This is a genomic window from Pseudomonas rhodesiae (assembly GCF_007858255.1).
Lineage (GTDB): Bacteria > Pseudomonadota > Gammaproteobacteria > Pseudomonadales > Pseudomonadaceae > Aquipseudomonas > Aquipseudomonas rhodesiae.
Genome location: NZ_VFEU01000001.1, coordinates 402,117 through 459,787 on the forward strand (window position 1 = coordinate 402,117; position 57,671 = coordinate 459,787).

Sequence of the window (57,671 nt, forward strand, 5' to 3'; positions counted from 1 at the left end):
GAACAGCCGGGCATCGCCGTGCAGGTCGATGCGCGTGGTGAGTTCGGCTTGGGCCGCACTGAACACGATGGTTTCCTGGGGCAGCCACTCCAGCGTGGCGCCGGCCTCCACCGTCAGCGCCAGTTGCTGAAACGCCGGGCCGCTGGCGCGGTACCACTTGGCCGCGCCGGGGCTGGTCAGTTGTGCCCAGGCGCCCTCGGCGACGTGGGCGCTGATGTCCAGGCGGTCGCCGCCGGCAATGCCGCCCGGTGGATGCACAATGATGTGCTGGCACACCTCGGGGCCTTCGGCATACAGATGCTTTTGCACGCGCAGCGGGCCGAGGTGGCGGCGCATCACCGGGCGCGTGGTGTCGCCGAAGCGCGCGTAGCCTAGCTCCAGCGCGGCGTGCCAGCTGGGGGTGAACAGGGCAGGGGAAACGGGCAGGTTCATAACGGCGTGCTTTTCGTGAGGTCGCAACAGATTAGATGGTTACCAGGCCGCGCACACCTTCGCTTTCCATATTTTCACCACGGCCTTGCTGGACGATTTCCCCACGTGACATCACCAGGTACTGGTCGGCCAGCTCGGCGGCAAAGTCGTAGAACTGCTCCACCAGCAGGATCGCCATATCGCCCCGGGCCGCGAGTTTTTTGATCACCGCGCCGATCTCCTTGATCACCGACGGCTGGATGCCCTCGGTGGGTTCATCGAGGATCAACAGGCGTGGGCGACTGGCCAGGGCGCGGCCGATTGCCAATTGCTGCTGCTGACCGCCGGACAAGTCACCGCCACGACGATGCTTCATTTGCAGCAACACCGGGAACAGTTCATAGATAAACGCGGGCACTTCCTTGGCCTCGGCGCCGGGGAATCGCGACAGGCCCATCAGCAGGTTTTCTTCCACCGTCAGCCGCCCGAAAATCTCCCGGCCCTGAGGCACATAGGCGATCCCGGCGTGTACGCGCTGATGGGGCTTGAACCCGGTGATCGGCTTGCCCTCCCAATTCACCGCGCCTTCTTTGGCCGGCAGCAACCCCATCAGGCACTTGAGCAGGGTGGTCTTGCCCACGCCGTTGCGCCCGAGCAGGCAGGTCACTTCGCCGATCTTCACGTCAAACGTAAGCCCGCGCAGGATGTGGCTACCGCCGTAGTACTGATGCAGCTTGTCGACTTGCAGCATGTTCAATTCTCCCCAATGATCGTTCCCATGCTCCGCGTGGGAATGATCAACGAACTCCGTTAGTTGGCGTTAAGCGGCAAGCTTCAAGCTTCAAGCTTCAAGCTGCAAGTAAGAGCGGGCGGATGCCTGCTTTGCTTTAACTTGCCGCTTGAAGCTTTAGGCTCGAAGCTGGCCGATGTATCACCGTCCCAAATACACCTCGATCACCCGTTCATTTTCCTGCACCTGCTCCAGCGATCCTTCGGCCAGCACGCTGCCCTGGTGCAACACCGTCACGTGGTCGGCAATCGCGCCGACAAAGCCCATGTCGTGTTCCACCACCATCAGCGAATGCTTGCCCGCCAGGCCCTTGAACAGTTCGGCGGTGAATTCGGTTTCGGCGTCGGTCATGCCGGCCACCGGTTCGTCCAGCAACAGCAACTGCGGGTCTTGCATCAACAGCATGCCGATTTCCAGGAATTGCTTTTGGCCGTGGGACAGCAGCCTGGCCGGGCGATGCACCGAAGCGCTGAGGCGGATGGTGTCGAGCACTTCATCGATACGATCCTTTTGTTCGCCGCTCAGGCGCGCACGCAGGCTGGCCCATACCGACTTGTCGGTCTTTTGCGCCAGCTCCAGGTTTTCGAACACGCTGAGAGCTTCGAACACCGTGGGTTTCTGGAACTTGCGACCGATGCCGGCCTGGGCGATCTGCACTTCGCTCAGGCTGGTCAGGTCCAGGGTTTCGCCGAACCAGGCATTGCCGTGGCTGGGGCGGGTCTTGCCGGTAATCACGTCCATCAGCGTGGTTTTGCCCGCGCCGTTGGGGCCGATGATGCAGCGCAGTTCGCCGACGCCGATGTACAGGTTCAAGTCGTTGAGCGCCTTGAAACCATCGAAGCTCACGCTGATATCTTCCAGGGTCAGGATGGTGCCATGGCGGGTGTTCAGGCCCTTGCCGGCCACCTGGCCCAAGCCGATGGCGTCGCGGCCGCTGCCCGCATCGAGAATAGGTTCAAGCATCACATTCCTCATTTCTTCAGCAGCCCGATCACGCCCTTGGGCAGGTACAGGGTGACGATGATGAACAGCGCCCCGAGGAAGAACAGCCAGTATTCCGGGAAGGCCACGGTGAACCAGCTCTTCATGCCGTTGACCACCCCGGCACCCAGCAGCGGACCGATCAGCGTGCCGCGCCCGCCCAGGGCCACCCACACGGCGGCCTCGATAGAGTTGGTCGGCGACATTTCGCTGGGGTTGATGATGCCCACCTGCGGCACATACAGCGCCCCGGCCAGGCCGCACAGCACCGCGCTCAACACCCACACGAACAGCTTGAACCCGCGTGGGTCGTAGCCGCAGAACATCAGGCGGTTCTCGGCGTCGCGCAGGGCGGTCAGCACCCGGCCGAACTTGCTGCGCGCCAGGCGCCAGCCGATGAACAGACTCGCCACCAGCAACAGCACCGTGGCCAGGAACAACACCGCCCGCGTGCCCGGCTCGGTGATGCCGAAGCCGAGGATGCTGCGAAAGTTGGTGAAGCCGTTGTTGCCGCCAAAGCCGGTCTCGTTGCGAAAGAACAGCAGCATGCCGGCAAAGGTCAGGGCCTGGGTCATGATCGAGAAATACACGCCCTTGATTCGCGAGCGAAAGGCGAAGAACCCGAACACCAGGGCCAGCAACCCCGGCGCCAGCACTACCAGGCACAAGGCCCAGAGAAAGTGATCGGTGCCGGCCCAATACCAGGGTAATTCGGTCCACGATAAAAAGGTCATAAACGCCGGCAGCTCACTGCCGGCAGCCTGGCGCATCAGGTACATGCCCATCGCGTAACCGCCCAGGGCAAAGAACAAACCGTGGCCGAGGGACAGCATCCCGGCGTAACCCCACACCAAGTCCAAGGCCAGGGCGACGATGGCATAGCACAGGATTTTGCCCACCAGGGTCAGGGTGTAGGCCGATACGTGCAAGGCGTTGTCCACCGGCAACAGCGACAGCAATGGCAACGCCAGCAGCAGCGCCAGGATCACCGCGCCCACGGCGATGGTCACCTTGGGGCCGGCCTTTTGCGTGGCCGTGAGCATCAATGGCTGGTTCATCAGTCGATCACCCGTCCTTTCAGTGCGAAGAGTCCTTGCGGGCGTTTCTGGATAAACAGAATGATCAGCGCGAGGATCAGGATCTTGCCCAGCACCGCGCCGATCTGCGGTTCCAGAATCTTGTTGGCGATGCCCAGGCCGAAGGCGGCCATGACGCTACCGGCCAGTTGGCCGACGCCGCCGAGTACAACCACCAGGAACGAGTCGATGATGTAGCTCTGGCCCAGGTCCGGGCCGACGTTGCCGATCTGGCTGAGTGCGACACCGCCCAAGCCGGCGATGCCGGAACCCAGGCCGAACGCGAGCATATCCACACGCCCGGTGGGTACGCCGCAGCAGGCGGCCATGTTGCGGTTCTGGGTCACGGCACGCACGTTGAGCCCCAGGCGCGTCTTGTTCAACAGCAGCCAGGTCAACACCACCACGCACAGCGCGAAGGCGATGATCACGATGCGGTTGTACGGCAACACCAGGTTGGGCAGTACTTGAATACCGCCGGACAGCCATGCCGGGTTGGACACTTCGACGTTCTGCGCACCGAACACCAGGCGCACCAGTTGGATCAGCATCAGGCTGATGCCCCAGGTGGCCAGCAGGGTTTCCAGCGGTCGACCGTACAGGTGACGAATCACCGTGCGTTCCAGGGCCATGCCGATGGCGGCGGTGACAAAGAAGGCCACCGGCAACGCGATCAAGGGGTAGAACTCGATGGCCGCGGGCACGTAGCGCTGCATCAGCAACTGCACCACATAGGTGGAATAGGCGCCGAGCATCAGCATCTCGCCGTGGGCCATATTGATCACGCCGAGCAGGCCGAAGGTGATCGCCAGGCCGAGGGCGGCCAGCAGCAGGATCGAGCCCAGGGACATACCGCTGAACGCCTGGCCGAGGATTTCACCCAGCATCAGTTTGCGTTTGACTTGGGCCAGGCTGGTTTCGGCGGCGGTATGCACGGCGGCGTCGGTTTCCACGCCCGGCGCCAGCAGCGCTTCCAGGCGCGTGCGCGCCAGCGGGTCGCCGGTGCTGCCTAGCAGGCGCACGGCGGCCAGGCGTATCGCCGGGTCGGCGTCGACCAGTTGCAGGTTGGCCAGGGCCAGGCTGAGGGCGGTGTGAACGTCCTCATTGGTTTCGGCGGCGACCTGCTGGTCGAGAAATTTCAATTGCGCCGGTTGGGCGCTTTTTTGCAGGGTTTGCGCAGCCGCCAGACGCACTTTGGGGTCGGCGGCCAGCAGTTGTTGGCTGGCCTGTACGTTATCGATCAAGCCGCGCAGACGATTGTTCAAACGCACGGTCTTGGTTTCGCCATTGACGGTGAGTTGGCCCTGTTGCAGGGCGTCCACCAGCTCGATGCGCGCAGGGTCGGGGTTGGCGGCCCAGTCCTGCAACAGCTTGGCCTGTTGCGTCGGGTTGGCGGCCAGGAAGTCTTCGGCATCGCCGGCGTGTACCACCAAAGGCAGCAACAGCAAGGCTGTGACGATGAAACGGTGCAGGGCAGTGGGCATACAAAATGTCCTGATCGTGTGGGAGGGGGCTTGCCCCGATGGCGGCGTATCAGTCAGCACATGCAGTGCCTGACACTCAGCTATCGGGGCCCCCCTCCCACAGTTGGCCTGTGGCGGGGCTTAGTTGCTCTTCACCGCATAGTCCGGCTTTTTGTCATTGCCTGGGATGTATGGGCTCCACGGCTGTGCTCGAATCGGCTCCTGGGTCTGCCACACCACCGAGAACTGCCCGTCGGCCTGGATCTCGCCGATCATCACCGGCTTGTGCAGGTGGTGGTTGGTCTTGTCCATGGTCAGGGTAAAGCCCGACGGCGCGGCGAAGGTCTGGCCGCCCAGCGCTTCACGCACTTTGTCGACGTCGGTGGACTTGGCTTTCTCCGCCGCCTGCGCCCACATATGGATACCCACGTAGGTGGCTTCCATCGGGTCGTTGGTCACGGCTTTGTCGGCGCCCGGCAGGTTGTGTTTCTTCGCATAGGCTTTCCAGTCGGCGACGAATTTCTGGTTCACCGGGTTCTCCACCGACTGGAAGTAGTTCCAGGCGGCGAGGTTGCCCACCAGCGGCTTGGTGTCGATGCCGCGCAGTTCCTCTTCGCCCACAGAGAACGCTACTACCGGCACTTCGGTCGCTTTGAGGCCCTGGTTGGCCAGCTCTTTGTAGAACGGCACGTTGGAGTCGCCGTTGACGGTGGAGATCACGGCAGTCTTGCCGCCGGCCGAGAACTTCTTGATGTTGGCGACAATGGTCTGGTAATCGGCATGGCCGAACGGGGTGTAGACCTCTTCGATGTCTTTATCCGCTACGCCTTTGGAATGCAGGAACGAGCGCAGGATTTTGTTGGTGGTGCGCGGGTACACGTAGTCGGTGCCGAGCAGGAAGAAACGCTTGGCGCCGCCGCCTTCTTCGCTCATCAGGTATTCAACGGCCGGGATCGCCTGCTGGTTCGGCGCGGCACCGGTGTAGAACACGTTCGGTGACATCTCTTCGCCTTCGTACTGCACCGGGTAGAACAGCAGACCGTTGAGTTCCTCGAACACCGGCAATACGGATTTGCGCGACACCGAAGTCCAGCAGCCGAACACCACGGCGACTTTGTCCTGGGTCAGCAACTGCCGACCTTTTTCAGCGAACAGCGGCCAGTTCGACGCCGGGTCAACCACCACAGGCTCCAACATTTTTCCGTTCACACCACCCTTGGCGTTGATCTCGTCGATGGTCATCAACGCCATGTCCTTAAGCGACGTTTCGGAGATAGCCATGGTCCCGGACAGCGAGTGCAGGATGCCGACCTTGATGGTCTCGGCGGCCTGGACGGTCCAAGTCATGCCCATGGCGGCAATGGATGCCGAAAGAGTGAAAGCCTTGATCAAGCTGCGACGCTTCATGGTGCGATCTCCGAGTACCCAAGTGTTGTTGTTGGACAGATACTCCGGTGATTGCAAGGGCTGTGCCTGCTTGCCCTAACGAGTGAATACGGCGCTCACACCGCGCTGGCGGCCAGGCTCTGCACCGAATCGGCGCCTGAACCTGGCCGTGGTGCGGGGCCGGCACTGCACTGGTGCGTTGGCCCCGGCTTGTGTCATGGGCGCGCCGATTGGCCTTGCCCGAACCACCGCGACAGCACCAGGCGATCCAACACCCACACCGCAATCAACGAGGCGCCCACCAAGGGGAAGATGATCGCCAGCGCCAGCATGATGGCCATCGCGGTTTTCCACTTCGGCAGGTCATGGCGCAATGGCGGCACCCCGACCCCGCCCTGGGGCCGGCGCTTCCACCAGATCACCACGCCGCTGACCGCGCTGAGCAGGATCATCAGGCAGATCAGCAACACGAGCAGTTGGTTGACCCAGCCGAACATCTTGCCTTCGTGCAGCATCACGCCGGTCTCGGTGGCCCGCGCGACCAGGTTGTAGTGCGCCCAGCGCACGTCGGCCAGGACCTTGCCGGTGTATTGATCCACATGCAGGGTCGCGTCGTTGCGCGGGTCGTCGGCGAACACGGCGATGGTGAAAACGCCGTCGGCGGTGGTGGGGAAGGTGATGCTGTAGCCGGGCTCGACCTGGCGCGCGGTGGCCAGGTCGACCACCTGTTGCAGGCGCACGGTCGGCGCGGCCGGGCCCGAATGCATGGCGCCGTGATTCATGTGTTCAGCATGGTCGCCGGACATCGGCATCGGCGTGTTTTCCATGGCCCAGGGCACGGTCTGTTGCGTCGCGGTGTTGAGTGCCCGCGCTTGCTGATCGGACTGCGGCACGTCGTTCCACATCGCTGCGGGGAAGCGGTTCCAGAGCTCGGCGTATTGCTTGCCCCAGAAGCCGGTCCACGTCATGCCGCTGAGCAGCATCACCAGCAGAAACGCCGCACCCCAGAAGCCCACCACCGCGTGCAGATCGCGCCAGAACAGCCGCCCGCGACTGCCGAGACGTGGCCACAGCACGCCGGCTGAAGACTTGCCGCGCGGCCACCACAGGTACAGGCCGGACACCACCAGCATCACGCCCCAACCGGCGGCGAGTTCTACCAAGCGATCGCCGGTGGTGCCGATCATCAATTCACCGTGCAATGCACGGGCGATGGCTTGCAGATTGTATTGGGCGTCCTGCTCGCCGAGCACGGTGCCGCGATAGGGGTCGACAAACACCGTCACTTCGCGGCCATCGTTGCGCATCACAAACTGTGCGCTGCTGGTGGCGGTGGCCGGCGGTAGGTATTTGCTGATCTTGCCCTGGGGAAAGGCCGCCTGGGCCCGTTGCAGTTGCTCGTCGGCACTCAGCGCGTGTTCGGCGCTTTGCACCGTGAGCAGGTCGCCGTACATCAGCGGATCGAGCTGGGGTTTGAACAGGTAGATGATGCCGGTCAGGGCCAGCAGCACCATAAAGGGAGCGACAAACAGGCCGGCGTAGAAATGCCAGCGCCAGGCCAGGTTGTAGAAGGAAACTTTTTGAGTGCTCATCAGGGGCTCCGCAAGGCTTTGTTTTTTTTGTTTCAGATGTACCGCCATCGGGGGCAAGCCCCCTCCCACATTGGGTGCGCATCTCAAAATGTGGGAGGGGGCTTGCCCTGATGCTTTTAGAAGCTCATGTCCACCTTGGTCCAGAGCGTGCGCCCCGGCTCCTTGAGGGCTTGCGGATCGCTCGCCGGGTAGCCGAACCCGGCGTTGCCGGCCAGGTTCAGGTGCTCGGCGTAGGCCTTGCCGAACAGGTTGTCGACGCCGGTGCTGACTTTGAAGTTTTTATTGATGCGATAAGCCCCGTTCAGCGAGAACACGCCAAACCCGCCGCTCTTGTCATAGTCCTTGCCGACCACATTGCCTTTGTTCTGGTCGATGCGGTTTTGCGCCGCGACTACCCGCCACAGGGCTCCGGCGCTCCAGTTATCCTCGCTGTACGTCAGGCCCAGGCGGGTATCCAGCGGCGGCATTTGCGGCAGGGCCTGGCCGTCGCTGCTGTTCTTGCCCCAGGCGTAGGCCAGGGTCGCATCGGCTTTCCAGTGCTGGGTCAATTTGTAAGCCGCGCCCAGTTCGCCGCCCATGATGCGTGCGTCCACATTGCGTGCCTGGGAGGTGGTGCCCATCATGCCGGGCTTGTAATCGAACAGGATAAAGTCGCGCACCTGGCCGACGTAGCCCGATGCCCAGGCTTCGAGCGTGTCGGTTTTGTACTGCGCGCCGACGTCGAGCTGGGTGGTTTTCTCCGGCTTCACACCCTCGAATGCATTCACCGAACCGACCGCGCCGGTGTTGGGCGAAAACAGCTCCCAGTAGTCCGGGAAACGCTGCGAATGGCCGAGCCCGGCGTAGACAGTCGTGGGGCTGTCCGCCAGGTCGTGCTCATAGCGCATAAAGCCCGACGGCAAAGTGTCGGCGCGGGTCTCGTCGGCGGTGGGGTTGGCGCGTTTGCTCATGCCCGAGCCGGTGGTCTGGCGAAAGTCCTTGGCCGAGGCGCGGTCCAGGCGCGCGCCGCTGACCAGGCGATCACGGTCGGCGGCATACCAGGTGAGTTCGCCAAACACGCCGTAGTTGTGGAAGTCGGCGTCCTTGTCGCGCGGCAGGTTTTTGTAGGTGTCGATGCCCATACTGCTGCGTTGGCGGTGTTCGTTGGTCTGGGCGTCCAGGCCGCCGATCAACTGCACGTCGGCCCAGCGCCAAGTGGCCTTGATGCGGGCACCGAGGGTGCGTCGGTCGACGTTGGAGGCCATGGGGCCGGCCATCATCCCGGTGCCCGACGGCGTGCGCAGGCTGTAGTTGTCCATCACATGGTCGGCGTAGTTGTAGTAAACCTGGGCTTCGACCTTATCCAGCACCTCGCCGATATTCGACTTTTCGAAGCGCAGCCCCAGGCTCTCGCGCAGGAACTGCGAACCGTCCATGCCGCGCCCGGCGTAGCGCGCTTCGCCGTCGCCACGGCCAGCGGTAAGTTCCAGCAAGGTGTCGGCGTCGGGGGTGAAACCCACCGCAACGTCACCGTTCCACTTGTCATAGCGCGAGGCGACTGTGTCGTTATGGCCGTCCTTGTAGTCATCGGCGTGGGCCTGGTTGCCGATCACTCGCACGTAGCCCAACGGCCCGCCGGCGGCGGCATCGATGACCTTGTCGAAGCGTCCGTTGGAGCCGGCCAGCACACTGGCGTTGAGACGCGTGCCGAGTTCGCCGAAATGCTCAGGCTCACGGTCGAACAGGATCGTGCCGGCCGAGGCGCCCGGGCCCCAGAGTACGGTTTGCGGGCCTTTGATCACGGTGAGAGTGTCGTAGGTTTCCGGCGAGATGTAGGAGGTGGGCGCATCCATACGACCGGGACAGGCACCGAGCATCATGCTGCCGTTGGTGAGGATATTCAGGCGCGAACCGAACATGCCGCGCAGCACCGGGTCGCCATTGGTGCCGCCGTTGCGTACCAGGGCGAAGCCGGGGATGGTCTTGAGGTAGTCGCCGCCATCGCTGGCGGGCACCGGTTGACGGGGATCCTTGGGGTTGGTGACCACGGTCAGCGGCGAGCTGGGGGCGATTGCGGTGATCACCGTGGGGCTCAATTCATGTTCGTCGGCGTGGGCCATCGGAACCAACAGTGCGCCGCACAGAACGGCGAACACGGGGGTGCTTCCCAAACGGGAGTCAGCAGAAAACCTGGACATGACAAATTCCATCAATCAATCGTAAACAACACGGCCAGCAGCCTGCGGCTGTCTATCTAAAGTCGGCCGGGGTGAAGTAACGGGGTTGAGTGCTTACGTTGCGATGGGCGGCGCACGGCTGCGGGCGCCGGGGAAGATGCTCTGCCGGGCATGGCCCAGGCGCGTGGCGGGGGTGAGGGCGTTGGCCGGCGGTGGGGCGCCGACGGCCACGAAGGACGCGTTGCCGGGCAGGGCCGGGCAACTGAACAGCAGCTCGCAGTAGCCGCATTTGGCCCACAGCGCGTGGTGCTCGCTAGGGGCCTTGGGATGATGGGAGTCGCCGTGGTCAGCGGGCATCTCCATGGGCATTGCCATGGACATACCGGCGTGATGATCCATCGGCATCGCTTGGGAAATCAGCGGGCCGATAAAGATCATCAGCATGGCGAACAGGCTGATCCAACTGCCGCGTGTTACACGGCGGCGGGGAGACAACCTGGCGCGAGGGGCGCCCATCGAGCTTCAGCCTATTGCGGGTGCTGGTGCTCGTGACTGGCCATGGGCGGCATTTTCTGCACTGACACTTGCACCTCGACCTTGCCGGCCTTTTCGAAGGTCAGGGTCAGCGGGAACTGTTTGCCATCGGCCAGCAGGCTGCGGTCTTTGAGGCCCAGCAACATCACATGGTAGGCCATGGGCGCGAACGTCAGATCGCCTTTGGCCGGCACGGCCACGTTGGGCACCTTTTGCATTTTCATCAGGGCGCCTTGCATGACGTGCTCGTGCAACTGCGCCTCTTGCGCCACTGGCGTCTCGGCGCTGAGCAGGCGGTCCGGTGTTTCTGCGGTGTTATGCACCACGAAATACGCCGCGACGGTGGGCGCATTGGGTGGCAACTCCTGGGACCAGGGATCGCTGACCAGCAGGTCGCCGGCCTTGTAGTCTTGAGCATTGGCAGCACTGAACACCGGCAGCAGCAACGCGGCCAGAAGCAGGGAAGATTTGAGCATGGCAGTTCTCCAGAACGGTTCTAAACGCAGTTCACTTGCGAAAAAACTAGACCGTTGGAGAGGCGCGGGGGTTGAGGCTCGGCCATTGTTGGCGCGGGGTGGGGGTCTGCAATAACGGCGGCGATAGGCTTTGTAGCGGCTCGAAGCGCGTCACATACAACTGCGGCACATGCCCCGGCAATGCCACCAACGAAGGTGAGCCCGAGCAACACCAGCAATGCTGCATGGTGGAATGATCGTCCGGCTGCGGTGCCGGAATCTCCAGTTTGCCCAGTTCGATAGTCTTGAGGCTGGCGCCATTGGATGAACAGAAACTACCCCACAGCAGTTGCTGCACAGGGTCCTTGGACTGCTGCATCGCTCCGGCCAGCGGCATGGCAAACGCGTTGAACAGCACTGCAAAGCAGGCGATCCAGACGATTGCAAAGCGTTGACGGGCCATGGCGGAAAATCCGTAGGGTTAAACGATCAGGCCGGTATTTAGCCTGATCGGCGGGGATAAGTAAAAAGCGGCGGTGTGGTTTGGTGTCGCAGTGCTATCAGATCACTGTGGCGTGCAGCTTGAGGCCCAACGCTTTCATGACTTTCATGATAGTCGCGAACTCGGGATTGCCACTGTTGGAGAGGGCTTTGTACAGACTTTCTCTGCCGAGGCCGGCGTCGCGGGCTACTTGGGTCATGCCTTGGGCGCGGGCGATGTCGTTGAGAGCGGTGCGAATCAATAGACCATCGCCAGCATCATCCTCAAAGCAGGTCTCTAAATATGCAGCCATTTCCAGAGGGGTTTTCAGATATTTTGCCGCATCGAAGCGGGAAAAGGACTCGCTCATAATTTATTCCTCACTACCAAAATTTATCGCAATTTGCTTTGCTCGTTTGATGTCTCTGCTCTGTGTTGATTTATCACCGCCGATTAGTAATAGATAAACCACTTCGTCTCGGCGGGTGAAGTAAACGCGATACCCAGGGCCGTAATGGATCCGCATTTCAAACACTCCATCCCCCACTGATTCGCAGTCGCCAAAATTTCCGGCTTCAGCCATTCGCACTCTCTTGACCACACGAACTTTTACGAACGGGTCCCGAACAGCTTCCAGCCAGTTGGCAAACTCAATGGTTTCATTGAACTCGATTGTCATGGATCGTATTCCTCAGGATACAAGTTGGCAAGCTGTGACACGTTGTCGAAACGGCGTGCCCCCCCTCGCGGGCGCTGACGCAAAACCGCGAAACGGGAGGTTAGGGCGGGGGCTTTTGGCTGAGCCAGCCAGCTGGCTCGGAAGTGTCTGTAGGTGGATTCTGCATTTAAGGCGGGGTAAAAATCGGCGACCGTTCGGGTGGTATCGGCGTCTGTTTACCGTAGCCGCTGGCATCAGCACCGGAGACCTGTTGGTCAACCTCAGCGAAGCACTCGCCTCGGCCAATGCGCTGAGTAGCGATTGCTCGGCGTTGCGCAGTTGATCAAACTGGCGCAGTGACTGGCGGATCGTGTGCACAGTGGTGTCGGACAGGCGATAGCCACAAGCCGCTAACGCCACAACAAACAAGGTGGGAGGGGGCTTGCCCCCGATAGCGTTGTGTCAGTCGCTGATTTGCTGGCTGAACTATCGCCATCGGGGGCAAGCCCCCTCCCACATTAGGTTTGTGGTGCTCCACGAGTGTGTATTGCCTGTAGCAGCGCTGACACGGCTGTGAATTCTCGGTCCACCGCCGCCAACACTGGCCGCTTCAACACCAGCACTGGCACCCCGCGTTCCCGCGCCACTTCCAGCTTCGGCTCGGTGGCGGCACTGCCGCTGTTCTTGCTGATCAGTACATCGATCCCACGCCGTTCAAACAGCGCGCGTTCATCTTCGAGCAGAAACGGCCCGCGTGCGCCAATCACTTCACAGCGATCATTGCCGGGGTACACATCCAATGCGCGCAGTGTCCAGAATTGCTCGGCGGGGATTTCGTCGAGGTGCTGCAACGGTTCGCGGCCCAAGGTGAAGAGCGGGCGCTTGAAGGGTTTCAGGGCTTCGATCAGCTCGGCCCAGTCACTCACTTCGCGCCAGTCATCACCGGCCTGCGGCTGCCACGCCGGACGGCGCAGGGCCCAGCAAGGGATGCCACTCAACCGCGCAGCCTCGGCGGCGTTACGGCTTATCTGCGCCGCATAGGGATGGGTCGCGTCGAGGATCAGGCTGATTCCTTCATCACGGACAAACTGCGCCAGGCCCTCAGCGCCGCCATAACCACCGACACGCACTTGGCAGCTGAGATCGGTCGGCACACGCCCCACCCCCGCCAAACTGTAGGTGTGCTGCGGGCCCAATGTGCGGGCAATGGCGAGGGCCTCGGTCACACCCCCCAGCAGCAGAATCCTGTTCATAGTGGCTTGATCACTTCGAGCAAAGTGATCGGCAGCGCCTGGCGCCAGGTATCGAAGTCGCCCAACGGCTGGGCCTGGGCCACATGGATGCGCGTCAGTTCGCCGCCGTGCCGGGCGCGCCAGTTCATCAGGGTTATTTCGCTTTGCAGAGTGACCGCGTTGGCGACCAGTCGGCCGCCGGGGCGTAGGTGTTGCCAGCAGGTATCGAGTACGCCGTCGCGGGTGACGCCGCCGCCGATGAAGATCGCGTCCGGGGCTTCAAGGCCTTGCAGCGCGTCCGGCGCTTTACCACGAATCAGTTGCAGGCCGGGTACACCAAGGGCGTCGCGGTTATGTTCGATCAGGGTTTGGCGGCCTTCATCGGCCTCGATCGCCAGCGCGCGGCAGCTGGGGTGGGCGCGCATCCATTCGATGCCGATGGAGCCGCTGCCCGCGCCCACATCCCACAGCAGTTCGCCGGGCATGGGGGCGAGGCGGGCGAGGGTCATGGCGCGCACGTCGCGCTTGGTCAGTTGGCCGTCGTGCTGGAACGCCGAATCGGGCAACCCCGCCAGGCGTGACAGGCGCGGCGCCGTGGCATCCGCCACACAGTCGATGGCAACCAGGTTCAAATCGGCCACGCATGTGTGTTGCCACGCCTGCGCCAACCCATCGATGCGCTGTTCCTGCGCCCCGCCCAGGTGTTCGAACACGCTCAACCGGCTAGGTCCAAAGCCTGACTCAGCCAATAGCGAGGCGATCAAGGCAGGGCTGCGACCGTCATTGCTCAACACCAACAACCGCACGCCGCTGGCCAGATGCGCGTTAAGCGCCGCCAACGAGCGCGCCACCACGGAGAGCGTCACTACGTCCTGCAACGGCCAGCCCAACCGCGCCGCCGCCAACGACACCGACGACGGCGCCGGCAAGATCAGCAACTCCTGTGCGGCCACTTGCCGCGCCAGGCTGGCCCCTACGCCGTAGAACATCGGGTCGCCGCTGGCCAGCACGCACACAGGCTCACCGCGCCGCGCCAACACCGGCTCCAGGGAAAACGGGCTCGGCCATAATTGCCGCTCGCCTCGAATACACATCGGCAACAGATCCAACTGGCGTTGCCCGCCGATTATCCGTGAGGCGCGCAACAGGGCGTGCCGGGCGTTCCTGCCCAGCCCCTTGAAGCCGTCTTCACCGATGCCTACTACCGTCAGCCAGGGCGACATAGGGATTCCTTGAACGACATCCGACGGGCAGGCTTTTCATGCCGCCGGACAAAGCAGGCATAATACCGCGCCTTTGCCCATGAACCGGTAGCCCCGTGAAGCCAACGCCCGCTGTGAATACCTTGCGCCCCTCGGCTTGTCCGGGGTTGCTGCGTATTGTCCAGGCGCTGGATGGCGGCATCTGCCGGATCAAATTGGCCGGCGGTTCCATCACCGCCGCCCAGGCCCACGCGGTGGCGGACGCCGCCCAAGCCTATGCCGGTGGGGTGATCGAGGCGACCAATCGCGCCAATCTGCAGATTCGCGGCATCGGCGCCGAGCAGGACGCGTTGATTGCCATGCTGCTCGCCGCCGATCTTGGGCCGAATAACCCCGCCGGCGATGACGTGCGCAACCTGATGCTCAGCCCCAGCGCCGGCATTGACCCACAGATGCTGTTCGATACCCGCCCGCTGGCCGAGCAGATTCTCGCCACCTTGCAAAACCATTCGCGGTTTCACCAACTGTCGGCCAAGTTCGCGATCCAGTTGGATGGCGGCGAGGCCCTGGCGATGCTCGACCATCACCATGACCTGTGGCTATCGGCGTTTGTGCGCGATGGCAAGACATTGCTGGCGTTCGGCCTGGCCGGCTGCCCAGGCCAGGATGCCCCCGTGGCGGCGGTGCCGCTGGAGCAGGGCCATGCGCTGGTGGTGGCAGTGCTGGAAGCTTTTCTCGACCTGGCGACCCCCGAGCAAACCCGCATGCGCCATCTGGATGTGGATAACCTCATGCGCCGCCTGCGTCTGCCGCTGCTGTCGGTGGAGGACTTCAAACGCCCGGCCACTGGCGCGTTGCTGCACATCGGAAGTTATCCACAAGAGCAAAAGAATCAGTTCTATGTCGCGGCAGGCGCGCCGCTGGGCCGCCTGGACTCGATGATGCTCCAGGGCGCCGCGCAACTGGCCTGCGAGTACGGCGATGGGACGTTGCGCCTGACCCCTTGGCAGGGCGTGTTGCTGCCCAATATCGAGCGTCCGGTCGTGGTGACCCAGCGCTTGGCGCAGTTGGGCTTCCTGTGTGCAATCGACGATCCCCTCGCGTGCCTGATCGCCTGCACCGGTTCCAGCGGCTGCGGCAAAGCCCTGGCCGATACCAAAGCTGACGCTGTGCAACTGGCCGCGCTGCAACCCGGCGTGGAGGTGCACCTGTCCGGCTGCCCGCGCTCCTGCGCTGCGGCGCACACCGCGCCGGTTACCTTGCTGGCGGTAAGCCCCGGTCACTACGACGTCTATTTTCGCGATGCAGCCCAGCCCGGTTTTGGCCGGCTGCAGGCGCGCACCCTTTCTATTGAAGCGACGGGCACCTTGCTGCGTGCCCGCCCACGGAGCAACACCGATGATTGATTACATCCGCGACGGTCAGGAGATCTATCGCAACTCCTTCGCCATTATTCGCGCGGAAGCCAACTTGGCCCGTATCCCGGCTGATTTGGAAAAACTCGCGGTGCGCGTGATTCATGCCTGCGGCATGGTCGAGGCCATCGACGGCTTGCAGTTTTCCGACGGCGCAGGCAAGGCCGGGCGCGATGCACTGGCCGCCGGCGCGCCGATCCTGTGCGACGCGCGCATGGTCTCCGAGGGTGTGACCCGTGCGCGCCTGCCGGCCAACAACCCCGTGATCTGCACCCTGCGTGACGACAGCGTGCCGGAATTGGCGCGGGAGCTGGGCAACACCCGTTCCGCCGCCGCCCTGGAACTTTGGCGCCCACACTTGGAGGGCAGCGTGGTGGTGATCGGCAACGCGCCGACGGCGCTGTTCTATCTGCTGGAGATGCTCGATGCCGGCGCACCGAAACCGGCGTTGATCCTGGGCTTTCCGGTGGGGTTTGTCGGTGCCGCCGAATCCAAGGCGATGCTGGCCGCCGACAGCCGTGGCGTGCCGTTCGTGATCATGCAAGGTCGCCTGGGCGGCAGCGCCATGGCCGCCGCAGCGGTGAATGCGCTCGCCACGGAGGTTGAATAATGTCGGCGCGCGGACGCTTGATCGGCCTGGGCGTGGGCCCCGGCGATCCTGAACTGATCACCGTCAAGGCGCTGCGCCTGCTGCGTGAGTCGCCGGTGGTGGCGTACTTCGTGGCCAAGGGCAAGAAGGGTAACGCCTTCGGCATCATCGAAGACCATCTGGTGCCACAGCAGACCCTGATGCCGCTGGTGTACCCGGTGACCACCGAAGCGCTGCCGGCACCGCTGTCCTACGAGCAGGTGATCAGCGATTTCTACGACACCGCCAGCGTCGATGTGGCCGCGCACCTGGATGCCGGCCGCGACGTGGCGGTGATCTGCGAAGGCGACCCGTTCTTCTACGGCTCCTATATGTACCTGCACGACCGTCTGGCCGAGCGCTACGAAGCGCAGGTCATCCCTGGCGTGTGCTCAATGCTCGGCGGCGCCTCGGTGCTCGGCGCGCCACTGGTGTATCGCAACCAGAGCTTGTCGGTGCTTTCGGGCGTGTTGCCCCATGACGACCTCAAGCGCCGCCTGGCGGACGCTGACGCGGCGGTGATCATGAAGCTGGGGCGCAATTTCCCCAAGGTGCGCCAGGTGCTCGAAGAGCTCGGCCTGGCCGAGCGCGCGCTGTATGTGGAACGCGCGACCATGGCCAACCAGAAGATCGTGCCGCTGGATCAAGTGGAACCGATGTCGTCGCCATATTTTTCGCTGATCATCGTGCCCGGTGAACGGTGGCAAGGATGATGCGCCCGGCGATTGTCATCCTGGGCCAAGGCAGCTTGGCTACGGCGCGCAAGATCCAGCAGGTTTACCCTGGCGCGCTGATCCACGGCCTGGCGGGGCGTATTGAGGGTGCGGACACCCTCTACAGCGAGTTCGGCACCACCCTGCGCCAGCTCTATCAACAGGGCGCGCCGTTGATTGCGTTGTGCGCGGCCGGCATCGTGATTCGCACCCTGGCGCCGTTGCTGCTGGAAAAAGGCGAAGAGCCTGCGGTACTCGCGGTGGCCGAAGACGGCAGCGCTGTGGTGCCGTTGCTGGGGGGCCTGGGTGGGGTCAACGTCATGGCCCGCGAGATCGCGGCGGCGTTGAACGTGGCGGCGGCAATCACCACCAGTGGTGAACTGCGTTTCGGCACTTGCCTGCTCAACCCTCCGAGTGGTTATGAGTTGGCCGATCTGGAGTTGGGCAAGCGTTTCGTCTCCGACCTGCTGGCCGGTGAAAGCGTGCGCATCGAAGGCGCGGCGCCGTGGCTGGAACAGGCCAATCTGCCCCAGGATCAACAGGCGCGCCTGGCGATTCATGTGGGCAGTGCCGAGCGCAAACCTGCGGCCAATGAATTGCTGATCTATCCGAAAACCGTGTGTGTGACCTGTGCTCCGGGCCCGTACTTGGCCGAACGCGTGCGCAGCGCTTTGGGAGAAGCTGGTATTGCCGTGCAATCCCTGGCCTGCCTGCTGGCCAGCCACAAGCAGATGGCCGACTCGACGCTGCACGAAGCCGCGCTGGCGCTGGGCGTGCCGCTGCGGTTTGCCGATGTGCAGCCCGGCGCGCAGTTGCTGATCGATGTTGCCGAGCAACCATTGGATGTGTCCAAGCTGGGCCGCGCCCGTGGTCGCCTCGCTGTGATTGGCCTGGGCCCCGGCGCCGCCGAGTTGATGGTGCCGGCGGTGAAAGCCGAACTGGCGCGCTGCACCGATGTACTGGGTTATGAAACCTACGTGCGCATGGCCGGCCCATTCCGTGACGATCAGGTACAGCATTGCACCGACAACCGCGAAGAAATGCAGCGTGCGCGCCATGCTTTCGAACTGGCCGCCCAGGGCCGTTCGGTGGTGGTGGTGTCGTCCGGCGATCCGGGTGTGTTCGCCATGGCGGCGGCGGTAATCGAGGCGTTGCACGAGTCCGACGATCCGGCCTGGCATCAGGTCGACCTGGAGATCCTACCGGGCGTCTCGGCGTCCCTGGCCACTGCCGCTCAGGCCGGCGCGCCGTTAGGGCATGACTTCTGCGTGATGTCGCTGTCGGATAACCTCAAGCCCTGGTCGATCATCGAAAAACGCCTGGACCTCGCGTCCCAGGCCGACCTGGCCCTGGCGTTCTACAACCCGATTTCGCGTTCGCGCCCGTGGCAACTGGGCCGCGCCCTGGAAATCGTCGCGCTGCATCGCATGCCGCAAACGCCGGTGGTGCTGGGCCGCGACATTGGCCGCCCTGGCCAGACGCTGCGCGTAACCACCCTGGGTCAACTCACCCCGGACCAGGTGGACATGCGCACCATGGTGCTGATCGGCTCGTCTACCACCTGCACATTCCCGCGGGCCGATGGCGGTACATGGGTCTATACACCGCGTTGGTACGGCGAAAAAACCGGCGCCTGAGGCTGCACGAAAGCTCCGATAAACCCTGGGCGATCACCGGGTGTGTTCGGAGCTTTTTTCTTTTTTGCACAAGGAAAACCGGAAGGTCCGGCGATGTGCCCCGCAATTGCTGGGCTGCGTTTCGCGCGGCGTGGCGGCGAGCGTTGTTTGTCGTGTGGAAACCCCGCCGGGCGCTGGACTAGGGTGAAGGCAAGCCCCATGTTGGGGTGCTTGTGGAGAACTGGAAAATGGAGCGACATCACAAACGGATCAACAATGTAAAACGGCGCAAATTGATCGCCGCCTACAAACTGCCGGGAGCGCCCGGGGCGCACGCCACGTTACCGCTGGAAACCGATGAAGACAGCAACGCCGCGGTGGTCAACAACAGTGTCATGTCGTTTGCCGAGGGCCTGTCCGGGCTGAACCGCGAATACATCCGTAAAAGCTATCTGCTGGCCAGCAGTTACGTGAGCGATGTGTTGAAAGTCCAACGCGGCAGCGAGGCGTGGTATGACGAATTTATCAAGGTGATGATCAGTCTGGGCTGGCTACCGGTGCGCAGTCGGTTCGAGCGCGTCTCCAGCGTCGGCAAGGGCCTGACGGTGCAACTGGCGGCGTTGAATATGATTGCGACGTTGCTGGCCTCGACGTCATTGAGCGGGCCGTTGCTGGCTACGCTGCCCAAGCTCGCGGCGGATGCGCTGGAGGCGCTGAAGCAGCAGCCGACTTCTTTCGAACTGTTCAAACGCAACAGCGCCGTGCACCAGGGCGGTGATTTCGGCCTGGCGTCCTGCGCCGAATCCGACGGTGAATTGACGATGGTGCTGGTGACCTACAGCACCCAGGGCGTGAGTAAACAGGTGGGGTTGCCATTCCTGGAGTGGGATAGCTCCTCGTTCGAGGCCTTCAGCGGGCAAACCTGCCTGGTGCTCAATACCTCGGTGGTCAACGAAAAAACCATCCAGCTGATGCGCGAGAGCGCGGGAGACAAAGTACAGCTGGCAATCGCGAAATACCGGATTTAGGGCACCAGATAGCCGCGCACGCCCGTAAAAATAATCTGCGCGGCAAGGGCGCAAACAAACAAGCCCATCAATCGACTGACAATCTGCAAGCCCTGGTCACCCAAAATGCGTTCGATGCGGTTGGACAAGTACAGCACCACACCCACCGTGAAGCTGGCCAGGGCGATGCTGAGGATGGCCATGATTTTGTCATCCCAGTGCGGCTGGCTGACCCCCATTACCAGCAACGCACCGATGGTGCCGGGGCCGACGGTGAGGGGGATGGTCAGCGGCACGATGGTTACGTCCTGCTGCACGTTATCGGTCTGCACGGCCGACTTACCTTGAGCCATGCCCAGAGCAGAGATGAACAGCACACTGCCGGCGCCGATGCGGAATGCGTCCACGGTGATGCCGAACACACTGAAAATCAACCGGCCGAACAGGTAGAGCAACACACTGGACGCCAGTGTTGCCAAGGCCACTTTCCAGGCCAGGCGGCGTCGTTCTTTGCTGGAATAGCCGCGAGTCAGGCTGATAAAGCAGGACAGCACGAAGAACGGGCTGTAGAGCACCAGCATCTTCAGGTAAACGCTGAATAACACGTGGAGCATGGAGGAGGCTCGCGGCAGGAGAAGTGGGGAGAGTCTAACAGGCGCCAGGGGGCAAATGTGGGAGGGCAAGCCCTCGCCCACATGGGATTTCAGGTCACGAGGGGGCGTGTTCGGGGCGCTGTTGACGCTGTGCCACCCAGAACTCCACCAGTTCACGCAGTTGCGACAGTTCCACTGGCTTGGCCATATGCCCGTCCATGCCGGCTTGGCGTGCGCGCTCTTTGTGTTCCGAGAGAATGTGCGCGGTGAGCGCGACCACCGGCGTGCGGATGCGTTGGTGGCTGACTTCCCAGGCGCGCAGTTGTTGGGTGGCCGAAAAACCGTCGAGGATTGGCATCTCGCAGTCCATCAACACCAGGTCATAACGCTGGGCTTTCATGGCCTCCAGCGCTTCTTCGCCGTTGCTGGCGGTGTCCGGGTTGAGGTTGAGCTTGCCGAGCATGCCGCGGATAACCTTGGTGGAAATGCTGTTGTCTTCGGCCACCAGGATGCGGAAATCGCTGGGCACGGTGACCGGTTCCGGCGTAGTGGGGACCGGGCGCGGCGTGGCGCTACCTTTGCTGCGTTGGGTCAGTTCGTCGGCCAGGGTGGTCTTGAGGGTATAGCCGGCCACCGGCTTGGCCAGGATGCGCTTGATCCCGCAGTTACGCGCGATGATCTTGCTCGGCGCGTTGCTGATGCCGGTGAGCATGATCAACAGAATGTCGTGGTTCAGGCTAGGGTCTTCCTTGATCTTCGCCGCCAGTTGCATGCCGGTCATGCCTGGCATGTTCTGGTCCAGCAGCACCACGTCGAAGTAGTCGCGCAGGTGCGCTTTGGTGCGCAGCAGGGCCAGGGCTTCTTTGCCCGAGGGCGCGGCACTGACGTTCAGGCCCCAGGCCGAGCACTGTTGCACCAGCACTTTGCGGCAGGTGTCGTTGTCGTCCACCACCAGCACGCGGGCGCCTTTGAGCGGGCCGTCGAGGTCGGACGTCGGGTGTTCCAGGCGCTCCGGGTCCAGCGGCAGGGTCAGCCATAAGGTGCTGCCCTGATGGCTGCCGCTCTTGATGCCGAATTCGCCGTTCATCAACAGGATCAGCTGGCGCGCGATCACCAACCCCAGGTGGCCGCTCAAACGGGTGGCCGACAGGAAATTCTTACTGTGCAGTTCGCTATGCAGCAGGGCATCGCGCTCGGCGGCTTCCATTGGAATGCCGCTGTCTTGCACGGCGATGCGCAGGCGCGGTTTGGTGCTGCGATCGTCCAAGGCCACCACGATCAGCACTTCGCCTTCGTCGGTTTTCTGCAGGGCGTTTTCCAACAGGCTCAACAGCGCCTGGCGCAGGCGTGTCGGGTCGCCGCTGATAACGCGCGGCACCTGGGGCTGGATAAAGCTGATCAGTTCGACATTCTGCTGCTCGGCCTTGGCGCGGAAGATACTCAGGCAGTCCTCGATCAGCGCATTGAGGTCGAACTGCACATCGTCCAATTCGATCTGCCCGGATTCGAGTTTGGAGATGTCGAGAATCTCGTTGATCAGCGTGAGCAGTTCGTTACCGGCGCTGTGGATGGTCTGCACATAGTCCCGTTGCTTCACCGACAGCGGAGTGCCCAGCAGCAGTTCGGTCATGCCCAGCACGCCGTTCATAGGGGTGCGGATTTCGTGACTGATTTTTGCCAGGAACTCGGCCTTGGCGGCGATCTCGGCATTGCTGGCGGCCAGGTCGCGGCTGAGGCTGAAGCGTGCCTCGACAATCGCGCGCTGACGCTCGCCCAGAGCCAGGCTCATCAACAGGCCACTCAGGCAAATGAATGCCAGCAACGTCACGATCAGGCCCTGTGGCGAGACCATCGTCAGGCCCAGCAGCGCCGGCAGGATAATCAGAGTGCCGATATTGAAGACCACCATCGCCGCCACGAACAGTCGCGCTGGACGGTAGCCTTTCTGCCAGTGATACGCTGAAACGAACAACATGCTCAGCCCCGCCAACGCCACCAGCGCGTAGGTGATGATATTCAGGGGCAGGGTGTTGACGAACAACAACAGCAGACCGCACAGCACGATGAGCAGGATGTCGGCCATCAGCAGCTTGTTCAGTACATGGGGGCCGAGCGGCATAAAGAAGCGATAGGCAAACATCAGCCCGCACGGTGCGGTCAGCAGCAGGGCCAGGTACGCGCCGGGGGTCTGCACTGCGTGCCAGTTGGGCAGCCACGGGCCGACCAGGTTAAGCAGCAGCGCCACGCTTAGCATTAGCAGGGCCTCGCAGGCGGCTAGCCATAGGCTGCTGCGCGAGCGGTGGTAGGCGAAGCGTGTGAGGTTATGCAGGATCAGCATCAGCAGGCAGCCGAACAGCAGGCCGTAGATCAGCGTCTGCGTTTGGTCGGCGGCGGCCAATACGGCCGGTTCCAGGGTGATATAGGGGCGCAACTCGTGTTCCGAGACCAGCCGCACGTAGACCTCAAGGACGTTCTGACTTTGCGGCAGCGGTAGCATGAAGTCGCTGCTGGGCAGCGGGCGTTCCGTCTGGGCCTGGCGGGTGCCGGTGCTTTGTTGCTCTACCAGGGTGTCACCATCGAGCACGTACAGGTTCAGGTGGGACAGGTCCGGGGCGAAGATGCGCAGCACTTGCTCGTGCTTGCCGGGTTGCAACTTGAAACGTACCCACAACGCACCGTCCGGCTCCGCGGCGGTAATACGGTCCAGTTCGATGGGGCTGAATTGATTGGTGTAACGCGAGGAGCGGATGTCGCTCAGTTGCAGGTCGGCCTGTTCATCAAGCAATACTGCCCAGCCACTGCCTTGCGCGGCGGCCTGGGCCGGGAGCAAACAGAGCAGCGTCAGCAGACTGACAGTGAAACCTATGGCGATCCTGAGCCAGCGCACGGCGAAATCCCTTCGTAGGTTGATGCACGGGTTAACTATGCGCGGGGTGGCGGGTATACGGCAAGGGCCTTGAGCCCTTGCCTAACCGAACGGATAGCTACTGACAATGCTAGCGATGTTCGAGATTTACTGGCTCTCACCACGCTCGCGGGCAATGGCGCGATAGCCGATGTCCTTGCGGTAGAAGCAGCCCTTCCAGTCGATTGCCGCGGCCAGTTTGTACGCTTGCTGCTGCGCGGCGTCGACACTGGCGCCCATGGCGGTGGCGCACAGCACGCGGCCGCCGGCGGTGACGACCTGGCTGTCCTTGAGCGCAGTGCCCGCATGGAACACCTTGCCTTCCAGCTTAGCCGCCGCTTCCAGGCCCTCAATCACGTCGCCCTTGGCGTAGTCGGCAGGGTAGCCGCCGGCTGCCAGCACAATGCCGACGCTCGGACGTGGGTCCCACTGTGCTTCAACCTTGTCCAAGGCCTGGGCCAGGGCGGCTTCCACCAGCAGCACCAGGCTCGATTGCAGGCGCAGCATCACCGGTTGGGTTTCCGGATCGCCGAAGCGGCAGTTGAACTCGATGACTTTCGGATTGCCGGCCTTGTCGATCATCAGACCGGCGTAGAGGAAACCGGTGTACACGTTGCCTTCGTCGGCCATGCCGCGCACGGTCGGCCAGATCACCTGATCCATCACACGCTGGTGCACGTCGCTGGTCACCACAGGCGCCGGGGAGTAGGCGCCCATGCCACCGGTGTTCGGGCCAGTGTCGCCGTCGCCGACGCGCTTGTGGTCCTGGCTGGTGGCCATTGGCAGCACGTTCTTGCCGTCGACCATCACGATGAAGCTGGCTTCTTCACCGTCGAGGAATTCTTCGATGACGACACGCGAGCCCGCATCACCGAAGGCGTTACCGGCGAGCATGTCGCGTACGGCGTCTTCGGCTTCCTGCAGGGTCATCGCTACGATCACGCCTTTACCGGCGGCCAGGCCGTCGGCCTTGATCACGATTGGCGCGCCTTTTTCACGCAGGTAAGCCAGGGCCGGCTCGATCTCGGTGAAGTTCTGGTAATCGGCGGTCGGGATCTTGTGGCGGGCGAGGAAATCCTTGGTAAAGGCTTTCGAGCCTTCCAATTGCGCAGCACCGGCGGTGGGGCCGAAGCAATCCAGGCCACGGCTGCGGAACAGGTCCACCACACCGGCTACCAGCGGTACTTCCGGGCCGACGATGGTCAGGGAAACGTTTTTCTCGGCGAAATCGGCCAGTTGCTCAAGGGCCAGCACGTCGATGGCAACGTTCTGGCACTTGGCTTCAATGGCGGTGCCGGCATTGCCGGGTGCTACGAAAACTGTCTGGACGCGAGGGTCCTGGGCAACTTTCCAGGCCAAGGCGTGTTCACGGCCGCCGCTGCCGATGATCAAAACATTCAAGTCAGACTCCTTCGAAGGAAGTTAAAAGCTGCAAGCGGCAAGTTAAAAGCAATCTGCATTGCCTCACCCTACGTTGCGCAGCCTCTAATGAATAAGGCTGCAAGCGAAAGTAAAAGCGATCCCGGTCTACTCTTGCTTGCCGCTTGCAGCTATAAGCTCGCTACTTCACGCAGTGGATCAGTGGCGGAAGTGACGCATGCCAGTGAAGACCATGGCAATGCCAGCTTCGTCGGCCGCGGCGATCACTTCGGCGTCGCGCATCGAGCCGCCTGGCTGGATCACGGCGGTCACACCGGCCTTGGCGGCGTTGTCCAGGCCGTCACGGAACGGGAAGAACGCGTCGGACGCCATCACCGAACCGGCCACCTGCAACCCGGCGTGCTCGGCCTTGATCGCGGCGATACGCGCCGAGTTCACGCGGCTCATCTGGCCGGCGCCGACCCCGATGGTCTGGCGGTTCTTGGCGTAGACGATGGCGTTGGATTTAACGTACTTGGCCACTTTCCAGGCGAAGATCAGGTCGTGGATTTCCTGTTCGGTCGGCGCCCGCTGGGTCACCACTTTCAGGTCGTCGGCGCTGATCATGCCGATATCGCGGCTCTGCACCAGCAGGCCGCCGTTGACGCGCTTGTAGTCCCATGCCGCGGCGCGGTCGGCCGACCACTCGCCGCAGGCCAGCAGGCGCACATTGGCCTTGGCTGCGACGATGGCGCGGGCTTCTTCGCTCACGGATGGGGCGATGATCACTTCAACGAATTGACGATCGACGATGGCCTTGGCGGTCTCGGCGTCCAGTTCGCGGTTGAAGGCGATGATGCCGCCGAACGCCGACTCGGTGTCGGTGGCGTAGGCCAGTTCGTAGGCCTGGCGAATGCCGCCTTCGGCGTCCGGGCTGACGGCCACGCCGCACGGGTTGGCGTGCTTGACGATCACGCAGGCCGGCTTGACGAAGCTCTTGACGCATTCCAGCGCAGCGTCGGTGTCGGCCACGTTGTTGTAGGACAGCTCTTTGCCTTGCAGCTGGGTCGCGGTGGCGATGCCCACTTCGGCAGGCTTGGCTTCCACGTAGAACGCCGCGCTCTGGTGCGGGTTCTCGCCGTAGCGCATTTCCTGGGCCTTGATGAACTGGCTGTTGAAGGTGCGCGGGAACTGGCTGCGGCCTTCGGTGCTGAGGGTTTCGGCGGCTTGATTAACGGTGCCCATGTAGTTGGCGATCATGCCGTCGTAGGCGGCGGTGTGTTCGAACGCCTTGAGCATCAGGTCGAAACGCTGAGCGTAGGTCAGGCCACCGGCCTTGAGGTTTTCCAGCACGCTGGCGTAGTCGCTGGCATTGACCACAATGGCCACGTCTTTGTGGTTCTTGGCCGCCGAGCGGACCATGGTAGGGCCGCCGATGTCGATGTTTTCGATGGCGGTCGGCAGGTCACAGCCGGGTTTGTTGATGGTGGCTTCGAATGGGTAGAGGTTGACGGCCACCAAGTCGATCGGCTTGATGCCGTGCTCGTTCATGATCGCGTCGTCGGTGCCGCGACGGCCGAGGATGCCGCCGTGGATTTTCGGGTGCAGGGTCTTGACCCGACCGTCCATCATTTCTGCGAAACCGGTGTAGTCCGCGACTTCTACTGCGGCCACGCCGTTGTCCTGCAGCAGTTTGAAGGTCCCGCCCGTGGAGAGGATTTCCACGCCCAGAGCTTCCAGCTCACGGGCAAATTCGAGGATCCCGGTCTTGTCGGAGACACTGATCAAGGCGCGGCGGATCGGCAGGCGGGTGGTCTGGTCGGTCATTTCAATTTCCATCAAAAGCAAAGGAGTCAGCAAAAAAGGCGACCGGTTTTACGCGGGCGCCTTTCTGGTTGGATTGAATGCTTACAGCAAATCGTACTGCTTGAGCTTCTTGCGCAGGGTCCCACGGTTGAGGCCCAGCAGCTCACTGGCTTTGGTCTGGTTGCCCTTTACGTAGTTCATCACGCTTTCGAGCAAGGGCGCCTCGACTTCGGAGAGCACCAGGTTGTACACGTCCGTGACGGAAGCGCCCTCAAGGTGGGCGAAATAATTGTGCAGCGCCTTCTCGACACTCCCGCGAAGGGTCTGACCTTCTTCGCTCGGCGTGTTGAGGTGCTGTTTCAAATTGACGTTGTCGCTCACGGGTGCTGTTCCACTCACTAAAGTCTCGGTCATCATCGTCATGCGGCCACCCCCTCTCCGTCCCCTGTCACCAGGCTCTTGTAACGTCCGGCGAAGAACTCACGAACGTTGGCGCACTGTGCTTCCGTATCATCCAAACGATTGAAGTGGGCGCGAAACTCCTTGGCGCCCGGCAAGGTTGCGAGATACCAGCCCACATGCTTACGAGCAATGCGTACTCCCATGACGTCTCCATAGAAGGCGTGCAGGGCGGCCAGATGCTCTAGCAGAATACGTTCCACCTCGATCAGCTCCGGCGCCGGCAAGGTTTCGCCGGTGCGCAGGAAGTGCTCGATCTCACGAAAAATCCACGGCCGCCCCTGGGCAGCACGGCCAATCAACAGGCCATCGGCACCGGTCGCGTGGAGTACGCGCCGGGCTTTCTCGGCGGAGTCGATATCGCCATTGGCAAAGACCGGCATCGACACCGCCTGCTTGATCGCGGCGATGGTGTCGTACTCGGCTTCACCGGTGTAAAGGTCGGCGCGGGTGCGGCCATGCACCGCCAGCGCTGTAATACCTGCCTGTTCGGCGATCTTCGCCACCGTCAGACCATTCTTGTTGTCCCGGTCCCAGCCGGTGCGAATCTTCAGGGTTACCGGCACATCGACTGCGGCGACAACGGCCTGCAGGATCTCGGCAACCAACTGCTCATCTTTCAACAGCGCTGAACCGGCGGCCTTGTTGCAGACCTTCTTGGCCGGGCAGCCCATGTTGATATCGATAATCTGCGCACCCAGCTCCACGTTGGCTCGGGCCGCATCCGCCAGCATCTGCGCATCTCCACCGGCGATCTGCACCGAGCGGGGCTCGGGATCACCTTCGTGGATCATGCGCATCCGCGACTTGCGGGTGTTCCACAGACTCATGTCGCTGGTGACCATTTCCGAGACTACTAGGCCGGCGCCCAATCGTTTGCACAGCTGACGAAAGGGCTGGTCGGTGACGCCCGCCATGGGGGCGAGAATCAAGCCGTTCTGCAATGTGTATGGGCCGATGCGTACCGCCGACATAGGACTTCCCTGTTGTGGGGCCGGATCATTAGAGTTCGAAAAAGGGTTGGCATGATACCCGCTCTCGATGACTGGATAAAGGCTGAATTGGATAAAATCTGAACAGTTATTTCTTTATCGCCGTCGGTTTGGTTGAGCGGCGCGCAGTCAATCTTCCACCGTCAGGTTTCGCTGGTTGAGTGGTTTCACTCGGGGGAGTGGAAGCTCAGGCTGTAATTCACGGCTTTGTTGCCCGGATCGAGGATATCCAGGGAGATATGGATCGGGGTCTGCGATGGCATTTCGCTAACGCCGGCCAGCTCGCCGCTGAGGTATTCGCTCGGTTTGAACCGACGGCTGGCAATCAAGCCGCCGTTGAGGTCGGCGAAACGCAGCTCCAGCAGCGGGAAGGGCTGGGAGAAGGTTGCACGGTTGTAGATGATTGCGTCCACCACCAGCGCCCCCGCAAACTCAGGGTGGCTGCGCACCACCAGGTTGCTGCTCTTGATATGGGCGATATCGACCCGTGACGGCACCGTGCAGCCCAGTGTGGGGCACAACTGCTGGAACCACGGACGGTAGGCGTCCTGGCGGGCCAGGTCGTCGAATTGATAGGCGATGTACTGGCCCGCCAGGCCGGCTGCGGCGAGCAGCACCAGCAATAGCCAGATCAGGCGGCGGCCCAGCCCTGAAGGGCGTTTTTGCGCGTAGAGGTGCAACGGGTCGTCTTCCAGGTCCTGAAGCACGTCGTCGTGGACGCTGGCCGCGGGGCGCGCACGCTTGCGGCGCGGCTGAGGCTGTTCTTCCGGCTCTGGGGTGGGGGCCTCATCGTGTACTGGAGTGACGGGGGGATCGAATGCGTCGGTGTCGCGTATCGACCGCAACGGCGGCTCATCCTCGATCTCGTCGGTGTGGAACGACATCGACGGTTCGGTGCGCTGACGTGTCGCAGCGCCTGGGGTCGCTTCGGGTTCGTCTTCGTCGGCTTGGTCACGTTCTTCACCGGGTTCGCTGAACAGGCTGGCGGCCCACTTTTCCTCTTCGGCCTTGAGCGTGTCGCGGCTGGCGCTGAGGGGTTCTTCCTTCTGCCGACGATCGCCGGGTTGGCGACGGTCGGCGCTCACCGATGCGGCGGGCTGAGTGGGGCGGCGTTCCAGCTTGGCCAGTTCTTCGTCCAGGTCCAGGTGATCCAGATCCAGCTCTTCGGCGCTCCATTGCTTCTGGCTGATCGCGCGCGGCGCCTCGGGCAAGGCCTCGGCGGCTGTCGTCGGCTCGGTCGTCGGCGCAGGCGCAGGCGCATGGGCCGCGCGTTGCTCCAGTAACTGACGAGCCGCGTTGAACACTTGCAGGCACGAGCCACAACGAACTACGCCGCGGGCCACGCTCAATTGAGCATGGTTGACGCGAAAGCGAGTCTGGCAATGTGGGCACTGGGTGACGAAACTGTCGGTCATGCGGCCATCCGATTCAGGCAAGCGCTCATTCTAGCGCCGACGACCGCTGATGCGTACCCAGCCATCGCGGTTAGCGATCGGGTCCAGGTCGAAGTCCTGGGCATAAGCGGCGGCGACTTCATCGCCCTGTTCGGCGAGGATCCCCGACAGCGCCAGGCGCCCGCCGGGCTTGACCAGGCTCGATAGCTGCGGCGCCAGGGACACCAGCGGCCCGGCGAGGATATTGGCCACCAGCACATCGGCCTGCACCTGGGGCAAATCCTGCGGTAGGTAAAGCGGGAATTTACCTTCAGGAATGTTGTTGCGCCCGGCGTTGTCGCGCGACGCTTCCAAGGCCTGTACATCGATATCGGTGCCGACGGCTTCCTTGGCACCCAGCAGCAGAGCGGCAATTGCCAGAATCCCCGAGCCGCAGCCGAAGTCCAGTACGTGGCTGTTGCGCAGGTCCTGACCGTCGAGCCATTCCAGGCAGAGGGCGGTGGTGGGGTGGGTGCCGGTGCCGAACGCCAGGCCCGGGTCGAGCAGCAGGTTCACCGCGTCCGGTTCCGGGGCCGCGTGCCAGCTCGGCACGATCCACAGGCGCTGGCCGAAACGCATGGGCTGGAAGTTGTCCATCCAACTGCGCTCCCAGTCCTGGTCTTCGATCACTTCGCTGTGATGTTCCGGCAGCGGGCTGCCGGTGAGCAGTTCCAGATGGGCCAGTACGCTGGCGGCTTCGGTGCCGCCCTCGAACAGGGCCAGCAAGTGGGTGTGGGACCACAGTGGGGTGGTGTTCAGCTCGGGTTCGAAGATCGGCTGGTCTTCGGCATCCATAAAGGTCACCGACACGGCGCCCACTTCGAGGAACGCGTCTTCGTAGGTTTCGGCTTGTTCTGGGCTGATGGCGAGTCGGACTTGCAGCCAAGGCATGGCGGGCACCTTTGAAAATAATGAGTGTGCGACGACAGGGTCGCGAAAGCGCGCAAGTTTACGCGAGCGGCGGGCAGAAGACGACACTACTGACTGCACGCCGGTCAAATGTGGGGAGGGGGCTTGCCCCCGATAGCGTTGGACCAGTTAGAGATGCTCAGACTGACACACTGCAATCGGGGGCCCCCTCCCACATTTGGCTTGTGTACATTTTCACAATAGAGGGGCCACAAACAACAAAACCGCCCGAAGGCGGTTTTGTTGGGTGGAGCACTTACTGGTCGGCCAGTTTGTGTTCCAGGTAGTGAATGTTCACACCACCTTCGCAGAAGCCTTCATCGCGGACCAGTTCCCGGTGCAGCGGAACGTTGGTCTTGATGCCGTCGACCACGATTTCGTCCAGGGCGTTGCGCATACGGGCCATGGCCTCGTCGCGCGTGGCGCCCCAGGTGATCAGCTTGCCGATCAGCGAGTCGTAGTTGGACGGAACCTTGTAGCCGCTGTACAGGTGCGAATCGACGCGAACGCCGTTGCCGCCCGGAGCATGGAAGTGCTTGACCAGGCCTGGGCTCGGCATAAAGGTTTTCGGGTCTTCGGCATTGATCCGGCACTCCAGGGAGTGGCCATGAATCTTCACGTCAGCCTGGGTGAACGACAGCACGTTGCCGGCGGCGATGCTTAGCATCTCCTTGACGATGTCGATACCGGTGACCATCTCCGAAACCGGATGCTCCACCTGCACGCGAGTATTCATCTCGATGAAGTAGAAACGACCGTTCTCGTAGAGGAACTCGAAGGTACCGGCGCCACGGTAGTTGATGTCGATGCACGCCTTGACGCAGCGCGCCAGAACTTCCTGGCGAGCGGTTTCGTCCAGGCCCGGAGCCGGCGCTTCTTCCAACACCTTCTGGTGACGGCGTTGCAGCGAGCAGTCACGGTCGCCCAGGTGGATGGCGTGGCCCTGGCCGTCGGACAGTACCTGCACTTCCACGTGACGTGGATTGGTCAGGTATTTCTCCAGATAGACCATCGGGTTGCCGAACCAGGCGCCGGCTTCCGCACGGGTCTGCTTGGCCGCTTCGATCAGGTCTTCTTCCTTGTGCACCACGCGCATGCCGCGACCACCGCCGCCACCGGCGGCCTTGATGATCACCGGGTAACCGACTTCGCGACCAATGCGCAGGGCGGTTTCCTCGTCTTCAGGCAGTGGGCCGTCGGAACCTGGAACGGTTGGCACGCCGGCCGCAATCATGGCGTCCTTGGCCGACACCTTGTCGCCCATCAGGCGAATGGTCTCGGCTTTCGGGCCGATGAAGGCGAACCCGGATTTTTCCACCTGTTCGGCGAAATCGGCGTTTTCCGCGAGGAAGCCGTAGCCGGGGTGGATGCCATCAGCGCCGGTCACTTCTGCCGCGGCGATGATGTTCGGGATATTCAGGTAGGAGTTCGAGGCCAGTGGCGGGCCGATGCAGATGCTCTCGTCCGCCAGCTTAACGTGCATCAATTCGGTGTCGGCCGTCGAGTAAACAGCGACGGTCTTGATGCCCTCTTCCTTACAGGCGCGCAGGATACGCAGCGCGATCTCGCCGCGGTTGGCGATCAGGACTTTTTGCAGTTTCTTCGCAGGTTTCAACATCGAAGGTGCTCCGCGGTTCAAACGATGGTGAACAGCGGCTGGTCGTACTCAACCGGCTGACCGTTTTCTACCAGGATGGACTCGATCACGCCGGCTTTTTCAGCGGTGATGTGGTTCATCATTTTCATCGCTTCGACGATGCAAATGGTGTCGCCCACTTTCACGGTCTTGCCCACTTCAACGAAGGCTGGCGAGGTCGGTGCCGGGGTGCGGTAGAAAGTACCGACCATTGGCGACTTGACCACGAAACCGTTCAGCGCAGGAGCTGCCGGTGAGGCAGGAGCAGCCGGGGCAGCCGGTGCAGCGGCTGGTGCAGCAGCAGCCGGAGCCGGCGCTTGCATCTGCGGGGCATAGAATTGTTGAGCCGGGGTCTTGCTGTGGCGGCTGATCCGTACGGACTCTTCGCCTTCCTTGATTTCCAGCTCGTCGATACCGGATTCTTCCAGCAGTTCGATCAACTTCTTAACTTTACGGATATCCATGAATCATCAACTCCCAAGGGTCGGTCAGGGGCGCTTGGCCGGTTGTTCAAGCTGTTCCAGGGCGGCCTCCAGGGCCAGTCGGTAACCGCTGGCGCCAAGGCCGCAGATCACTCCTACCGCTACGTCGGAGAAGTAGGAGTGATGGCGGAAAGGTTCGCGTTTGTGCACGTTCGACAAATGCACTTCGATGAATGGGATGCTCACCGCCAGCAGCGCGTCACGTAATGCAACGCTTGTATGCGTAAAAGCGGCTGGATTGATCAGGATAAAGTCCACACCTTCGTCGCGCGCGGCATGGATGCGATCAATCAATTCGTACTCGGCATTGCTTTGCAGGTATTGCAGATGGTGGCCGGCATCACGGGCCCTCTGTTCCAGATCGAGGTTGATCTGATCGAGGGTCACTGCCCCGTAGACGCCCGGTTCACGGGTGCCAAGCAGGTTCAGGTTGGGTCCGTGAAGAACCAGTAAGGTCGCCATCGGCTGTTCCTTGTTATAGAGGTGGGTACGTCAGAACCCGGCGACTATGCCGCAAAGCCTTTGTGACTGTCCAGTTCTATGCAGTAGCCGGCACGATTAGCGAGGATTGCGCAAAATTTATGACTGTGGGCCAGTATCCGGTCATAGGCGACACGTCCTTGAACCCTATGGAGATCAAGTGTGGGAGGGGGCTTGCCCCCGATTGCAGTGTGACAGTCTCAGTATCTCTAACTGATCCACCGCTATCGGGGGCAAGCCCCCTCCCACATTAGTTCTTCATATGACGCTGGATCGGATTAGACGCGGAATGCCTGTACGGCGGTATTGAGCTGCCCACCCAGCACCAGCAAATGCTCACCCTGGCTGCGACCTTGGCCGATACGCAGCAAATTATCTTCGCCCAGTTGATGAATCCGCTCGCTGTTATCGCGAATCTCACTCACCGCGCCACTCTGCTGCGCGGTGACATCGGCGATACGCACGGCGGTGTCGGAAATGGTCTGGATCGCGCCGACGATTTCGTCCAATGCGCCGTCGGCGGCCTGGGCCTGCTGGGCGGTGGCTTCGGCGTGTTCCACCTGGGCGCGCATGCCTTCCACCGATTGGCGGGCGGCGCTTTGCAGGCCGGCGATCAAGCCTTGGATTTCGGCGGTGGCACCGGCGGTGCGCTGGGCCAGGGAGCGGACTTCGTCGGCGACCACCGCAAAACCGCGGCCGGCCTCCCCGGCGCGGGCGGCTTCGATGGCGGCGTTGAGCGCCAGCAGGTTGGTCTGGTCGGCGATGGAGCGGATCACCGTCAGCACGCCGCCGATGGTGGCGGATTCTTCGGCGAGTTTTTCGATCATCTGCGCGTTTTGCTGTACTTCGCCCACCAGGGCATGCAGGCCGGTCAGGCTCAGGCCGATCACCCGCTGGCCCTGTTCCACCGCCTGGCCTGCGCTGCGGCTGGCGCCGGCGGCTTGGCTGGCGTCGCCGGCCACTTGCTGAATGGTCGCTTCCAGCTCACCCAGGGAGTCGCGGATCTGCGCGGTATCGCCGGCCTGGCGCTCGGCGCCGTCGTGCAGGCCGCTGCTCAATTCGGCCAGCGCACGGCTGCTGCCGGCAACTTCTTCGGCATTGCCACGAATGGTGCCTACCAAGTCCACCAGATAGGCACGCAAGCGGTTCAGGGAGGCTTCGATATCGTGCAGTTCGCGGTTGGTCTTGCCCAAGGCAATCGGTTGGCTGAAGTCGCCATCGGCCCAGGTCGATAAGGCCGGCGCCAGGCTGGTCAGCACTCGGGCCAGGCGGCGTTGCAGGGTGTCGATCAGCAGCGCGATCAGCAGGATCAGGCCAATCATCACGCCTTGCATCAGGCGCACTTCGCCCTGGATTTTGCCATGCTGCGCGCGCACCACCGGTTCCAGCCCGGCGATGGCCTGTTGCACCGCGTTGATCTTCAGATGCGTGGCGGCGGCCAGGTCGGCGCGCTGCTGGATCTGCGCGCGGGTGCGTTTGAGTTCGGCGGGGTAACGGGTCAGCAGGCTGTTGAGCTCGCGCTTGAGGTCGACGCCGCTGTCCTGGGCTTCGGCTTTTTCAGTGTTTTCCAGGCCCATCAACGCGGAGAAGTCATCGGTATTGGATTCGGCGCTGGCTTTCACACCCAGTAATGGCAACTGTTCCAGCAGGTCGGCCTGGCCACGGATCTGGCCGAGTTCGCGCTCCACGTCATCGGCCAGCTCGGCGCGCCCGCTGCTGACCAGTTTGTCGCGGGCCAGTGAGAGTTTGCCCAAGTGCTGGGACGCGGCCAGCAGCGCTGGGAGGTAGCGTGCAGCTTCCGGGGAGTTCACGCCGGTGGCGTACTGGCTCAGCTGTTCCAGGTTCGCACTCAGCTCACGCTCGGCCTGCACCAACAAGGCTTGCGGGTCGCCGGCCAACTTGCCGGCGGCGAGCAGGTCGGTCTTGCTGAAGGCGTCCAGCTCCACCAGGCTGGGGCGTAGGCTCTGCGTCAGCTCGGCGGGCAGTTCATCCAGATGTTGCTGCAGGCTTTCCAGGCTTTGGCTGGCGCCGCTCAAACGCAGCGCATCGCCGCTGGCCAGATAGTCCTCGATATTGCGTGCCGCCTGGTTCTGAAAGGTCTGCGACAGGCTCAGGTAGCGTTCCATCAGCAGATAAGGGCGCTCCAAGGCGCGTTGCGACCACCATAAGGTCGCCCCCAGCGCCAGGCACACGGCCACTAACAGGAGGGTGTTGAGATTGGTCAGCAGCTTCAGGCGCATGCGTGGTTTCAGCCGGCAGCAAAAGATAAGTGCCTGAAGTTATTGCGTTTCTATTACAGCGTTATGACGGAGTCGGTGGATTCCGATGAAAAGATGGCACTTTGCTTTGATGTGCGCGCCGCCTGTACGCGGTTGCGTCCTCCACCTTTGGCGCGGTACAGCGCCTCGTCGGCCTGGGCTGCCATCATCAGGCTGTCGGAACCGTCGCACAACTCCACCAGGCCGGCGCTGAAGGTGCACCACAGATCATGGGGCTGGGCGGGGTAGTGGATTTCGGCGAAGCGTTCGCGAATTTCATCCAGCACCTTGCAGGCCGATTCCAGGTCGGTGTCGGGCATGACGATGGCGAACTCCTCACCGCCGTAGCGCCCGATAAAGTCGGTCTTGCGCAACCGCTGCTTAAGAAACAGCGCCAGGCTCTTGATCACGCGGTCGCCCATCGGGTGGCCGTGGCTGTCATTGACGCGCTTGAAGTGGTCGATATCGAGCATGGCAAAGCTCAGCGGCTTGTTTTCGCGGCGCGCGCGGAAGCTGCAGTCTTCGAGCAGTTGCAGGATATGGGTGTGGTTGTACAGACCGGTCAGGCTGTCGCGCACCATCCGCGCCTTGAGGTTACGGGCGCGGGCCGCGCGGTTGCGCACGGTGGTGATCAGGTGGCGCGGCTTGATCGGCTTGGTGAGGAAGTCGTCGCCGCCCTCGCTCATGGCATCCAGTTGCTTGTCCAGATCGTCCTCGGCCGACAGGTAGATGATCGGCACGCTCACATAACGGTCATTGTGGCGGATCACCTTGGCCAGCTCGGTGCCGGTGCAGGCGGGCATGTACATGTCGAGGATGATCAGGTCGGGCTGGAAATCCGCCAGTTCGGCCATGGCCTGGATCGGCTCGATCAAGGTGCGGGTGACGATGCCGGCGCTGTTGAGCAGGCGCTCGGTATGCAGGGCCTGGGCCCGCGAGTCATCGATGATCAGCACTTTATAAGGTTCGTACTGGGCGACGCAGGTCAGCACTTCGATCTTTTCCAGCAGGCTGGAGGCTTCCAGCGTGCCGGTGAGGAATTCCTGGCCCCCGGCGCGAACGGCGGCCAGGCGCGTGGGGGTGTCGGTTTCGTGCAGGCTGAAAAACAGCAGCGGCAGTTTTTGCTCCAGGCCTTCTTGGGCTTCGGCAGCGAGCTTGAGGCCCAGCCCGGTGCCGCAGAAATCCACGTCCATCACGATGGCAGATGGCAGACGCTCGGCCATGGACGAGCGAAATGCCGCTACGCTGTCCAGGGACTGTGCGCTCATACCAAAGAATTCCAATTGCTTGGCCAGGCGCTCGGCACGGTCGTGATCGGCCAGCATCACGTAGATCGGCTTGCGCATCGGCGGCAGAAAGGTTTGTTCCAGCTGGTCGCCCTGGCGCAGGCCGGTGCGGGACAAACGCTGCATTAAACGGTTGAGTTCAGTGATCAACTGGCTGCTCAGGCGGCCGCGGTTTTCGTCCACCGCTTTAAGGGATTCGCCGATATGGTGAGCCAGTTGACCGTGCTCGGGCTGTTCGAAGCGCTCGGCAAAGCGCAGCAGGCGTAAATTGGCTTCGCTGAGTTCGGAGAGGTCGGCGCTCGACCATTCGCTGCGTTGCAGGCGCTGCCAGATCTCAAGAATTTGACGTGCCTGATGAATTACCCGCTGGGCAAAGTGCTGCTTGAGGCGCTCACGGCTGGGGTCTTCTGGCTCGGTCATATCCTGACTACTAGGTGAGGGTGCATGCTGAGGTTGACTGATGGCTCTATGCTAGCACCTCTTTTCATGGGAATGAGTGTCATACGTCAATTAACTGTGCGTCTTCGCTATTCAGTTACTGACTCGGTGGTCGCGCAGCAAAAAAAACGTGCATCCTTATATAGACGAACACGCCCGATAAGCCAGTTTGGATAAAACCCCCACACCGACCGGCACGATGGGGTAGGGTTGTGGTCGGAGTGTTTTGAACGCACGCCCTCAATTCAAGTGCATGAACTCAAGTGATTGAAAGGATATCGCCATGCTGGACTGGAAAAACCGTGCAGGCAGTGCCACCGGCCCCGCGCCTGAACCCAAATCGACCAACCGCGGCTATTTTCGTACGCTGCTGATGAGTCGGGCCGTACTCAGCGTACTCGGCCTGTATCTGTTGGTCACCGGCGCTCTGGGCTGGTATTGGAGCGAAGAGCCGGCGTTGTTTCCGGTCCAGCAAAATGCGCAGATCGCTGCCGACAAAGACGGCAAGCAGATGGTCGTGGGCTTCACCACCGTTGAAACCCTCAAGACTGTGGTCGGCACGCTGTTGAACAAACCCGGTGGCTACATTTCCAACGACCGCTTCCCGCCGGGCCTGTGGATGGACAACATGCCCAGCTGGGAATACGGCGTGCTGGTACAGGTGCGCGACCTGACCCGCGCTCTGCGTAAGGACTTCGCCCGCTCCCAGTCCCAATCGGCTGAAGACGCTGACTTGGCCAAGGCCGAGCCGCGCTTTAACTTCGACAACAAGAGTTGGGTGTTGCCGTCCAGTGAGTCCGAGTACCAGGAAGGCATCAATTCCCTGAGCCGTTATGAAGCGCGCCTCTCCGATCCCAACCAGAAAGGCGCGCTGTTCTACGCCCGCGCCGACAACCTGAACAATTGGCTGGGCGATGTCGCCACGCGCCTGGGTTCGTTGTCCCAGCGCCTGTCGGCCAGCGTCGGTCGGGTCAAGCTCAACACCGCGTTGAAAACCGAGGCGCTCGCGCCGGGTGAAGTGCCGCAGGTTGACGAAGAAGTGGTGGAAACCCCGTGGATGCAGATCGACAACGTGTTCTACGAAGCCCGTGGTCAGGCCTGGGCCTTGTCTCACCTGCTGCGTGCGATCGAAGTCGACTTTGCCGATGTGCTGGCCAAGAAGAACGCCACCGTCAGCGTGCGCCAGATCATTCGTGAGCTGGAAGCCTCGCAAGAGCCGGTGTGGAGCCCAATGATCCTCAATGGCAGCGGTTTTGGCGTGCTGGCCAACCACTCGCTGGTCATGGCCAATTACATTTCCCGGGCCAACGCTGCGGTGATCGACCTGCGTCAACTGCTCAACCAGGGTTGATGATGGATGCCAGTCAACGGGAGGAGGCCCATCGCGCGGCCTCCGATGCCGAGCTGATCTGTTGGGTCGACGAGCAGGACAACCTGCTCGGCCACCTCGTCAGGTCCGATCTGCGTGCGCGTGGCTTGATCGGCCGCTGCACGTTTATCTTCCTCTTCAACTCCAAGGGTCAGCTGTGCGTGCATCGGCGCACCCTGAGCAAAGCCCTGTACCCAGGGTTTTGGGACACGGCGGCGGGTGGGATGGTCGCGGCGGGTGAGTCTTACGCGGTGTCGGCGGCCCGTGAGCTGGAAGAAGAGTTGGGCGTGGGCGGGGTGGATCTGGTCGAACATGACCATTTCTATTTCGAGGATGGTGACAGTCGGCTCTGGTGTAAATCCTATTCAGCCGTGTGGGATGGCCCTCTGCGGTTACAGCCAGAAGAGGTGATGGAGGCGCGCTTTTTACCCATCAGCAAAGTCTTGCGGGACGCCAAGAAAAAACCTTACTGCCCCGACGCCCAAGAGGGCTTGCGCCGCTATCTGGCCTTGCGTCGCTAAAGTTGCATGAAATGGCGCCATTTGGCTCTTAGCAAGCGTGCTTTTTGCCGTTACACTGCGCGACTTTTCACCCGCGTCGCTTTGGCGATTCGGTAGCGCTGCCCCTGCCTGAGTGGGGCTTCGCGGTCGGCTGACCCTTTTGGGGGCCGATCAGTCTTCATCCTCCCAAGAGGATTGCCGGTGGCCAAAAAAGCCGCATCCTTCGCCGCCCTTGGTGGCCTGGTATTTTCCACCGACGCAGGTCGACACTGCCCGGACTGTCGTCAGCCCGTGGACGCCTGCATCTGCAAACAGACCCTGATTCCCGAAGGCGACGGTATTGCCCGCGTGCGACGCGAGAGCAAGGGCCGTGGCGGCAAGACGGTGACCACCATCACCGGCGTGCCCCTGGCCGCGGAGCCCCTCAAGGAACTGGCCACCACGCTGAAAAAGCGCTGTGGCACCGGTGGCGCGTTGAAAGACGGCGTCATCGAGATCCAGGGCGACCACGTCGAGCTGTTATTGGCCGAGCTGATCAAGCTGGGATACAAGGCCAAGAAGTCCGGCGGCTGAGCCTCTTAGCGGCCAGTGTCTAAACTCTGTCCTGCGAGTGGGGTCTACCTCTCTTACAGGCAAATCGTCATTTTCATTCTTTAGACTGCGCCGGCCTCGAACCCGAGGCGGTGCCTTCGACTTCATTTATAGGGGACTTCGATGTCCGTACGACGCACACGCAAAGACGATGGCAGCCAATGGACCGTTGCGGACAGCCGCAGTGTTTATGGGATCCGCCATTGGGGGGCCGGGTATTTCGCGATCAATGACGCCGGTCGCGTTGAAGTTCGTCCAAACGGCCCGAACAGCACGCCCGTCGACCTTTACGAGCAAGTCGACGAACTGCGCAAAAGCGGTCTGTCGCTGCCGCTGCTGGTGCGCTTCCCCGACATCTTGCAAGACCGCGTGCGCCAACTGACCGGTGCTTTCGATTCCAACATCGAACGCCTGGAGTACCAGAGTAAGTACACCGCGCTGTACCCGATCAAGGTGAACCAGCAGGAAGCGGTGATCGAGAACATCATCGCCACCCAGAACGTTTCCATTGGCCTCGAAGCCGGCTCCAAGCCCGAGCTGCTGGCCGTGCTGGCGTTGGCACCAAAGGGCGGCACCATCGTTTGCAACGGTTACAAGGACCGTGAGTTCATCCGTCTGGCGCTGATGGGCCAGAAGCTGGGCCACAACGTGTTTATCGTGATCGAAAAAGAATCCGAAGTCGGCCTGGTGATCGAAGAGGCCGCGAGCCTCAAGGTCAAGCCTCAGGTGGGCTTGCGCGTGCGCTTGTCGTCCTTGGCGTCGAGCAAGTGGGCGGACACCGGTGGCGAGAAATCCAAGTTCGGTTTGTCGGCCGCGCAGTTGCTGTCGGTGGTCGAGCGCTTCCGCGCCGCAGGCCTGGATCAGGGCATTCGTCTGCTGCACTTCCACATGGGCTCGCAGATCGCCAACCTGGCGGACTACCAGCACGGCTTCAAAGAGGCCATTCGTTATTACGGCGAACTGCGTAACCTCGGCCTGCCAGTGGATCACATCGATGTCGGCGGTGGCCTGGGCGTGGACTACGACGGTACCCACTCGCGCAATGCCAGCTCCATCAACTACGACATGGACGACTACGCCGGCGTGGTGGTGGGCATGCTCAAGGAGTTCTGCGACGCGCAGAGCCTGCCGCATCCGAACATTTTCTCCGAAAGCGGCCGTTCGCTGACCGCCCACCACGCCATGCTGGTGGTGCAGGTGACCGACGTCGAGAAACACAACGACGAAATCCCGCTGATCGAGAACAAGGAAAGCCTGCCGGAAACCGTGCAATGGCTGGTGGACCTGCTCGGCCCGACCGACATCGAAATGGTCACCGAAACCTACTGGCGCGCTACCCACTATATGAGCGACGTGGCTGCCCAGTACGCCGACGGCAAGCTGACCCTTTCGGAAAAAGCCCTGGCCGAACAGTGCTACTTCGCCGTGTGCCGTCGCCTGCATAACTCGCTGAAAGCCCGCCAGCGCTCGCACCGCCAAGTACTGGACGAACTCAACGACAAACTAGCCGACAAGTACATCTGCAACTTCTCGGTCTTCCAGAGCCTGCCGGACACCTGGGCCATCGGCCAAGTGCTGCCGATCCTGCCGCTGCACCGTCTCGACGAAGAGCCGCTGCGCCGTGCAGTGCTGCAGGACCTGACCTGCGACTCCGACGGCAAGATCAAGCAATACGTCGACGAGCAGAGCATCGAAACCAGCCTGCCGGTACACGCCCTGAAGGAAGGCGAGGACTACCTGCTGGGTATCTTCCTGGTCGGCGCCTACCAGGAAATTCTCGGCGACATGCACAACCTGTTTGGCGACACCGACTCGGTGAACATCTACCAGCGTGAAGACGGCTCGGTGTACAGCGCCGGGATCGAAACCCACGACACCATCGAAGACATGCTGCGCTACGTGCACTTGTCGCCGGAAGAGTTGATGACGCACTACCGTGACAAGTGCGCCAGCGCGAAGATCAGCGCGTCGGAGCGTACCCAGTTCCTGGATGCGTTGCGTCTGGGGCTGACGCGTTCGTCCTACTTGTCTTCCTGATACCGTCTTGAGCGACGCACGGTGTTTTCCGTGCGTCGTATCGGCGGGCGCTTCAGTGCACTTTCAGGCACACACTGTGGCCGCATTGAGCGGTGTTGAACTCGAGGCTAAGTCGGTCAATTCTGTCAACGTTACCGTTTCTACGGTGCACCATGACGACTCGGTCATCAATGGGCAGCTCAACTCGACCTTCTGGCGCAAGTTGGTGAACATCGGCTTCTTGGGTGACTATCAGATTGAACTCGGTGCTGTTTTCACCTCCAGCATGCCCTGAACATTGGCCGGCCCTTGCCCATTAGTGCAGCCAGCAGTGGTTGCGAGTGTGCAAGCGGCGGCCATCCACAGTGCTTTCGTGATGTTCATATCCGACTCTCCTTGAATGTATGGGATGGGGATTACCCATGACCATTCAACGCCCGAAGTGTCGATTTGTAACCTGTCAGAATTAACAGGTTGGGTGGTTTCTAATACGTGGATGGGTTACAGCTGCGACGCTTGCAGAACTTCGATACCGGTATCTCTACTCAGTTGAATAGCGGCTGTTACCACCTTCAGGCTCAGCAGCTTGTTAAGTTGTTGCCTACTGGACAATCAGGCAATAGCTAGCTTTTTTGCACGCTCCACTTTGTGGGGTCAACGTGACGAACTTGATGGCAGCATCCTTGGTGGCGGGTGTCAGGCTGATAACCCCTTGGTTCAAGTCCAGGCTCAGTTTCTGTTCCGGATCTTTATCGGAGCTTAAATCGGAACTTTTTTGTTTTGACGGTAACGTCTGCTGCTTCATTTTTGCCTGAGTTAAGTAAATCGGGAAATTGCTGTTGTTCCAGACCTCAACCGAGGAAAGTGAAAGCTCGACGGAGGGGCCTGCACCTACAGCGGGCGCTTGGACGGGGGGGATAAATATTTGCCCTGACGGCGCACTCTCAGGGTTGCTTTCTGCGTCTGCCATGACGGGGTGCGTCCAGATGGCGATTAGTGCGATAGCAATGCCGAAGGGAGGATTGATGCTCATGAGAGTCGTCCTTGTTCGTATTGAAACGTAGTTGCCCAAATCGGGTGTTCGCTCCAATTCAACCCCCATATTGAACCTTTGTAACCTGTGAAAACTAACAGGTCGGATCGCCAAACCATTGGTTCTTTTTGCCCAAGCGCCACGCGATAACCCACAAGGTGAAACTGCGCAGCGCCATAAACAGCAGGAAGCTGATCCACAACCCGTGATTGCCCAGCCCCTGCAAGACCCACGCGAACGGCAGCACGATCAATACCGTCAACAACATCCCATCGCGCATTTCCCGCGCCCGCGTGGCACCGATAAACAGCCCATCCAGCAGATAACTCCACACCGCAATCAAGGGCAGTACCGCCAGGTAAGGCAGGTAGGTGTCGGCGGTTTCGCGCACGCTGGGGATATCGGTCTGCATGGCGATAAACAGATGGCCGGCGACGGTGAACAACAATGCAAATCCAAGGCTGGCGATCAGTGACCAGCCACCGGCCACTACCAGCGAGCGGCGCAAGGTTTGCCGGTCCCGTGCGCCGATGGCGTGACCGCACAGTGCCTCCACCGCGTGGGCCAGGCCGTCCAGGGCGTGGGCGGTCAGCAGTAGGCCGTTGAGCAGCAGCGCATTGGCCGCCACGGTGGCGTCGCCCAGGCGCGCGCCTTGCACCGTGATCATGAAAAACACCGACTGCAACGCCAGGCTGCGGATAAAAATGTCGCGGTTGACCGCCATCAACGGGCGCCAGCTCTGCCAGCGCTTGAGGGCCGCCCAGGCGATATGCCCGGGGTAGGCGCGTAGGGCTTTTTGCGTGAGGGCCAGGCCAAGCAAGGCACCGGTCCACTCGGCGATGACCGAGGCGCGTGCCGACCCCGCCACGCCCCACTCCAGGCCAAGCACGAACCAAAGGTTCAGGGCGATATTGACCAAGTTGGTGGTCAGCAGAATCGCCAGCGGCGCGCGGGCGTTCTGCGTGCCGAGGAACCAGCCAACCAGCGCATAGCTGGCCAGTGCAGCGGGCAGGCCGAACAGGCGGGTGTGGAAAAAATCCCGGGTCAGTTGACTCAGTTGCGCGGACGGCTGCATCCATTCCAGTGCCATATGGCTCAGGGGGATGCCCACCGTGCCCAGCAATATGGCCAGCCCAAGCGCCAGCAGCAAGCCTTGCAGCAGGATCTGTCGCAGCGCCGCGCCATCCTTGCGCCCGGCGGCCTGAGCGGCGAAACCGGTTGAGCCCATGCGCAGAAAACCCATGGCCCAGGCCAGAAAGGTGTACAGGCTGGCACCCACGGCCACCGCGCCCAATTGGTGGGCATGCGGCAAATGGCCGATCACCATGCTGTCGACCAGGGCAACCAACGGCACCGAGATGTTCGACAGAATCATCGGCGCAGCCAGGGCCCATACGCGGCGGTGGGTGGGGCGGTCGCGCCAGTCGGTCAGTAAGGTGGACATGCAGGCTCCTTGGGGGAACGACATTGTAACCATCCATTAGCCATGCAGCAGAGCCAATGTGGGAGGTGGCTGTGGGATTTGGCTGGGGGTTTCAAACGGCTGCGAACCAACCCACCCTCCGTCGGTCAATGTGACCAGCACCACATCGGCCCCGCTCGGGCTGATATATAGTTCACACCCCCGGTTCCCTCTGACAACGAGTGCCCCATGCTTAACAAAGGATTGTTCCTGGCCTGCGCCCTGGCCCTGCTGAGCGCCTGCGATTCTTCCGATAAACCCACTGCGCCCACCGCACCCGTAGCGACCACCAGCACCGCCCCCAAGCCGATCAAAGCGGCGGTGGATGTGGCGGCGCTCAAGCAGCGCTACGCCGGGCGTGAATTAAGCGTGGTAGACGTGTCCGAGGTGCAGTTGGACGGTGCCAGCACGCTATCGGTGAGCTTCTCCATTCCCCTGGACCCGGAGCAGAAGTTTGCCGACAAGCTGCACCTGGTCGACAGTAAGTCCGGCAAGGTCGACGGCGCCTGGGAACTCTCCGATAACCTGATGGAATTGCGCCTGCGTCACCTCGAGCCGCAGCGCAAACTGGTGCTCACCGTCGACGCCGGGCTCAAGGCCGTCAACGATAATAAACTCGCCGCCGAGTACATCGCCCGCCTGGAAACCCGCGACCTGCAAGCCACCGTCGGCTTCGCCAGTCGTGGCACCCTGCTGCCGACGCGCCTGGCCGAGGGCCTGCCGGTGATCGCGCTGAACGTCGACAAAATCGACGTCGAATTCTTCCGCATCAAGCCCGAGTCCCTGCCGTCGTTCCTGGCGCAGTGGGGGCGCAATACCAGCCTGCAAAGTTACGAGTCCCGCGAGTTGCTGCCCATGGCCGATCTGGTCTACGGCGGGCGTTTCGATTTGAACCCTGCGCGCAATACCCGCGAAACCCTGCTGCTGCCGATCGCTGGCCTCAAGCAATTGCAGCAACCGGGCGTATACCTGGCGGTGATGCGTGCGTCGGGCACTTATAACTATTCCCAACCGGCCACGCTGTTCACCCTGAGTGATATTGGCCTGTCGGTGCACCGCTACAGCAATCGCCTCGACGTTTTTACCCAGGCCCTGGAAGGCGGCAAAGCCCTGGATGACGTGGACCTGGAAGTGCTGGACGGCGATGGCCGCGTGCTGGCCGAGGGCAAGACCGAAAAGGGCGGCCACGCGCAGTTGGCGCTGCCGAAAAAAGCCCAGGTGTTGTTGGCCAAACAGGGTGAGCAGACCAGCCTGTTGCGCCTGGATAGCGCCGCGCTGGACCTGGCCGAATTCGACATCGGCGGCCAGCCGTCCCACCCCTTGCAGTTCTTTGTGTTCGGCCCGCGCGACCTGTATCGCCCAGGGGAAACCGTGCTGCTCAACGCCTTGCTGCGAGACAAGGACGGCAACACGGTCAAGCCGCAGCCGGTGAGCGTCGAAGTGCGTCGTCCGGATGAACAGGTCAGCCGCAAATTCGTGTGGGATGCCGACGCGTCCGGCCTCTATCAATACGCCCTGCAATTGGCCGGCGAAGCGCCGGCCGGGCGCTGGCAACTGGTGTTCGACCTGGGCGACGGCAAGCCGCAGTTGTACGAATTCCTCGTTGAAGACTTCCTGCCCGAACGCTTGGCCCTGGAACTCAAGGGCAGCGACACGCCGTTGAGCCCGGCGGACAGCCCGCAAATCCAGCTCACGGGGCGCTACCTCTACGGCGCGCCTGCCTCGGGTAACCGGGTGAGCGGCCAGGTTTATGTGCGGCCGTTGCGCGAGGCGGTCAAGTCGCTGCCGGGCTACGAGTTCGGTTCCGTCACCGAGGAGGACCTGAGCCAGGATTTCGAGATCGACGAAAACGTGCTCGACGCCAAGGGCCAGGAGGTCCTGAGCCTGGAGAGCAAGTGGGCCGAGGCCAAGTCGCCGCTGCAACTGATCGTGCAGGCCAGCCTGCATGAGTCGGGCGGGCGGCCGATCACACGGCGCCTGGTGCAACCGATCTGGCCGGCCAAGCAACTGCCGGGCCTGCGCGGGCTGTTTGACGGCAAGGAAACCAATGGCGACGGCCCGGCGGAATTCGAAGTGTTGCTGGCCAATCAGGATGGCCAGAAGCTTGCCGCGCCCAACCTCAAGGTGCGCCTGGTGCGCGAGCGCCGTGACTACTACTGGAACTACTCCGACAACGACGGCTGGAGCTACCACTACAACGAAAAATTCCTCAACCTCGACGAGCAGACCCTCAACATCAAGGCCGGTGATACCGCCAAGGTCAGCTTCCAGGTGGAGTGGGGGCCGTATCGCGTGGAGGTCGAAGACCCGCAGACCGGCTTAGTGAGCAGCCTGCGTTTCTGGGCCGGTTATCAGGCCCAGGACAATACCGAAGGCGGCGCCGTGCGCCCCGACCAGGTCAAGCTGGCGCTGGACAAACCGGCCTATGGCGATGGCGACACCGCTAACGTCACGGTCACGCCGCCGGCCGCGGGCAAGGGCTACCTGCTGGTGGAATCCGCCGAAGGGCCGCTGTGGTGGCAGGAAATCGACGTGCCGGCCGAAGGCAAAAGCTTTGCCGTGAAGCTTGATCCGAAATGGTCGCGCCATGACCTGTATGTCAGCGCCCTGGTGATTCGTCCCGGCGAGCGCAAAGCCAATATCACCCCGAAACGCGCGGTGGGCCTGCTGCACTTGCCCCTGGATCGCACCCAGCGCAAGCTCGGCGTGACCCTCAGCGCTCCGGAAAAAATGCGTCCCAAGCAGCCGCTCACGGTGAAGGTCGCCGCCCGGAATGCCGATGGCAGCGTGCCTAAACAAGTGCATGTGCTGGTGGCAGCGGTGGACGTGGGCATCCTCAATATCACCGAATATCCGACGCCCGACCCGTACGCCAGCCTGTTCGGCCGTAAGGCTTATGGCGTGGATCAGTTCGACATCTACGGCCAGTTGATCGAAGCCGGTCAGGGCCGTCTGGCCAGCCTGGCGTTCGGCGGTGACGCGGCGTTGGCCAAAGGTGGCAAACGCCCCGACACCAGCCTGACCATCGTGGCGCTGCAAAGCGCGCCGGTGACGTTGAATGACAAGGGCGAGGGTGAAGTCAGCGTCAATATTCCTGACTTCAACGGCGAGTTGCGCCTGATGGCCCAGGCTTGGAGCGATGACCGCTACGGCATGGCCGAAGCCAAGACCGTAGTCGCCGCACCCCTGGTGGCCGAACTGTCGGCGCCGCGCTTCCTGGCCGGCGGCGACCAGACGAGCCTGGCGTTGGACCTGTCCAACCTGTCGGGCAAGGCGCAGAAGCTCGATGTGCAACTGAGTGCCGAAGGCCAGTTGGAACTGGTCGATGCCGGCGCGCAATCGGTCGAACTCAAGCAAGGCCAGCGCACCACGCTGCGCATCCCGGTGAAAGCCTGGGGTGGGCTGGGGCAGGGCAAGCTCAAGGTGACCGTCAATGGCCTGGACTTGCCGGGCGAACAGCTGCCGCCGTTCAGCCGCGAATGGACGTTGGGCGTGCGCCCAGCCTACCCGGCGCTGCTCAAGCATTACCGCGCGGTGCTCAAAAGCGAACCGTGGAGCTTGCCCGTTGGCACGCTGGATCAATTCGATGCCTCGGGGCGTGAAGCCTTGCTGAGCCTGTCGAGCCGGCCGCCGTTGAATCTGGGCGCGCAGATCAGTGCGCTCAAGGCCTATCCCTACGGTTGCCTGGAGCAGACCGCCAGCGGCCTGTATCCCTCGCTGTATGCCGATGACGCGTTGCTCAAGCGCCTGGGTATCAAGGGTGAGTCGGACGCCGAGCGCAAGCGCAAAATCGAACTGGGCATCGAACGCCTGCTGGGCATGCAGCGCTACAACGGCAGCTTTGGCCTGTGGGGTGCCGATGGCGAAGAGGAATATTGGCTGACCGCATACGTAACCGATTTCCTGCTGCGCGCCCGTGACCAGGGTTTTGCCGTACCGGCCGAGGCCCTGAAAAAAGCCAGCGAGCGCCTGCTGCGTTATGTGCAGGAGCGCAACCTGATCGACGTCGACTACAGCGACAACGCCGACCACACCCGCTTCGCCGTGCAGGCTTATGCCGGCATGGTCCTGGCGCGTAGCCAGCAGGCGCCGTTAGGGGCGTTGCGCAGTCTGTTCGAGCGGCGCAGCGATGCGCGCTCGGGGTTGCCGTTGGTGCAGTTGGCGATTGCCCTGCAGAAAATGGGCGACCAACCGCGTGCCGATCAAGCCTTGCTCGCCGGCCTTGCCGCACAGCGCAGTAACAAGGATTGGCTGGCCGATTACGGCAGCCCATTGCGCGATCAGGCGATGATCCTGGCGCTGCTTGAAGAAAACGACCTAGCCAAGGGCAAGCGCGAGGAGCGGCTGTTTACCTTGTCGGATCAATTGGCGGCCAGCCCGTATCTGTCGACCCAGGAGCGCAATTCGCTGTTCCTCGCCGGGCGTCTGGGGTTCGCGCAACCGGAAGCCAACTGGCAAGTGTCGCTTACCGGCAGCGGCGGGGTGCATGAGTTGAATAATCAGCAGTCGACACTGGCATTGGACGGCAAGCTGCTGTCCGCCGACCTGGCCCTGAGCAATCAGGGGCAGACGCCGGTGTACCAGCAACTGACGATCTCCGGTTACCCGCAAGTCCCACCGGCACCGGGGGGCGACAACCTGAGCATCCGCCGCGAGTACCTGGGCATGAATGGCCAGCCGTTGAACCTGCGCAACCTCAACAGCGGCGATCTGGTGCTGGTGCATGTGGCAGTCAAAGCCAAGCAACGGGTGCCGGACGCTCTGGTGGTGGATTTGCTCCCCGCAGGCCTGGAGCTGGAAAACCAGAACCTGGCACAAAGCGCCGCCAGCCTGGAAAACGCCAGCAGCCAAGTGAAGGAGTGGCGTGAGTCGATGCAGAACGCATCGCTCAAGCACCAGGAGTTCCGCGATGACCGCTACGTGGCGGCCTTGAATCTGGACAGCGATGTCACCACGCACCTGCTGTACCTGGCGCGCGCCGTAACGCCGGGCACCTATCGCGTGCCGCCGCCGCAGGTGGAGTCGATGTATCGGCCGAACTGGCAGGCGGTGGGTGAGACCCCGGCGGATCTGGTGATCAAGGGGCGCTGATTTCTCAACTCGGAATCGGCGCTAATGTGAGAGGGAGCTTGCTCCCGATGGCGGTGGGTCAGTTGCCAGGTGCGTTGACTGGAGCGCTGCTATCGGGGGCAAGCCCCCTCCCACAGGGGGCTGTGGCGTGCTTAACGTTAATGCACGACCCAACTGAGCAGCCACAGGCCGAGCATCAGCCAGATGATGCCCATGATGATCGACGCCCGCATAAAGGCGCGTACGGCCGAGTAGAGCAGCATCAGGCCGATGATCAGGGTGATGATGCTGATGATCGAAGTGTCCATGCCCAAGGTGCGGGACAGACCTTCGACGAAGTTGCTGCCGGCGTGGGTCAGGGCGCCGAACAGTCCGCTGAGGCCGTCGACGATAAAGCGGATGACGGAACCGAGCGCCTGGCCCAGCCATTCGAAGAAGCTTTCTACCTGCATATATGTGTCCTGATCAGAAGGTGGGCGGGTGTGTGCCTTTGGTTGTTATTGCAGCGGGCTAGTTCCCCACAAGCATAGAGGTTTGCCGGTTTGAGGTTTCGTTTATTCATGGCTGGATTCACTCGGCTCCCACGGTTGCTGCGCTGGTTTTTGGGTGTTGTGCTGTCAGTGATTGCGCTGCTGTGGCTGGCTGACCGCATCTGGCCCTTGCCGCTGCCTCAGGATGATTTGGCGCGGGTGGTGCTGGCCGAGGATGGCACGCCGTTATGGCGGTTTGCCGATGCCGACGGCGTGTGGCGCTATCCGGTGCAGACCAGTGAGGTGTCGCCGTATTACCTCGATGCGCTGCTCACCTATGAAGACCGCTGGTTTTATCAGCATCCGGGGGTGAACCCGCTGGCGTTGGTGCGGGCGACCTGGCAGAACCTGGCCGGGGAACGGGTGGTGTCGGGTGGCAGCACCCTGTCGATGCAGGTGGCGCGCCTGCTGGACCCGCACTCGCGCACCTTGCACGGCAAGTTGCGTCAGTTGTGGCGCACAGCCCAGTTGGAGTGGCACCTGTCCAAGGCCGAGATCCTCAACCTGTACCTCAACCGCGCGCCCTTCGGTGGCACCTTGCAGGGCGTGGCGGCGGCCAGTTGGGCGTACCTGGGCAAATCCCCGGCGCAGTTGACCCACGCCGAGGCCGCGTTGCTGGCGGTATTACCACAGGCGCCCAGCCGCCTGCGCCCGGATCGCCATCCGCAACGTGCGCAGCAGGCCCGCGATAAGGTGCTACGGCGCCTCGCCGAATTCCAGGTATGGCCGCAAACGGCGGTCGATGAAGCCCTGGAAGAACCGCTGCTGCTCGCCCCACGCCAGGAGCCCAGCCTGGCGCCGTTGCTTGCGCGACGCCTGAACCGTCCCGACAGCCCGCCGTTGATCCGCACCACCCTGGACGCCTCCTTGCAGCGCCGTCTGGAAGACCTGCTGCTGGGCTGGCGTGCGCGTCTGCCGGAGCACACCTCGGCCGCGATCCTGGTGGTAGAAGAAGAAACCATGGCGGTGCGCGCCTACTTGGGTTCGGTGGACATCAACGATGCCAGGCGCTTCGGGCATGTGGACATGGTCAGCGCCTTGCGCTCGCCGGGCTCCACCTTGAAACCCTTCCTGTACGGCATGGCGCTGGACGACGGCTTGATTCATTCCGAGTCGCTGCTGCAGGACGTGCCTCGGCGCTACGGCGATTACCGCCCGGGCAACTTTTCCATGGGCTTTACCGGTGCGGTGCCGGCGAGTACGGCGCTGTCCAGTTCCCTCAACCTGCCGGCGGTGCAGTTGCTTGAAGCCTACGGGCCCAAGCGTTTTGCCGCGCAGATGCGCATCGGCGGCGTGCCCCTGGCGCTGCCGGCGCTGGCCGAGCCGAATTTGGCGCTGATTCTGGGCGGCGCCGGCAGCCGCCTTGAGGATCTGGTGAGCGGCTACAGCGCTTTCGCCCGCGACGGCAAGAGCGCCACTCTGCGCTTTCAACCGGACGATACGGTCAGAGAGCGGCCGTTACTGTCGCCAGGGGCCGCCTGGATTGTGCGGCGCATCCTCAGCGGCCAGGCCCGGCCGGACCGCGACCCGCGCGCCGAGTTGGTCCAGCGCCCGGTGCTGGCCTGGAAAACCGGCACCAGCTACGGCTTTCGCGATGCCTGGGCGATTGGTGTGGGGCCGCGCTACTTGATCGGCATCTGGATCGGCCGCCCGGACGGCACGCCCGTGCCCGGTCAGTTCGGTCTGGCGTCGGCGGCGCCACTGATGCTGCAAGTGCACGATGTGCTGACCAACCGCGACAGCCAGCGCGGTATCAGCGCGCCGGTCAAAGCGGTGCCGGCCAATGTCGGCGTGGCGGCGATCTGTTGGCCGCTGGGCCAGCCTATGAGCCGCACCGACCCTAATTGCCGACGCCAGCGCTTTGCCTGGACTCTGGACAACACCACGCCGCCGACCTTGCAGGCATTGGATCAACCGCTCAGCGTAGGGCTGATGGAAAACGTGTGGGTCAACGCCAAAGGCTTGCGAGTGGATGCCCACTGCCCCGGCGCGCAGGCCAGGAATATCGCCCTATGGCCCGCGCCGCTGGAGCCCTGGTTGCCCAGGGCCGAACGCCGTGAAGCACGCATTCCGGCGGCCGACCCGGACTGCCCGCCACCGGCCTTGGCGGCCTCTTCACCGCTGTCGATTGTCGGCGTGCGCGAAGGCGACCAACTGCGCCTGCCGGCCGGCAGCCAGCAGGCTTTGCAGTTGAAGCTATCGGCCCTGGGCGGCAGTGGCCGGCGCTGGTGGTTCTTCAACGGCGCGCCACTGGGCGACAGTGCCAACCAGGGCAGCATCAATGCCAGTTTCGAGCGCTTGGGCCGCTATCAGCTCAGTGTGCTGGATGAGGCCGGTCAAACCGCCAGGCTTGAATTCAGCGTGGTGGATTAGGGCCTCATCGGGGGCAAGCCCCCTCCCACTTTTTGTTATGTAAATGCATTCAAATGTGGGAGGGGGCTTGCCCCCGATGGCGGCCTGAAGGCGACTCACTGCGCGGCCGGCAGCCAGCAGGCTTTGCAGCTGAAGCTATCGGCCCTGGGCGGCAGTGGCCGGCGCTGGTGGTTCCTCAACGGCGCGCCACTGGGCGACAGTGCCAACCAGGGCAGCATCAATGCCAGTTTCGAGCGCTTGGGCCGCTATCAGCTCAGTGTGCTGGATGAAGCCGGTCAAACCGCCCGGCTTGAATTCAGCGTGGTGGATTAGGGCCTCATCGGGGGCAAGCCCCCTCCCACTTTTTGATATGTAAATGCATTCAAATGTGGGAGGGGGCTTGCCCCCGATGGCGACCTGAAGGCGACTCACTGCGCGGCCGGCAGCCAGCAGGCTTTGCAGCTGAAGCTATCGGCCCTGGGCGGCAGTGGCCGGCGCTGGTGGTTCCTCAACGGCGCGCCACTGGGCGACAGTGCCAACCAGGACAGCATCAATGCCAGTTTCGAGCGCTTGGGCCGCTACCAGCTCAGTGTGCTGGATGAGGCCGGTCAAACCGCCAGGCTTGAATTCAGCGTGGTGGATTAGGGCCTCATCGGGGGCAAGCTCCCTCCCACTTTTTGTTATGTAAATGCATTCAAATGTGGGAGGGGGCTTGCCCCCGATGGCAGCCTGAAGGCCATCCCAGGTGATTCACTTGCCTTCAACGCTCATCCCCCCGAAGCTATACACCTTCAGGAGCCCGCCCCATGAACCTCGAACACCTCACCGAACGCCTGCATCGCATCCGCGATACCAACGACTGGAAACCGTTTCACAGCCCGAAAAACCTGGCCATGGCCGCCAGTGTGGAAATGGCCGAGTTGGTGGAAATCTTCCAATGGCTCACCGAAGACCAATCCCGCCAATTGCCCGCCGACAAACTCGCCCACGCCGGCCAGGAAGTCGGCGATATCGTGTTGTATCTGTTGTTGCTGTGCAGTGAGCTGGGCCTGGACATGAACGAGGTGGTGCGCGCCAAACTGGCCGATAGCGAACGGCGGTTTATCCATGAGTGACCGTCACTTCGACCAACTGGCCACGCGCTTTGCCGAAAAAATCTACGGCGGCGCCAAAGGCGCGATCCGCCTGGCGGTGTTGCAGGCCGACCTGGCCGAAGCCTTGCCGCAGCGCCCTTTGCGCGTGCTGGATATCGGTGCCGGGCTCGGGCATATGTCCCTGTGGCTGGCCGAGCGTGGGCATCAGGTGACGCTGGCCGAACCCGCCGCGCCGATGCTCGAAGGCGCTCGCCAACGCTTCGCCGAAGCCGGGCAGCACGCTACCTTCATCCACGCGCCGTGGCAGGAACTGCTCGGCCAGCTCACCGAACCCTATGACCTGGTGCTGTGCCACGCCGTGCTGGAGTGGCTGGCCGAACCCCACGCCATCCTGCCGGTGTTGCATCAGCTGACCGCGCCGGGGGGCTGGTTGTCCCTGGCGTTCTACAACCGCGATGCGCTGATCTACCGCAACCTGCTCAAAGGCCATTTCCGCAAAATGCGCAAGAACGACATGGCCGGCGAAAAGCAAAGCCTTACTCCGCAACAGCCCCTCGACCCGCGAGAGCTGGCGGCGCAACTCGAAGGGTTGTGGCAGGTCGAAAGCCAAAGTGGCGTGCGGGTGTTCCACGACTATATGCCGGTGGAGTTCCAGGCCCGCGCCGCCTTGCAGGATCTTGTCGAGATGGAGCTCGCTCATCGTCGTCACCCAAGCTTTGCCGGACTTGGGCGTTATTTGCACTGGATCTGCCGTCCGGTTTAAGCGGTTCAGTCTGCGGAGGTCGAAATGCGTCGTCTGTGCTTGATCCTGCTGTCCCTCGGGCTCGGAGCATGCTCCAGCCCCAACCCTTACGTGGCCGCTTCGGCCCCGATCCCGCCGGCGCCGCCTCAGGCCGCCACCACGTTCGATGCCAGCGCCTACCCGGCGCCGGTGCGTGACTACGGTGCTTACCGCAATTGGGCGTGGCGCAATGGCCAACTGCCGGCGGGCACCGCGTGGGCCGATTCGGCGCAGATCGCCGAAGCGGTCAGCGGGGCCCTCGACCAGCGCGGCCTGCGCCCGCTGCATGACAACCGCCCGGCGGACCTGCTGGTGAGCGCCGATGTTCGCCAGGAGAAGCGCCTGCGCCAAGTCCAGGATGATTACGGCTATGGTTACGGCGGCTATAACCGCTATGGCCCAGGCTACGGCATGTACAACAGCGTGCCAGTGGTGCGCACCTATGAAGTGCAAGTGGTGGTGGTTCGCATCAACCTGTTCGATGCCCGCAGCGGCCAGCCGGTGTGGAGCGCCAGCGCGGAAACCAGCAGCCAGGGCAGCCTCAGCGAGCGGGCCGATGCGCTGCGCCAGGCGGTACAAAAGGCCATGGCCGCGTATCCGCCGCGTTAACCGCTATTCTCATTTAACGTGTCTGCCGCTTTTTGGAGAACCACCATGTTTCGTCGTATCGCTACGCTTGCGTTTGCTGTGCTGCTGAGCGGTTGCCAGACCAGTCAAGTCAACCACGACTTCGATGCCAGCCGGGACTTCGGTGCCTACCGCAGTTGGGCTTGGAAAGACCCCGCCCTGCAATACCGCCCCGATGATCCGCGCATCAAAAGCGACCTTACCGAGCAGCGCATCCGCCAAGCCGTCGGCGAGCAACTTGACCAGCGCGGTTTGCGCCCGGCGGCTGCCGGCGCCAAGGCAGACGTGAACGTACAGGCTTACCTGATCGTCGAAGACCGCCAGCAGCAAGTCACCACCAACTACGGCGGCGCCTGGGGCGGTCCATGGAACGGCTATTGGGGCGCGCCGATGTACAACGAAACCCGCAACGTCACCTACAAAGTGGCGACCATCCAGATCGACCTGCTGGACGGCAAGGACGGCAAACTGGTGTGGCGCGGCAGCGATGAACAACTGATGAGCAGCACCCCGAACCCGCAGGACCGCAATAGCGCGATCCGCACCACGGTCACGCGCATCCTCTCCAGCTATCCGCCCCACTGATCGATCACCGGGGGCTGCGCGGCAGCCCCCGCCATCCTTGTCTACACTCCATCGAACCTACGGAGAGTAAGCGCGAAGGAGTGCCTGATGTCTCCCCGAATCGGTTGCAGGCAGCGTGGCGCCATTAGCTTGATGGCGGCGGGCACCCTCGCGGTGGCCCTGGTCTTTCTTTTGCTGGCGGTGGACAGCGGCCGCCTGTATCTGGACAAGCGCAAATTACAATCCATCGCCGACACTTCGGCCCTGGAGGCCGCCGGGCGTGGCGGCCTGTGTAGCCCCACCACCACGGCCAACGACTATGCCAAGCAAAACGCCGCGCGCAATGGCTTCACCGTGGTCGCCGGCGACAGTAGCCGTGGCCTGGCGGTAACTTGCGGCACGCTGATCACCAATGCCGCCAATATTCGCGTCTTCAGCCCCGATGTCACCCAGAGCGAGGCCGTGCGCGTGGTGGCCACCCGCAACGTGACGACCAGCATCGCCAGCGGCCTCTGGAGCCTGTTCAGCGGCGGCTCGGCGTCCACTCAAACCCAGCTCAGTGCCACCGCCGTGGCCGCCTATGCACCGCCCGTTGCGCAACTGAGCATCCGCAGCAACCTGGGCACCGTCGATTCGGCAAAGTCCGACGTTTTGAATCTGCTGATGGGCCGCCTGCTGGGCGGAAGCCTGTCGCTGACAGCCGCTGGCTGGAATGGACTGCTGGGCACCAACGTCAATCTGCTCGGCTACCTGGACCAGTTGGCGATCAGCTTGAACGTCAAGGCGGGTGACTATGAGGCGTTGCTCACCACGGCGGTGTCCGCCAATGAGCTGATTGATGCGGCAGTGAAAGTCCTGCAAACAAACGGCGCCGTGGCCACCGCCGTTATCAACGATGTGATCAAGGTTCAGGCGATTGCCCCCAGCACCCGGCAGTTGACGGTCGGGCAGTTGCTCAAGATCGCCACCGGTACACCGGCTGCCGCCTTGAACACCAACCTTCAACTGTTCCAACTGCTGCAAACCACCGCGCAGTTGTCCAGCAGCAAGAACCCCGTGAGCGCAGCGGTGCAGTTGAATATTCCGCTGGTGGGCAATGTATCGGTGCAGACCAAAGTCATCGACCCGCCGCAACTGTCGGCGGTCGGCAACCCGGCGAAGGCCAAGGCGGGGCTCAACAACGTGCCGCCGACGGATCAGATAGCCGTGCGCACGGCGCAGGTGCGCACGCTCATTACGGTTCAGGCGCCAGTTTTGAACGGGGTGGCTTCGGTGGCGACGGTATTGAATGGGCTGCGTACACCGGTTTCGAACCTGGTGGCAGGCCTGCTGAACCTGAATATTCCGGCGGCGGTGGGGGGGCTGTTGTGTCTGGTTTCGTGTGAAATCACCGACGTGGCGATCGCTGATACGTTGTCGATTTATCTCGAAGCCGCCAGCGCCGAAAGTCATGTCACCGATTATTCCTGCGCAACGCCGACCAGCAAATCGCTGACTGTCCAGGCGACAACGTCGGCGGCCACCTTGGGGGTCGGTACTGTCAGCCCGACGGCGTTGTCTTCCGCCTCGCCTGTGGTGGTTCAGCCGCTGAGGCTGGTGGATTTCGGCAAGCGCTCGTGTGCGGTCTTGAACCTGCTCTGCAGTCCCAACCGTACCCCCACGGTGGGCGGTGGTTTGACGGTCAGGGCGCTGTCCACCGTGGGCGCCCAGACCGGGACGCTGGTGTTTGCCCCCGTGGCTGAAATGAACACCACGCCGACGTATCTGCCGGCGTCGGGCTCGACCAATATCGTCGGCAGCCTGAGCGCCACATTGAGTGGTTTGCAGGTCACGTACGTGCCCCCCAGCGGCACTGTGTCCAGTGGCGCGCTGGCCGGGATGGCCAGCACGTTGAACACCATTACCAACGCGGTGATCGGCCTGGTTCAAGGTGTGCTTTCACCGATCCTCGACCCGGTTGTCAACAGCCTGCTCAAGTCCCTGGGCATCAGCCTGGGCAATGCCGAAGTCGGTGCCAACCTCAGTTGCCATATGGGCCGCGCTTACTTGGTGATCTGAGCCACCGGCAGTTCCACGCAGAATCGCGCGCCATGCTCGCCGTTGACCACGCTCAAGCGCCCGCCCATGTTTTCCACAATACCGTAGCTCACCGACAAGCCCAGGCCGGTGCCCACACCGATGGGCTTGGTGGTGAAAAACGGCTCGAAAATCCGCTCCAGTAACCGCGGGTCGATGCCGCCGGCGTTGTCTTCCACCCAGATCCGCACATGCCGGCGGTCGTGCTCACAGTGCAGCGCGATCCACGGGCGCAGTTGCGGGTTCTTTTCGCGCCGGCTCGACAGCGCATCGCGGGCGTTGACCATCAGGTTGATCAGCACCTGTTCCAGTTGATCCACATAACCGGTGACCTGCACCGCCACGGCCGACGGGGTGATGCGCAGTTCTATGCCCTTGCCGCGCAACCCTTCGCCGAGCAACGCGAGAGTGCCGTCCACTGCCTGGGCGGGGTCGAATGGCTGTTGTTCGATTTCCGAGCGGCGACCGAACACGCGCATATGGTCGACCACCCGGGTTGCGCGTTGCACCTGGGCGTCGATGCGCTGGAGTTTTTCGGTGAGGTAAGCCACTTCGGCCTTGCCGTCGCCCAAACGCTTGAGCACGTTAACGATGGCCATGCGCATCACATTCAGCGGCTGGTTGATTTCGTGGGCCAGGCCGGTGGCCATTTCACCGAGGGTGGCCATTTTGGCGCTTTGGGTCAGTTGCTGCTGGGAGCGCCGCACTTCGGTGTTGTCGCGGCCCACGGCCTGCACTTCGACCAGCACCCCCTGGGCATCGAACACGCCACGG

At 62.5% G+C, this 57,671-nt stretch carries 50 protein-coding genes and 2 pseudogenes (2 of these 52 cut by a window edge); 20 read left to right on the forward strand and 32 right to left on the reverse strand.

Features of this window, described 5'->3' with window-relative positions; genetic code table 11:
• From FIV35_RS01715 to FIV35_RS01775, 13 genes are all read right to left on the reverse strand, one after another.
• Positions 1-432, reverse strand: the 5' portion of a protein-coding gene (locus FIV35_RS01715) for an urease accessory protein UreD (RefSeq protein ID WP_034136688.1). Its footprint begins 408 nt before the window's first position; the window shows 432 of its 840 coding nt (coding positions 1-432); its start codon is at positions 430-432; its stop codon lies off the left edge, out of view.
• A gap of 31 nt (positions 433-463) precedes the next feature.
• Positions 464-1,162: an urea ABC transporter ATP-binding subunit UrtE gene (gene urtE / locus FIV35_RS01720; protein WP_034136689.1), complete on the reverse strand. Its 699-nt coding sequence runs from the start codon at positions 1,160-1,162 to the stop codon at positions 464-466.
• Positions 1,163-1,342: 180 nt separating this feature from the next.
• Positions 1,343-2,176, reverse strand: a complete 834-nt coding sequence (urtD, locus tag FIV35_RS01725) for an urea ABC transporter ATP-binding protein UrtD (RefSeq protein ID WP_034136690.1) — start codon at positions 2,174-2,176, stop codon at positions 1,343-1,345.
• Positions 2,173-3,240 (reverse strand): urea ABC transporter permease subunit UrtC, encoded by a 1,068-nt coding sequence (gene urtC / locus FIV35_RS01730; RefSeq protein ID WP_034095660.1) that lies wholly within the window; start codon positions 3,238-3,240, stop codon positions 2,173-2,175. Before urtC ends, urtD begins: the two co-directional genes overlap by 4 nt.
• Complete coding sequence (gene urtB, locus FIV35_RS01735) at positions 3,240-4,742, reverse strand: urea ABC transporter permease subunit UrtB (protein ID WP_034111567.1); 1,503 nt, start codon at positions 4,740-4,742, stop codon at positions 3,240-3,242. Before urtB ends, urtC begins: the two co-directional genes overlap by 1 nt.
• A gap of 120 nt (positions 4,743-4,862) precedes the next feature.
• Positions 4,863-6,128, reverse strand: coding sequence for an urea ABC transporter substrate-binding protein (urtA, locus tag FIV35_RS01740; protein ID WP_034136691.1), 1,266 nt, complete (start codon positions 6,126-6,128; stop codon positions 4,863-4,865).
• Positions 6,129-6,322: 194 nt separating this feature from the next.
• Positions 6,323-7,699 carry a PepSY-associated TM helix domain-containing protein gene (locus FIV35_RS01745; protein WP_034136762.1) on the reverse strand — a complete coding sequence of 459 codons (1,377 nt, stop codon included), beginning with the start codon at positions 7,697-7,699 and terminating at the stop codon, positions 6,323-6,325.
• Between the two features lie 116 nt (positions 7,700-7,815).
• Positions 7,816-9,876, reverse strand: a complete 2,061-nt coding sequence (locus FIV35_RS01750; RefSeq protein WP_034136692.1) for a TonB-dependent copper receptor — start codon at positions 9,874-9,876, stop codon at positions 7,816-7,818.
• A gap of 93 nt (positions 9,877-9,969) precedes the next feature.
• Positions 9,970-10,371, reverse strand: a complete 402-nt coding sequence (locus FIV35_RS01755) for a DUF2946 domain-containing protein (RefSeq protein WP_034095664.1) — start codon at positions 10,369-10,371, stop codon at positions 9,970-9,972.
• 11 nt (positions 10,372-10,382) lie between these two features.
• Positions 10,383-10,865: a copper chaperone PCu(A)C gene (locus FIV35_RS01760; RefSeq protein ID WP_034136693.1), complete on the reverse strand. Its 483-nt coding sequence runs from the start codon at positions 10,863-10,865 to the stop codon at positions 10,383-10,385.
• Positions 10,866-10,911: 46 nt separating this feature from the next.
• Complete coding sequence (locus FIV35_RS01765; protein ID WP_034136694.1) at positions 10,912-11,307, reverse strand: DUF2946 domain-containing protein; 396 nt, start codon at positions 11,305-11,307, stop codon at positions 10,912-10,914.
• Positions 11,308-11,404: 97 nt separating this feature from the next.
• Positions 11,405-11,695, reverse strand: a complete 291-nt coding sequence (locus FIV35_RS01770; protein ID WP_034136695.1) for an addiction module antidote protein — start codon at positions 11,693-11,695, stop codon at positions 11,405-11,407.
• A gap of 3 nt (positions 11,696-11,698) precedes the next feature.
• Positions 11,699-12,004, reverse strand: a complete 306-nt coding sequence (locus tag FIV35_RS01775) for a type II toxin-antitoxin system RelE/ParE family toxin (RefSeq protein ID WP_034095668.1) — start codon at positions 12,002-12,004, stop codon at positions 11,699-11,701.
• 160 nt (positions 12,005-12,164) lie between these two features.
• Here FIV35_RS01775 and FIV35_RS30215 point away from each other — a divergent pair.
• Positions 12,165-12,343: pseudogene (locus FIV35_RS30215) on the forward strand (DUF6124 family protein).
• A gap of 158 nt (positions 12,344-12,501) precedes the next feature.
• Here FIV35_RS30215 and FIV35_RS01780 read toward each other — a convergent pair.
• Positions 12,502-13,236, reverse strand: coding sequence for a cobalt-precorrin-6A reductase (locus FIV35_RS01780; RefSeq protein WP_034136696.1), 735 nt, complete (start codon positions 13,234-13,236; stop codon positions 12,502-12,504).
• The gene (locus FIV35_RS01785; protein ID WP_034136697.1) at positions 13,233-14,438 is read right to left on the reverse strand and encodes a bifunctional cobalt-precorrin-7 (C(5))-methyltransferase/cobalt-precorrin-6B (C(15))-methyltransferase; all 1,206 of its coding nucleotides are present in this window, start codon (positions 14,436-14,438) and stop codon (positions 13,233-13,235) included. The genes FIV35_RS01780 and FIV35_RS01785 overlap by 4 nt, the downstream gene beginning before the upstream one ends.
• A gap of 95 nt (positions 14,439-14,533) precedes the next feature.
• On the opposite strand from FIV35_RS01785, the gene cobG reads away from it, so the two are divergent.
• From cobG to FIV35_RS01810, 5 genes are all read left to right on the forward strand, one after another.
• Positions 14,534-15,823, forward strand: a complete 1,290-nt coding sequence (gene cobG, locus FIV35_RS01790; RefSeq protein ID WP_269458161.1) for a precorrin-3B synthase — start codon at positions 14,534-14,536, stop codon at positions 15,821-15,823.
• A complete protein-coding gene (locus FIV35_RS01795) occupies positions 15,816-16,442 on the forward strand; it encodes a precorrin-8X methylmutase (RefSeq protein WP_034095672.1) in 627 nt (208 codons plus the stop codon). The genes cobG and FIV35_RS01795 overlap by 8 nt, the downstream gene beginning before the upstream one ends.
• Positions 16,439-17,173 carry a precorrin-2 C(20)-methyltransferase gene (locus FIV35_RS01800; protein ID WP_169902991.1) on the forward strand — a complete coding sequence of 245 codons (735 nt, stop codon included), beginning with the start codon at positions 16,439-16,441 and terminating at the stop codon, positions 17,171-17,173. Before FIV35_RS01795 ends, FIV35_RS01800 begins: the two co-directional genes overlap by 4 nt.
• The gene (gene cobJ / locus FIV35_RS01805; protein ID WP_034136699.1) at positions 17,173-18,810 is read left to right on the forward strand and encodes a precorrin-3B C(17)-methyltransferase; all 1,638 of its coding nucleotides are present in this window, start codon (positions 17,173-17,175) and stop codon (positions 18,808-18,810) included. Before FIV35_RS01800 ends, cobJ begins: the two co-directional genes overlap by 1 nt.
• Before the next feature lie 227 nt (positions 18,811-19,037).
• Complete coding sequence (locus tag FIV35_RS01810; protein WP_034136700.1) at positions 19,038-19,817, forward strand: hypothetical protein; 780 nt, start codon at positions 19,038-19,040, stop codon at positions 19,815-19,817.
• On the opposite strand, the gene FIV35_RS01815 is transcribed toward FIV35_RS01810, so the two are convergent.
• The 13 genes from FIV35_RS01815 to FIV35_RS01880 form a co-directional block, all read right to left on the reverse strand.
• Positions 19,814-20,410, reverse strand: coding sequence for a MarC family protein (locus FIV35_RS01815; RefSeq protein ID WP_034136701.1), 597 nt, complete (start codon positions 20,408-20,410; stop codon positions 19,814-19,816). The genes FIV35_RS01810 and FIV35_RS01815 overlap by 4 nt on opposite strands.
• 94 nt (positions 20,411-20,504) lie before the next feature.
• On the reverse strand, positions 20,505-23,276 hold the full coding sequence (locus FIV35_RS01820; protein ID WP_034136702.1) for a hybrid sensor histidine kinase/response regulator: 2,772 nt from the start codon (positions 23,274-23,276) through the stop codon (positions 20,505-20,507).
• A gap of 126 nt (positions 23,277-23,402) precedes the next feature.
• Positions 23,403-24,695 carry a phosphoribosylamine--glycine ligase gene (gene purD, locus FIV35_RS01825; protein WP_034136703.1) on the reverse strand — a complete coding sequence of 431 codons (1,293 nt, stop codon included), beginning with the start codon at positions 24,693-24,695 and terminating at the stop codon, positions 23,403-23,405.
• A 177-nt stretch (positions 24,696-24,872) separates the two neighbouring features.
• Positions 24,873-26,480 (reverse strand): bifunctional phosphoribosylaminoimidazolecarboxamide formyltransferase/IMP cyclohydrolase, encoded by a 1,608-nt coding sequence (gene purH, locus FIV35_RS01830; RefSeq protein WP_034095679.1) that lies wholly within the window; start codon positions 26,478-26,480, stop codon positions 24,873-24,875.
• Positions 26,481-26,561: 81 nt separating this feature from the next.
• Positions 26,562-26,882: a DNA-binding transcriptional regulator Fis gene (fis, locus tag FIV35_RS01835; RefSeq protein WP_003221275.1), complete on the reverse strand. Its 321-nt coding sequence runs from the start codon at positions 26,880-26,882 to the stop codon at positions 26,562-26,564.
• A complete protein-coding gene (gene dusB / locus FIV35_RS01840) occupies positions 26,879-27,892 on the reverse strand; it encodes a tRNA dihydrouridine synthase DusB (protein WP_034136704.1) in 1,014 nt (337 codons plus the stop codon). Before dusB ends, fis begins: the two co-directional genes overlap by 4 nt.
• 185 nt (positions 27,893-28,077) lie before the next feature.
• Entirely contained in the window at positions 28,078-29,325 is a 1,248-nt protein-coding gene (locus FIV35_RS01850) for a DUF3426 domain-containing protein (protein WP_034136705.1), read from the reverse strand.
• A gap of 30 nt (positions 29,326-29,355) precedes the next feature.
• Complete coding sequence (prmA, locus tag FIV35_RS01855; protein WP_034136706.1) at positions 29,356-30,234, reverse strand: 50S ribosomal protein L11 methyltransferase; 879 nt, start codon at positions 30,232-30,234, stop codon at positions 29,356-29,358.
• 274 nt (positions 30,235-30,508) lie between these two features.
• Entirely contained in the window at positions 30,509-31,870 is a 1,362-nt protein-coding gene (gene accC, locus FIV35_RS01860) for an acetyl-CoA carboxylase biotin carboxylase subunit (RefSeq protein WP_034095683.1), read from the reverse strand.
• 17 nt (positions 31,871-31,887) lie between these two features.
• Positions 31,888-32,352, reverse strand: coding sequence for an acetyl-CoA carboxylase biotin carboxyl carrier protein (gene accB / locus FIV35_RS01865; protein WP_034095684.1), 465 nt, complete (start codon positions 32,350-32,352; stop codon positions 31,888-31,890).
• 24 nt (positions 32,353-32,376) lie between these two features.
• Positions 32,377-32,832 carry a type II 3-dehydroquinate dehydratase gene (gene aroQ, locus FIV35_RS01870; protein WP_034136707.1) on the reverse strand — a complete coding sequence of 152 codons (456 nt, stop codon included), beginning with the start codon at positions 32,830-32,832 and terminating at the stop codon, positions 32,377-32,379.
• Between the two features lie 296 nt (positions 32,833-33,128).
• Entirely contained in the window at positions 33,129-35,090 is a 1,962-nt protein-coding gene (locus FIV35_RS01875) for a methyl-accepting chemotaxis protein (RefSeq protein WP_034136708.1), read from the reverse strand.
• A gap of 53 nt (positions 35,091-35,143) precedes the next feature.
• Entirely contained in the window at positions 35,144-36,814 is a 1,671-nt protein-coding gene (locus FIV35_RS01880; protein WP_034136709.1) for a response regulator, read from the reverse strand.
• A gap of 301 nt (positions 36,815-37,115) precedes the next feature.
• Between FIV35_RS01880 and FIV35_RS01885 the strand changes: the two genes are divergently transcribed.
• The 5 genes from FIV35_RS01885 to FIV35_RS01905 all read left to right on the forward strand — a co-directional run bounded on the left by FIV35_RS01885 (position 37,116) and on the right by FIV35_RS01905 (position 41,603).
• Positions 37,116-38,183 carry a DUF2333 family protein gene (locus FIV35_RS01885; RefSeq protein ID WP_034136710.1) on the forward strand — a complete coding sequence of 356 codons (1,068 nt, stop codon included), beginning with the start codon at positions 37,116-37,118 and terminating at the stop codon, positions 38,181-38,183.
• A 2-nt stretch (positions 38,184-38,185) separates the two neighbouring features.
• The gene (locus FIV35_RS01890; protein WP_034136711.1) at positions 38,186-38,722 is read left to right on the forward strand and encodes an NUDIX hydrolase; all 537 of its coding nucleotides are present in this window, start codon (positions 38,186-38,188) and stop codon (positions 38,720-38,722) included.
• 180 nt (positions 38,723-38,902) lie between these two features.
• Complete coding sequence (locus FIV35_RS01895; protein ID WP_034095690.1) at positions 38,903-39,274, forward strand: translation initiation factor Sui1; 372 nt, start codon at positions 38,903-38,905, stop codon at positions 39,272-39,274.
• Positions 39,275-39,415: 141 nt separating this feature from the next.
• Positions 39,416-41,329: an arginine decarboxylase gene (gene speA, locus FIV35_RS01900; RefSeq protein WP_034136712.1), complete on the forward strand. Its 1,914-nt coding sequence runs from the start codon at positions 39,416-39,418 to the stop codon at positions 41,327-41,329.
• Positions 41,330-41,405: 76 nt separating this feature from the next.
• On the forward strand, positions 41,406-41,603 hold the full coding sequence (locus FIV35_RS01905) for a hypothetical protein (protein ID WP_034136713.1): 198 nt from the start codon (positions 41,406-41,408) through the stop codon (positions 41,601-41,603).
• Positions 41,604-41,909: 306 nt separating this feature from the next.
• Here the strand turns inward: FIV35_RS01905 and FIV35_RS01910 are convergent, their stop codons facing one another.
• Both FIV35_RS01910 and FIV35_RS01915 read right to left on the reverse strand, forming a co-directional pair.
• The gene (locus FIV35_RS01910) at positions 41,910-42,341 is read right to left on the reverse strand and encodes a hypothetical protein (RefSeq protein ID WP_034136714.1); all 432 of its coding nucleotides are present in this window, start codon (positions 42,339-42,341) and stop codon (positions 41,910-41,912) included.
• 94 nt (positions 42,342-42,435) lie between these two features.
• The gene (locus tag FIV35_RS01915; RefSeq protein WP_034136715.1) at positions 42,436-43,785 is read right to left on the reverse strand and encodes an MATE family efflux transporter; all 1,350 of its coding nucleotides are present in this window, start codon (positions 43,783-43,785) and stop codon (positions 42,436-42,438) included.
• 207 nt (positions 43,786-43,992) lie between these two features.
• On the opposite strand from FIV35_RS01915, the gene FIV35_RS01920 reads away from it, so the two are divergent.
• A complete protein-coding gene (locus FIV35_RS01920; RefSeq protein WP_034136716.1) occupies positions 43,993-48,894 on the forward strand; it encodes an alpha-2-macroglobulin family protein in 4,902 nt (1,633 codons plus the stop codon).
• Positions 48,895-49,031: 137 nt separating this feature from the next.
• Here the strand turns inward: FIV35_RS01920 and FIV35_RS01925 are convergent, their stop codons facing one another.
• The gene (locus FIV35_RS01925; protein WP_034095695.1) at positions 49,032-49,325 is read right to left on the reverse strand and encodes a hypothetical protein; all 294 of its coding nucleotides are present in this window, start codon (positions 49,323-49,325) and stop codon (positions 49,032-49,034) included.
• 108 nt (positions 49,326-49,433) lie between these two features.
• Here FIV35_RS01925 and pbpC point away from each other — a divergent pair, with 108 nt between their 5' ends.
• The 8 genes and pseudogenes from pbpC (at position 49,434) to FIV35_RS01965 (ending at position 56,879) form a co-directional block, all read left to right on the forward strand.
• Positions 49,434-51,776 carry a peptidoglycan glycosyltransferase PbpC gene (gene pbpC, locus FIV35_RS01930; RefSeq protein ID WP_052198900.1) on the forward strand — a complete coding sequence of 781 codons (2,343 nt, stop codon included), beginning with the start codon at positions 49,434-49,436 and terminating at the stop codon, positions 51,774-51,776.
• 123 nt (positions 51,777-51,899) lie between these two features.
• Positions 51,900-52,088: a hypothetical protein gene (locus FIV35_RS29525; protein ID WP_162276703.1), complete on the forward strand. Its 189-nt coding sequence runs from the start codon at positions 51,900-51,902 to the stop codon at positions 52,086-52,088.
• Between the two features lie 105 nt (positions 52,089-52,193).
• Positions 52,194-52,400 (forward strand): annotated as a pseudogene (locus tag FIV35_RS01940) (hypothetical protein); the annotation flags it as partial.
• Between the two features lie 161 nt (positions 52,401-52,561).
• Positions 52,562-52,870 carry a MazG-like family protein gene (locus FIV35_RS01945; RefSeq protein WP_034136718.1) on the forward strand — a complete coding sequence of 103 codons (309 nt, stop codon included), beginning with the start codon at positions 52,562-52,564 and terminating at the stop codon, positions 52,868-52,870.
• Complete coding sequence (locus FIV35_RS01950; RefSeq protein WP_034136719.1) at positions 52,863-53,612, forward strand: methyltransferase; 750 nt, start codon at positions 52,863-52,865, stop codon at positions 53,610-53,612. The genes FIV35_RS01945 and FIV35_RS01950 overlap by 8 nt, the downstream gene beginning before the upstream one ends.
• A 24-nt stretch (positions 53,613-53,636) precedes the next feature.
• Complete coding sequence (locus FIV35_RS01955; protein WP_034111600.1) at positions 53,637-54,239, forward strand: DUF4136 domain-containing protein; 603 nt, start codon at positions 53,637-53,639, stop codon at positions 54,237-54,239.
• 45 nt (positions 54,240-54,284) lie between these two features.
• Positions 54,285-54,842 carry a DUF4136 domain-containing protein gene (locus tag FIV35_RS01960; protein WP_034136720.1) on the forward strand — a complete coding sequence of 186 codons (558 nt, stop codon included), beginning with the start codon at positions 54,285-54,287 and terminating at the stop codon, positions 54,840-54,842.
• 87 nt (positions 54,843-54,929) lie between these two features.
• A complete protein-coding gene (locus tag FIV35_RS01965) occupies positions 54,930-56,879 on the forward strand; it encodes a pilus assembly protein TadG-related protein (RefSeq protein ID WP_034136721.1) in 1,950 nt (649 codons plus the stop codon).
• On the opposite strand, the gene FIV35_RS01970 is transcribed toward FIV35_RS01965, so the two are convergent.
• On the reverse strand, positions 56,864-57,671 hold the 3' portion of the coding sequence (locus FIV35_RS01970) for a PAS domain-containing sensor histidine kinase (RefSeq protein ID WP_034136722.1). It continues 1,937 nt past the right edge of the window; the window shows 808 of its 2,745 coding nt (coding positions 1,938-2,745); the start codon falls outside the window, past its right edge; the stop codon is at positions 56,864-56,866. The genes FIV35_RS01965 and FIV35_RS01970 overlap by 16 nt on opposite strands.

Bases quoted from the DNA above. Each gene is read 5' to 3' on its own strand.
- aroQ (WP_034136707.1), bottom strand. From the start codon at position 32,832: ATGGCGACCTTACTGGTTCTTCACGGACCCAACCTGAACCTGCTTGGC.
- FIV35_RS01965 (WP_034136721.1), top strand. From the start codon at position 54,930: ATGTCTCCCCGAATCGGTTGCAGGCAGCGTGGCGCCATTAGCTTGATG.
- fis (WP_003221275.1), bottom strand. From the start codon at position 26,882: ATGACGATGATGACCGAGACTTTAGTGAGTGGAACAGCACCCGTGAGC.
- FIV35_RS01780 (WP_034136696.1), bottom strand. From the start codon at position 13,236: ATGAACAGGATTCTGCTGCTGGGGGGTGTGACCGAGGCCCTCGCCATT.
- dusB (WP_034136704.1), bottom strand. From the start codon at position 27,892: ATGTCGGCGGTACGCATCGGCCCATACACATTGCAGAACGGCTTGATT.
- cobJ (WP_034136699.1), top strand. From the start codon at position 17,173: ATGCGCCCGGCGATTGTCATCCTGGGCCAAGGCAGCTTGGCTACGGCG.
- FIV35_RS01945 (WP_034136718.1), top strand. From the start codon at position 52,562: ATGAACCTCGAACACCTCACCGAACGCCTGCATCGCATCCGCGATACC.
- FIV35_RS01885 (WP_034136710.1), top strand. From the start codon at position 37,116: ATGCTGGACTGGAAAAACCGTGCAGGCAGTGCCACCGGCCCCGCGCCT.
- FIV35_RS01960 (WP_034136720.1), top strand. From the start codon at position 54,285: ATGTTTCGTCGTATCGCTACGCTTGCGTTTGCTGTGCTGCTGAGCGGT.
- urtD (WP_034136690.1), bottom strand. From the start codon at position 2,176: ATGAGGAATGTGATGCTTGAACCTATTCTCGATGCGGGCAGCGGCCGC.
- accC (WP_034095683.1), bottom strand. From the start codon at position 31,870: ATGTTGAAACCTGCGAAGAAACTGCAAAAAGTCCTGATCGCCAACCGC.
- FIV35_RS01875 (WP_034136708.1), bottom strand. From the start codon at position 35,090: ATGCGCCTGAAGCTGCTGACCAATCTCAACACCCTCCTGTTAGTGGCC.
- urtB (WP_034111567.1), bottom strand. From the start codon at position 4,742: ATGCCCACTGCCCTGCACCGTTTCATCGTCACAGCCTTGCTGTTGCTG.
- pbpC (WP_052198900.1), top strand. From the start codon at position 49,434: ATGGCTGGATTCACTCGGCTCCCACGGTTGCTGCGCTGGTTTTTGGGT.
- FIV35_RS01910 (WP_034136714.1), bottom strand. From the start codon at position 42,341: ATGAGCATCAATCCTCCCTTCGGCATTGCTATCGCACTAATCGCCATC.
- FIV35_RS01880 (WP_034136709.1), bottom strand. From the start codon at position 36,814: ATGACCGAGCCAGAAGACCCCAGCCGTGAGCGCCTCAAGCAGCACTTT.
- FIV35_RS01755 (WP_034095664.1), bottom strand. From the start codon at position 10,371: ATGGGCGCCCCTCGCGCCAGGTTGTCTCCCCGCCGCCGTGTAACACGC.
- FIV35_RS01815 (WP_034136701.1), bottom strand. From the start codon at position 20,410: ATGCTCCACGTGTTATTCAGCGTTTACCTGAAGATGCTGGTGCTCTAC.
- FIV35_RS01890 (WP_034136711.1), top strand. From the start codon at position 38,186: ATGGATGCCAGTCAACGGGAGGAGGCCCATCGCGCGGCCTCCGATGCC.
- FIV35_RS01765 (WP_034136694.1), bottom strand. From the start codon at position 11,307: ATGGCCCGTCAACGCTTTGCAATCGTCTGGATCGCCTGCTTTGCAGTG.
- FIV35_RS01925 (WP_034095695.1), bottom strand. From the start codon at position 49,325: ATGCAGGTAGAAAGCTTCTTCGAATGGCTGGGCCAGGCGCTCGGTTCC.
- FIV35_RS01775 (WP_034095668.1), bottom strand. From the start codon at position 12,004: ATGACAATCGAGTTCAATGAAACCATTGAGTTTGCCAACTGGCTGGAA.
- urtA (WP_034136691.1), bottom strand. From the start codon at position 6,128: ATGAAGCGTCGCAGCTTGATCAAGGCTTTCACTCTTTCGGCATCCATT.
- FIV35_RS01785 (WP_034136697.1), bottom strand. From the start codon at position 14,438: ATGTCGCCCTGGCTGACGGTAGTAGGCATCGGTGAAGACGGCTTCAAG.
- FIV35_RS01915 (WP_034136715.1), bottom strand. From the start codon at position 43,785: ATGTCCACCTTACTGACCGACTGGCGCGACCGCCCCACCCACCGCCGC.
- FIV35_RS01950 (WP_034136719.1), top strand. From the start codon at position 52,863: ATGAGTGACCGTCACTTCGACCAACTGGCCACGCGCTTTGCCGAAAAA.
- FIV35_RS01955 (WP_034111600.1), top strand. From the start codon at position 53,637: ATGCGTCGTCTGTGCTTGATCCTGCTGTCCCTCGGGCTCGGAGCATGC.
- accB (WP_034095684.1), bottom strand. From the start codon at position 32,352: ATGGATATCCGTAAAGTTAAGAAGTTGATCGAACTGCTGGAAGAATCC.
- FIV35_RS01920 (WP_034136716.1), top strand. From the start codon at position 43,993: ATGCTTAACAAAGGATTGTTCCTGGCCTGCGCCCTGGCCCTGCTGAGC.
- FIV35_RS01745 (WP_034136762.1), bottom strand. From the start codon at position 7,699: ATGAGCACTCAAAAAGTTTCCTTCTACAACCTGGCCTGGCGCTGGCAT.
- urtC (WP_034095660.1), bottom strand. From the start codon at position 3,240: ATGAACCAGCCATTGATGCTCACGGCCACGCAAAAGGCCGGCCCCAAG.
- FIV35_RS01795 (WP_034095672.1), top strand. From the start codon at position 15,816: ATGATTGATTACATCCGCGACGGTCAGGAGATCTATCGCAACTCCTTC.
- FIV35_RS01760 (WP_034136693.1), bottom strand. From the start codon at position 10,865: ATGCTCAAATCTTCCCTGCTTCTGGCCGCGTTGCTGCTGCCGGTGTTC.
- FIV35_RS01810 (WP_034136700.1), top strand. From the start codon at position 19,038: ATGGAGCGACATCACAAACGGATCAACAATGTAAAACGGCGCAAATTG.
- urtE (WP_034136689.1), bottom strand. From the start codon at position 1,162: ATGCTGCAAGTCGACAAGCTGCATCAGTACTACGGCGGTAGCCACATC.
- purH (WP_034095679.1), bottom strand. From the start codon at position 26,480: ATGACCGACCAGACCACCCGCCTGCCGATCCGCCGCGCCTTGATCAGT.
- speA (WP_034136712.1), top strand. From the start codon at position 39,416: ATGTCCGTACGACGCACACGCAAAGACGATGGCAGCCAATGGACCGTT.
- FIV35_RS01750 (WP_034136692.1), bottom strand. From the start codon at position 9,876: ATGTCCAGGTTTTCTGCTGACTCCCGTTTGGGAAGCACCCCCGTGTTC.
- FIV35_RS01770 (WP_034136695.1), bottom strand. From the start codon at position 11,695: ATGAGCGAGTCCTTTTCCCGCTTCGATGCGGCAAAATATCTGAAAACC.
- FIV35_RS01850 (WP_034136705.1), bottom strand. From the start codon at position 29,325: ATGACCGACAGTTTCGTCACCCAGTGCCCACATTGCCAGACTCGCTTT.
- prmA (WP_034136706.1), bottom strand. From the start codon at position 30,234: ATGCCTTGGCTGCAAGTCCGACTCGCCATCAGCCCAGAACAAGCCGAA.